General features: G+C 40.1%; 49 protein-coding genes and 1 pseudogene. 24 read left to right on the forward strand and 26 right to left on the reverse strand.

Going from position 1 to position 53,682, the window contains the following annotated elements:
* Window positions 1-821, reverse strand: a pseudogene (locus AC1RRY_RS21605) (gliding motility-associated C-terminal domain-containing protein); the annotation flags it as partial.
* Window positions 822-1,087: 266 nt separating this feature from the next.
* On the opposite strand from AC1RRY_RS21605, the gene AC1RRY_RS21610 reads away from it, so the two are divergent.
* The 4 genes from AC1RRY_RS21610 to AC1RRY_RS21625 are packed head-to-tail and all read left to right on the forward strand — an operon-like array spanning window position 1,088 to window position 5,740.
* Entirely contained in the window at window positions 1,088-1,879 is a 792-nt protein-coding gene (locus AC1RRY_RS21610; protein ID WP_492823826.1) for a succinate dehydrogenase cytochrome b subunit, read from the forward strand.
* 25 nt (window positions 1,880-1,904) lie between these two features.
* The gene (locus AC1RRY_RS21615; RefSeq protein ID WP_492823828.1) at window positions 1,905-3,887 is read left to right on the forward strand and encodes a fumarate reductase/succinate dehydrogenase flavoprotein subunit; all 1,983 of its coding nucleotides are present in this window, start codon (window positions 1,905-1,907) and stop codon (window positions 3,885-3,887) included.
* A gap of 9 nt (window positions 3,888-3,896) precedes the next feature.
* Complete coding sequence (locus AC1RRY_RS21620; RefSeq protein WP_492823830.1) at window positions 3,897-4,991, forward strand: acyltransferase family protein; 1,095 nt, start codon at window positions 3,897-3,899, stop codon at window positions 4,989-4,991.
* Window positions 4,988-5,740, forward strand: coding sequence for a succinate dehydrogenase/fumarate reductase iron-sulfur subunit (locus tag AC1RRY_RS21625; RefSeq protein ID WP_492823832.1), 753 nt, complete (start codon window positions 4,988-4,990; stop codon window positions 5,738-5,740). Before AC1RRY_RS21620 ends, AC1RRY_RS21625 begins: the two co-directional genes overlap by 4 nt.
* Window positions 5,741-5,856: 116 nt before the next feature.
* Here AC1RRY_RS21625 and AC1RRY_RS21630 read toward each other — a convergent pair whose 3' ends face one another.
* From AC1RRY_RS21630 to AC1RRY_RS21650, 5 genes are all read right to left on the reverse strand, one after another.
* On the reverse strand, window positions 5,857-6,843 hold the full coding sequence (locus tag AC1RRY_RS21630; RefSeq protein ID WP_492823834.1) for a bile acid:sodium symporter family protein: 987 nt from the start codon (window positions 6,841-6,843) through the stop codon (window positions 5,857-5,859).
* A gap of 92 nt (window positions 6,844-6,935) precedes the next feature.
* The gene (dnaN, locus tag AC1RRY_RS21635) at window positions 6,936-8,060 is read right to left on the reverse strand and encodes a DNA polymerase III subunit beta (RefSeq protein ID WP_492823836.1); all 1,125 of its coding nucleotides are present in this window, start codon (window positions 8,058-8,060) and stop codon (window positions 6,936-6,938) included.
* Window positions 8,061-8,241: 181 nt separating this feature from the next.
* A complete protein-coding gene (locus AC1RRY_RS21640; protein WP_492823838.1) occupies window positions 8,242-9,078 on the reverse strand; it encodes a phytoene/squalene synthase family protein in 837 nt (278 codons plus the stop codon).
* A gap of 33 nt (window positions 9,079-9,111) precedes the next feature.
* Window positions 9,112-10,608, reverse strand: a complete 1,497-nt coding sequence (gene crtID, locus AC1RRY_RS21645) for a bifunctional phytoene desaturase/3,4-desaturase (protein WP_492823840.1) — start codon at window positions 10,606-10,608, stop codon at window positions 9,112-9,114.
* Window positions 10,609-10,722: 114 nt separating this feature from the next.
* Complete coding sequence (locus AC1RRY_RS21650; protein ID WP_492823842.1) at window positions 10,723-11,046, reverse strand: hypothetical protein; 324 nt, start codon at window positions 11,044-11,046, stop codon at window positions 10,723-10,725.
* 463 nt (window positions 11,047-11,509) lie between these two features.
* On the opposite strand from AC1RRY_RS21650, the gene AC1RRY_RS21655 reads away from it, so the two are divergent.
* Window positions 11,510-12,637 (forward strand): aspartate aminotransferase family protein, encoded by a 1,128-nt coding sequence (locus AC1RRY_RS21655; protein ID WP_492823844.1) that lies wholly within the window; start codon window positions 11,510-11,512, stop codon window positions 12,635-12,637.
* On the opposite strand, the gene AC1RRY_RS21660 is transcribed toward AC1RRY_RS21655, so the two are convergent.
* Complete coding sequence (locus tag AC1RRY_RS21660) at window positions 12,627-13,430, reverse strand: class I SAM-dependent methyltransferase (RefSeq protein ID WP_492823846.1); 804 nt, start codon at window positions 13,428-13,430, stop codon at window positions 12,627-12,629. The genes AC1RRY_RS21655 and AC1RRY_RS21660 overlap by 11 nt on opposite strands.
* 96 nt (window positions 13,431-13,526) lie before the next feature.
* Here AC1RRY_RS21660 and AC1RRY_RS21665 point away from each other — a divergent pair, with 96 nt between their 5' ends.
* Window positions 13,527-14,009, forward strand: coding sequence for a DUF456 domain-containing protein (locus AC1RRY_RS21665; protein WP_492823848.1), 483 nt, complete (start codon window positions 13,527-13,529; stop codon window positions 14,007-14,009).
* Between the two features lie 37 nt (window positions 14,010-14,046).
* On the opposite strand, the gene AC1RRY_RS21670 is transcribed toward AC1RRY_RS21665, so the two are convergent.
* Window positions 14,047-14,571 carry a GNAT family N-acetyltransferase gene (locus AC1RRY_RS21670; protein WP_492823850.1) on the reverse strand — a complete coding sequence of 175 codons (525 nt, stop codon included), beginning with the start codon at window positions 14,569-14,571 and terminating at the stop codon, window positions 14,047-14,049.
* 418 nt (window positions 14,572-14,989) lie between these two features.
* Here AC1RRY_RS21670 and AC1RRY_RS21675 point away from each other — a divergent pair, with 418 nt between their 5' ends.
* The 4 genes from AC1RRY_RS21675 to AC1RRY_RS21690 all read left to right on the forward strand — a co-directional run bounded on the left by AC1RRY_RS21675 (window position 14,990) and on the right by AC1RRY_RS21690 (window position 18,384).
* On the forward strand, window positions 14,990-15,706 hold the full coding sequence (locus AC1RRY_RS21675) for a YiaD family glycine zipper/OmpA-like lipoprotein (RefSeq protein WP_492823852.1): 717 nt from the start codon (window positions 14,990-14,992) through the stop codon (window positions 15,704-15,706).
* Window positions 15,707-15,848: 142 nt separating this feature from the next.
* Window positions 15,849-17,033, forward strand: coding sequence for an AI-2E family transporter (locus tag AC1RRY_RS21680; protein ID WP_492823854.1), 1,185 nt, complete (start codon window positions 15,849-15,851; stop codon window positions 17,031-17,033).
* Between the two features lie 164 nt (window positions 17,034-17,197).
* Complete coding sequence (locus AC1RRY_RS21685) at window positions 17,198-17,854, forward strand: porin family protein (RefSeq protein WP_492823856.1); 657 nt, start codon at window positions 17,198-17,200, stop codon at window positions 17,852-17,854.
* A gap of 74 nt (window positions 17,855-17,928) precedes the next feature.
* Complete coding sequence (locus AC1RRY_RS21690) at window positions 17,929-18,384, forward strand: hypothetical protein (protein ID WP_492823858.1); 456 nt, start codon at window positions 17,929-17,931, stop codon at window positions 18,382-18,384.
* Between the two features lie 304 nt (window positions 18,385-18,688).
* On the opposite strand, the gene AC1RRY_RS21695 is transcribed toward AC1RRY_RS21690, so the two are convergent.
* A complete protein-coding gene (locus tag AC1RRY_RS21695; protein WP_492823860.1) occupies window positions 18,689-18,943 on the reverse strand; it encodes a GlsB/YeaQ/YmgE family stress response membrane protein in 255 nt (84 codons plus the stop codon).
* Between the two features lie 129 nt (window positions 18,944-19,072).
* On the reverse strand, window positions 19,073-19,435 hold the full coding sequence (locus AC1RRY_RS21700) for a response regulator (protein ID WP_492823862.1): 363 nt from the start codon (window positions 19,433-19,435) through the stop codon (window positions 19,073-19,075).
* A gap of 232 nt (window positions 19,436-19,667) precedes the next feature.
* On the opposite strand from AC1RRY_RS21700, the gene AC1RRY_RS21705 reads away from it, so the two are divergent.
* The 3 genes from AC1RRY_RS21705 to AC1RRY_RS21715 all read left to right on the forward strand — a co-directional run bounded on the left by AC1RRY_RS21705 (window position 19,668) and on the right by AC1RRY_RS21715 (window position 21,023).
* Window positions 19,668-19,976: a YtxH domain-containing protein gene (locus AC1RRY_RS21705; protein ID WP_492823864.1), complete on the forward strand. Its 309-nt coding sequence runs from the start codon at window positions 19,668-19,670 to the stop codon at window positions 19,974-19,976.
* Between the two features lie 68 nt (window positions 19,977-20,044).
* On the forward strand, window positions 20,045-20,401 hold the full coding sequence (locus tag AC1RRY_RS21710) for a phage holin family protein (protein ID WP_492823866.1): 357 nt from the start codon (window positions 20,045-20,047) through the stop codon (window positions 20,399-20,401).
* A complete protein-coding gene (locus AC1RRY_RS21715; protein WP_492823868.1) occupies window positions 20,391-21,023 on the forward strand; it encodes a hypothetical protein in 633 nt (210 codons plus the stop codon). Before AC1RRY_RS21710 ends, AC1RRY_RS21715 begins: the two co-directional genes overlap by 11 nt.
* Here the strand turns inward: AC1RRY_RS21715 and AC1RRY_RS21720 are convergent.
* The gene (locus AC1RRY_RS21720; RefSeq protein WP_492823870.1) at window positions 21,004-21,420 is read right to left on the reverse strand and encodes a response regulator; all 417 of its coding nucleotides are present in this window, start codon (window positions 21,418-21,420) and stop codon (window positions 21,004-21,006) included. The two genes, AC1RRY_RS21715 and AC1RRY_RS21720, sit on opposite strands and share 20 nt — an antisense overlap.
* Before the next feature lie 22 nt (window positions 21,421-21,442).
* Complete coding sequence (locus tag AC1RRY_RS21725) at window positions 21,443-22,831, reverse strand: sensor histidine kinase (protein WP_492823872.1); 1,389 nt, start codon at window positions 22,829-22,831, stop codon at window positions 21,443-21,445.
* Between the two features lie 242 nt (window positions 22,832-23,073).
* Here AC1RRY_RS21725 and rpoN point away from each other — a divergent pair, with 242 nt between their 5' ends.
* The 4 genes from rpoN to AC1RRY_RS21745 all read left to right on the forward strand — a co-directional run bounded on the left by rpoN (window position 23,074) and on the right by AC1RRY_RS21745 (window position 27,957).
* Entirely contained in the window at window positions 23,074-24,501 is a 1,428-nt protein-coding gene (rpoN, locus tag AC1RRY_RS21730; protein WP_492823874.1) for an RNA polymerase factor sigma-54, read from the forward strand.
* A gap of 42 nt (window positions 24,502-24,543) precedes the next feature.
* Window positions 24,544-25,974, forward strand: coding sequence for a sigma-54-dependent transcriptional regulator (locus tag AC1RRY_RS21735; protein WP_492823876.1), 1,431 nt, complete (start codon window positions 24,544-24,546; stop codon window positions 25,972-25,974).
* Between the two features lie 82 nt (window positions 25,975-26,056).
* Window positions 26,057-26,521: a response regulator gene (locus tag AC1RRY_RS21740; protein ID WP_492823878.1), complete on the forward strand. Its 465-nt coding sequence runs from the start codon at window positions 26,057-26,059 to the stop codon at window positions 26,519-26,521.
* Window positions 26,518-27,957, forward strand: coding sequence for an ATP-binding response regulator (locus AC1RRY_RS21745; RefSeq protein ID WP_492823880.1), 1,440 nt, complete (start codon window positions 26,518-26,520; stop codon window positions 27,955-27,957). The genes AC1RRY_RS21740 and AC1RRY_RS21745 overlap by 4 nt, the downstream gene beginning before the upstream one ends.
* A gap of 20 nt (window positions 27,958-27,977) precedes the next feature.
* On the opposite strand, the gene AC1RRY_RS21750 is transcribed toward AC1RRY_RS21745, so the two are convergent.
* On the reverse strand, window positions 27,978-28,808 hold the full coding sequence (locus AC1RRY_RS21750) for a TspO-related membrane protein (RefSeq protein ID WP_492823882.1): 831 nt from the start codon (window positions 28,806-28,808) through the stop codon (window positions 27,978-27,980).
* Window positions 28,805-29,731 (reverse strand): YihY/virulence factor BrkB family protein, encoded by a 927-nt coding sequence (locus AC1RRY_RS21755; protein WP_492823884.1) that lies wholly within the window; start codon window positions 29,729-29,731, stop codon window positions 28,805-28,807. The genes AC1RRY_RS21750 and AC1RRY_RS21755 overlap by 4 nt, the downstream gene beginning before the upstream one ends.
* 470 nt (window positions 29,732-30,201) lie before the next feature.
* Between AC1RRY_RS21755 and AC1RRY_RS21760 the strand changes: the two genes are divergently transcribed.
* Window positions 30,202-30,672, forward strand: coding sequence for a Dps family protein (locus AC1RRY_RS21760; protein ID WP_492823886.1), 471 nt, complete (start codon window positions 30,202-30,204; stop codon window positions 30,670-30,672).
* Window positions 30,673-30,804: 132 nt separating this feature from the next.
* Here the strand turns inward: AC1RRY_RS21760 and AC1RRY_RS21765 are convergent, their stop codons facing one another.
* The 3 genes from AC1RRY_RS21765 to lpdA all read right to left on the reverse strand — a co-directional run bounded on the left by AC1RRY_RS21765 (window position 30,805) and on the right by lpdA (window position 34,119).
* A complete protein-coding gene (locus AC1RRY_RS21765) occupies window positions 30,805-32,055 on the reverse strand; it encodes a glycosyltransferase family 4 protein (protein WP_492823888.1) in 1,251 nt (416 codons plus the stop codon).
* 46 nt (window positions 32,056-32,101) lie between these two features.
* Window positions 32,102-32,401 carry a hypothetical protein gene (locus AC1RRY_RS21770; RefSeq protein WP_492823890.1) on the reverse strand — a complete coding sequence of 100 codons (300 nt, stop codon included), beginning with the start codon at window positions 32,399-32,401 and terminating at the stop codon, window positions 32,102-32,104.
* Between the two features lie 326 nt (window positions 32,402-32,727).
* Window positions 32,728-34,119, reverse strand: a complete 1,392-nt coding sequence (lpdA, locus tag AC1RRY_RS21775) for a dihydrolipoyl dehydrogenase (RefSeq protein WP_492823892.1) — start codon at window positions 34,117-34,119, stop codon at window positions 32,728-32,730.
* A 332-nt stretch (window positions 34,120-34,451) separates the two neighbouring features.
* Between lpdA and AC1RRY_RS21780 the strand changes: the two genes are divergently transcribed.
* Window positions 34,452-36,500 (forward strand): M13 family metallopeptidase, encoded by a 2,049-nt coding sequence (locus tag AC1RRY_RS21780; protein ID WP_492823894.1) that lies wholly within the window; start codon window positions 34,452-34,454, stop codon window positions 36,498-36,500.
* An 85-nt stretch (window positions 36,501-36,585) separates the two neighbouring features.
* Here the strand turns inward: AC1RRY_RS21780 and AC1RRY_RS21785 are convergent, their stop codons facing one another.
* The 8 genes from AC1RRY_RS21785 to AC1RRY_RS21820 form a co-directional block, all read right to left on the reverse strand.
* Entirely contained in the window at window positions 36,586-37,281 is a 696-nt protein-coding gene (locus AC1RRY_RS21785) for a DsbA family oxidoreductase (RefSeq protein ID WP_492823896.1), read from the reverse strand.
* A 171-nt stretch (window positions 37,282-37,452) separates the two neighbouring features.
* The gene (gene serS / locus AC1RRY_RS21790; protein WP_492823898.1) at window positions 37,453-38,724 is read right to left on the reverse strand and encodes a serine--tRNA ligase; all 1,272 of its coding nucleotides are present in this window, start codon (window positions 38,722-38,724) and stop codon (window positions 37,453-37,455) included.
* 51 nt (window positions 38,725-38,775) lie between these two features.
* A complete protein-coding gene (locus tag AC1RRY_RS21795; RefSeq protein WP_492823900.1) occupies window positions 38,776-40,104 on the reverse strand; it encodes an aspartate kinase in 1,329 nt (442 codons plus the stop codon).
* A 49-nt stretch (window positions 40,105-40,153) separates the two neighbouring features.
* Window positions 40,154-40,630, reverse strand: coding sequence for an SRPBCC family protein (locus AC1RRY_RS21800; RefSeq protein ID WP_492823902.1), 477 nt, complete (start codon window positions 40,628-40,630; stop codon window positions 40,154-40,156).
* 4 nt (window positions 40,631-40,634) lie between these two features.
* Window positions 40,635-41,114, reverse strand: coding sequence for a 6,7-dimethyl-8-ribityllumazine synthase (ribH, locus tag AC1RRY_RS21805; RefSeq protein ID WP_492823904.1), 480 nt, complete (start codon window positions 41,112-41,114; stop codon window positions 40,635-40,637).
* Window positions 41,115-41,210: 96 nt separating this feature from the next.
* The gene (locus AC1RRY_RS21810) at window positions 41,211-41,906 is read right to left on the reverse strand and encodes a tetratricopeptide repeat protein (protein WP_492823906.1); all 696 of its coding nucleotides are present in this window, start codon (window positions 41,904-41,906) and stop codon (window positions 41,211-41,213) included.
* A gap of 269 nt (window positions 41,907-42,175) precedes the next feature.
* Entirely contained in the window at window positions 42,176-42,853 is a 678-nt protein-coding gene (locus AC1RRY_RS21815) for an AlbA family DNA-binding domain-containing protein (RefSeq protein ID WP_492823908.1), read from the reverse strand.
* 134 nt (window positions 42,854-42,987) lie between these two features.
* Window positions 42,988-43,701, reverse strand: coding sequence for an MIP/aquaporin family protein (locus tag AC1RRY_RS21820; RefSeq protein WP_492823910.1), 714 nt, complete (start codon window positions 43,699-43,701; stop codon window positions 42,988-42,990).
* Window positions 43,702-44,037: 336 nt separating this feature from the next.
* Between AC1RRY_RS21820 and purB the strand changes: the two genes are divergently transcribed.
* The 5 genes from purB (at window position 44,038) to AC1RRY_RS21845 (ending at window position 52,557) form a co-directional block, all read left to right on the forward strand.
* Window positions 44,038-45,381 (forward strand): adenylosuccinate lyase, encoded by a 1,344-nt coding sequence (purB, locus tag AC1RRY_RS21825; RefSeq protein ID WP_492823912.1) that lies wholly within the window; start codon window positions 44,038-44,040, stop codon window positions 45,379-45,381.
* Window positions 45,382-45,584: 203 nt separating this feature from the next.
* Entirely contained in the window at window positions 45,585-48,530 is a 2,946-nt protein-coding gene (locus AC1RRY_RS21830; RefSeq protein ID WP_492823922.1) for a DEAD/DEAH box helicase, read from the forward strand.
* 45 nt (window positions 48,531-48,575) lie between these two features.
* Window positions 48,576-49,529 (forward strand): D-2-hydroxyacid dehydrogenase, encoded by a 954-nt coding sequence (locus tag AC1RRY_RS21835; protein ID WP_492823914.1) that lies wholly within the window; start codon window positions 48,576-48,578, stop codon window positions 49,527-49,529.
* A gap of 70 nt (window positions 49,530-49,599) precedes the next feature.
* Window positions 49,600-51,909: a DUF5916 domain-containing protein gene (locus AC1RRY_RS21840; protein ID WP_492823916.1), complete on the forward strand. Its 2,310-nt coding sequence runs from the start codon at window positions 49,600-49,602 to the stop codon at window positions 51,907-51,909.
* A gap of 132 nt (window positions 51,910-52,041) precedes the next feature.
* Complete coding sequence (locus AC1RRY_RS21845) at window positions 52,042-52,557, forward strand: hypothetical protein (protein WP_492823918.1); 516 nt, start codon at window positions 52,042-52,044, stop codon at window positions 52,555-52,557.
* A 165-nt stretch (window positions 52,558-52,722) separates the two neighbouring features.
* On the opposite strand, the gene AC1RRY_RS21850 is transcribed toward AC1RRY_RS21845, so the two are convergent.
* A complete protein-coding gene (locus tag AC1RRY_RS21850) occupies window positions 52,723-53,289 on the reverse strand; it encodes a hypothetical protein (protein WP_492823920.1) in 567 nt (188 codons plus the stop codon).
* Window positions 53,290-53,682: the final 393 nt, after the last annotated feature.

Genomic DNA, 53,682 nt, shown 5'->3' on the forward strand with positions numbered 1-53,682 from the left:
ATCTCGCCTATCTTTGTGTAGCTACCGTTCAGGCCTTTCCGCCATTCTTCTACGATAAAGGCTACGTTGACCTGGTATTGATTCACGCCCAGACGCCCGGGGGCGTCCCATATTAAGTCTCCCGTGAGTGCGTCTATCCTGAAAAAGGATGGCCCTGACCCGTCTTCGGTCAGCCTCGAATCCCCTAAACTCGATGGATCTCGATACCCCGCAGCAAAACCACCTATTCCGGTTCCATCACCAAAATCTCTTTTAGGGGCTGTCAGTCTGTAAGCCAAACTATCCCCATCGGCATCGAATGCACCGGGGTTATGAATAAATCTTTTTCCAACTCCGGCTGTATCAACCGGTATATTCAATAAAACAGGTGTGTTGTTCAATCCTAATGCCCCGTTAACTACTATAGTAGTTTCTACAAAGAAGCTGATCTGGTCGGTTGGACCCTGCAGGTTAACTGTATTCGCATTTCTGTTAGAGATACCGCAGGTAATTGTATAGCGCCCCTGTGCCGGAAACGTAAAGGTAGTATCATACACATTACACATGGTTCCGGAGTTAATCAGAAACTTCTTTTTACGTTTTACATCATATAGAGGTACGCCTGTTACGCCAAACGAAAACTTCACAAAATTGGCACCCTCGTTGGCTTGTACTCCGTTAATCTGGTCAGTATAGGTAGTTAAGGTAACACGATAGGTAAGGGTAGTCGACGAAATTCTTTTGGCCGTTATTTCGCCCGCCCGTAAGTGAGTAGCTTGTGCTTGTGTAAATACTAAAAAGCTGAGAATAATAGAAAAAATAGTAAACTTCAATGCTTTCATAAGCGCTCAATTAGGATTATCCGTAAATATAAACGAAAAAAAAACGTATTCGTTGTATATACTCCCGTTAGTATTTTCAAAATACCAGGATGAATGGGCATCCTGCTTTTTTCATTAAAACCCCATTTTTAAAAAAGGGCTTTATTTTTATTGATTCTAAATAGTTTGTGGCTTACTTTTGACCCGCAAAAGTAATTGTACTTTTCTAAGTATTTTTGCTTAGCACCAAAATAGTTGAACTTTTAGTTTTCAAACTGGAATAAAGTATGTCTTGGCTTACAAAAACATTATCAAGCTCTATAGGGAAAAAAGTTCTGATGTCATTAACCGGGCTTTTTCTTTGTACTTTTCTTGTAGTACACCTTTCGGGCAATTTACAACTTTTTTATAAAGACGGGGGCTATAGTTTCAATACCTATGCTGTTTTTATGACTTCTTTTCCGCCTATTAAGGTTATTTCTTATCTTAACTACTTCTTCATTCTTTTCCATGCTTTCTGGGGTCTGTATCTTGAGTACCAGAACCGTAAAGCACGGCCGGTAAGATATGCCGTTGTTAAGAATTCTTCTTCGTGGTCAAGCCGGAACATGGCTGTTTTAGGAACTGTTCTGTTGGTCTATATTGTTGTTCACATGGGCGATTTCTGGTACAAATATCACAATGACCCACTACCTTATGTACAATATGTGCAGGACGTAAGAACAGGTGAAATAATAGCCAGCGAGATGCCGTCAACCTACACGCAGGATGTTAAAAAAGTAGAAATAAGCGATTTAGAAACGGGTACACATTTAGTGATTGTAAAAGACCTTTACAAAGAAGTTTCGATTGCATTCCAGAATCCCTTCTTAGTATTGCTTTACATTGTAGGTATGTTTGCTGTAGGTTTCCACTTATACCACGGATTCCAGAGTGCATTCCAGACATTGGGCTGGAACCACCCCAAATATACACCGCTGGTAAAAGCAATCAGCGTCTGGATTTTTGCCATACTTATTCCTGTCGGTTTTGCGGCAATGCCAATTTTCTTTTATGTAAAACACTTAATGGGTAATTGATTCTCAGACTAATTGATATACGGATATGTCCAAAAACTTAGATGCCAAAATTCCCGAAACTCCTTTAGCGGAAAAATGGACAAAATATCGTTCTACTGTGTCGCTGGTGAATCCTGCCAATAAACGCAGTATAGAAATAATAGTAGTAGGTACCGGCCTGGCGGGCGCTTCAGCAGCGGCTACCCTGGCCGAACTTGGTTATAAAGTAAAAGCTTTCTGTTTTCAGGATTCTCCACGCAGGGCGCACTCCATTGCGGCTCAAGGGGGTATTAACGCAGCAAAAAATTACCAGAACGACGGTGACTCGGTGTACCGTCTTTTCTATGATACAATTAAAGGTGGTGATTATCGTGCAAGAGAGGCTAACGTTCACCGTTTAGCAGAGGTGTCTGGAAACATCATCGACCAATGTGTGGCGCAGGGTGTACCTTTTGCCCGTGAATACGGCGGGTTGCTTTCGAACCGCTCATTTGGTGGTACACAGGTACAACGTACTTTTTATGCTGCCGGACAAACCGGACAGCAGTTGCTTTTAGGAGCCTATTCAGGCTTGGAGCGTCAGGTGGGTATCGGTACTGTAACCATGTATAGCCGCCATGAAATGCTGGAAGTGGTAACGATAGACGGAAAAGCCCGTGGTATTATTGCCAGGAATCTGGTAACGGGTGAACTGGAACGCCATTTCGGACATGCCGTTTTACTTTGCACAGGCGGATATGGAAACGTTTTCTATCTTTCTACCAATGCAATGGGTAGCAACGTAACCGCCGCATGGAAAGCACATAAAAAAGGAGCTTATTTCGGTAATCCTTGTTTTACGCAAATTCACCCGACCTGTATTCCGGTATCTGGCGACCACCAGTCGAAATTGACGTTGATGTCGGAGTCGTTGCGTAACGACGGGCGTATCTGGGTTCCTAAACAAAAAGAAGATACACGCGCCGCCAACGAAATACCTGAAGAGGAAAGAGATTATTACCTAGAGCGCCGTTACCCGGCGTTTGGTAACCTTGTACCCCGCGATATCGCCTCTCGTGCCGCTAAAGAGCGTTGCGATGCAGGTTATGGTGTAGGTACATCTAAAATGGCTGTTTATCTTGATTATGCCTATGCTATTGAGCGTTATGGTAAAATCGAAGCCAATAAGAAAGGATTACATAGCCCTTCAAAAGAAGAGATAATTGTGATGGGTAAGGCTGTAGTGAAAGAAAAATACGGCAACCTGTTCGATATGTATAAGCAGATTACCGGTGAAGACCCTTATGAAGTGCCTATGCGTATTTATCCGGCTGTACACTATACAATGGGGGGCCTTTGGGTTGATTATAACCTGATGACCAACGTGCCCGGTTTATATGCTTTAGGAGAGGCTAACTTCTCAGACCATGGTGCTAACCGTCTGGGGGCTTCTGCCCTGATGCAAGGTTTAGCAGACGGGTATTTTGTAATTCCTTATACTATCGGTGCTTATCTGTCAGGAGAAATACGTACAAAAGCGATTCCTACCGATCACCCTGCCTTTATTGAAGCTGAAAATTCGGTAAAAGAAAGAATCAATAAATTATTGACCATTAAGGGTAAACAATCTCCTGAATCGTTCCACAAGCGTCTTGGCAAAATTATGTGGGACAAATGTGGTATGGCCCGTAATGAAAAAGGATTGACAGAGGCGATTGAAGAGATTCGTGCCTTGAAAAGAGAGTTCTGGTCTGATTTGCGTGTAATGGGAGACGCTGATGAGTTTAATCCTGAATTAGATAAAGCCGGACGCGTAGCTGACTTTATTGAATTAGGAGAGCTGATGTGTATGGATGCCCTGAATAGAAACGAATCTTGTGGTGGACACTTCCGCGAAGAATACCAAACCGAAGAAGGTGAGGCTATGCGTGATGATGAAAACTACATGTATGTAGCCGCCTGGGAATATGAAGGAGATAGCCAATGGAATTTGAATAAAGAGCCTTTGGTTTACGAGAACATTAAAATTGCGCAGCGTAGTTATAAATAAGGATAATCTATGAGTTCAAGCTCTAGAGTTTTTGGCTTAGATCTCTTACGTGCTGTATCTATTTTGTTGGTTTGCTTGTTACACGGGAGAGCGCTTATTCATGAGTATTTTCCGAATTTCCCTCAGTTTTGGTTTGTTGACGGGGTTGATTTGTTCTTTAGTTTAAGTGGTTTTTTGATCGGAGGCATCTTTCTAAAGGACTACGGGCAGCAACAAAAGCTTTCGTGGAAGGATATCTATAACTTTTGGATTAGAAGATGGTTTAGAACCTTACCAAACTACTATTTCATTCTCTTGGTAAACATAGCTTTACAGATGCATTGGAGTAGCGGATATATAGTAAGTAATGTCTGGAAGTATTTTTTCTTCCTTCAGAACCTTACGTTTCTGAATAATTTAGAGTTTTTCGGAGAGTCTTGGAGCTTATGCGTAGAAGAATGGTTTTATTTTATATTTCCTTTGCTATGTGTGCTAATCTCTTTCGTAGTAAAAGGGAAAATCAGTAAAGTAATATTGATCTGTAGTCTTTTTATTATATTGTTTTCAATGCTATTCAGAAACTATATGGTAAGAGATATGGAAGTGTTAGATTTATTTACAGGATGGGTTCATAAGTTTAGAACTGTAGTAATTTATAGACTTGACTCGATTGTTTACGGTGTTTTAGGAGCATATATATCTATTTTTTATAAAGAAATTTGGTTTAGATTTAGATATTTGTTTTTTGGAATAGGAGTTACAGGCATTTACTTATTGGCCAATTTTTATGGATTTGAGACTAATTTTAAAAGGGTCAATTATGATTTTCTTTCCAGCATAAGCATTTTGGCATTGTTGCCGATGTTATCAAACTGGAAAACATGTAAACTGAAATTTTTGGAGAAAGGAGTTACATTAATTAGTAAGTTATCCTATTCAATGTATCTGATAAATGCTTCACTTATAATGGACGTAATTGGTCGGTATTTACCGGTAAATGATGCGGATAGTGCAGTTAGAGGGTATTTGGTTTTTTGGTTACTTACATTGGTTCTTTCTTATTTTATATATTCATTTTATGAAAAACCAACCACTGCGTTGAGAGAAAAATTTGCAATATCATGAACATTACATTAAAAGTTTGGCGCCAAAAAAATAAAGATGCAAGAGGAGCTTTAGAAACATACAATGTTAAGGAAGTATCGCCGGACATGTCTTTCCTGGAGATGTTTGACGTACTGAATGAAGACCTTATTCATGATGATAAAGAGCCTGTAGCCTTTGACCACGACTGTCGCGAAGGTATCTGTGGTATGTGTTCAATGTATATCAACGGCCGTCCTCATGGACCGCTTGAAGGAGTAACAACCTGCCAGCTACACATGCGTAGCTTCAAAGATGGCGATACTATTGTGGTTGAACCCTGGAGAGCAACGGCATTTCCGGTTATTAAAGATCTAGTAGTAGATAGAAGTGCTTTCGACCGTATCATTGCTTCAGGTGGTTATATTTCTGTCAATACAGGTAACGCACAGGATGGAAACACGCTTCCGATTCCGAAAGAAGAAGCAGACAAGGCGTTTGCTGCCGCCGCTTGTATTGGTTGCGGTGCCTGCGTAGCGGCTTGTAAAAATGCTTCTGCCATGCTTTTTGTATCGGCAAAAGTATCTCAATTAGCACTTTTACCGCAAGGCCAGCCGGAACGTGAGGAAAGAGCCATTAAAATGGTTGCTCAAATGGATGCTGAAGGGTTTGGTAATTGTACTAATACCGGAGCTTGTGCTATTGAATGCCCTAAAGAGATTTCTTTGGAGAACATTGCCCGTCTGAACCGTGAATACCTGACTTCGAGCATTGCTTCGACGGTGGGGTAAGTGCCCCCAGCCCCTAAAGGGGAGTTTTAGTTTGAAAATTGTTAACTATTAGTATATAAAAGCCTGTCATTTCTGGAATGACAGGCTTTCTGTTTTATATATATGATTGTATCATTTCATTCCTCCTTCGTAAACCTTTGTGCCATTATACTAGCCGCAATGAGTTGCAAAGCATGGTAAATCATGAGTGGCAGCAAAACAATACCCACTATGCTGCTTTGGGTGAATAGCACTTTAGACATCACTGTGCCATGCACTAAAGACTTCTTGGAGCCACAAAACATCACTGTTATATTATCTGCTTTGCTAAAGCCTGATATTCTGCTTATAGAATTGGTAATCAGTATTACTATAAAAAACAAAGCCAGTAAGCCTGCTATCAGCAAAATGAGTTCTACAAATGATAAGCCTTTGAATAGATTCAGGGCAAAAGATTTACAGAATGAAGTATAGATTATTATCAGAATAATAGATTGGTCGAACGTTTTTAAGGCGCCTTTATATTTATCAGTAAACCAGCCTAAGCGTTTATTGAGCAGCATTCCTATAATTAACGGAAGCAGCACTTGTAAGCATAGCTTGCCAGTAATGCTCCAGGCATCAAAATTGCCTGTATCTGCCACGATAAAAAGCCCCACCCATAGAGGCGTCATAAACAGGCCTATCAGGCTTGAGATACTGGCATTAAAAATAGCAGACGGCACATTGCCATTGGCCATAGAAACCATCACTACCGAGGCCGAAACCGTAGAAGGTAAGGCAGCTAAGTAAAATATCCCTAACCAGAGATTTTCACTGTCTGAGCCTTTAAAAAAGGGTCTGACCAATAAAGCAATCAATGGAAACAATACAAAGGTTGTCGTCTGAATTACAACGTGCATTTTCCAGTTAGACAAACCCTGTTTTAGCTTGTCTGTACTTAATTTAAGACCATAGAAAAAGAAAATGCCTGAGACACCGTAATTGGCCAGTTCTTCCAGCGAAACCGGTTCCTGCATAAGGCCGAAAGACGGAAAATAATAAGCCAGAACGACCATTAACAGAATAGCTCCCAGAAACCAGTCGAGCCCGATGCGGGAGAAGAAATCTCTTATTTTACTCACAATATCTGTTAATTTTTAATTCAAAAATTGAAAAGTAAAAGCCCTACAAACCAATTACAGGCTTATAGGGCTTTTGCATATCATTAAACTACTTATGCGTAGGTATTTAGCATAACAGGCATCACAAGCATTAAGGTATCTTCATTGTCGGTTTTTTCAACCGGAATAATCAAACCGGCGCGATTCGGTTGTGACATTTCAAGGGATATATTCTTCACACTCAGATTGTTGAGCATTTCGATTAAGAACTTGGCATTGAAACCAATTTCGATGTCATCGCCGTCATATTCACAAGCCAGTTTTTCAGTTGCTTCGTTTGAATAGTCAAGATCTTCTGCAGAAATCACTAGCTCATCAGCCGAAATTTTAAGGCGGATCTGATGCGTGGTTTTATTGGAATAAATCGAAATACGTTTTAAAGTACTCAATAATTCTGTGCGCTCAATTTTGAGTTTATTCGGATTACTTTGCGGTATCACATTCTCGTAGTCAGGGAAGCGCTCATCAATCAGGCGACAAATCATCTTGATATTACCGAAGCTGAAAAACGCATTTGAATTGCTGAACTCTGCTTTTACAGGCAATGCCTCCGTCGGCAATGATGATTTAAGTAGGTTCAGAGCCTTGCGGGGCAGAATCATTGATGTGTTGTTGGGCGATGTTACATCTTCCCGACGATAGCGTATCAAACGGTGTCCGTCTGTGGCTACAAAAGTAGTGGCTTTGTCAGATGCCTGCACAAATACCCCGGTCATGGCCGGGCGCAGATCGTCCGTACTGGTCGCAAAAATCGTATTGGCAATAGCAGAACCCAGAGTATCTGAATCCAATTCAATACTGAAATTGCGATTTACCTGTGGAACACGCGGAAAATCCATCGGGTTTTCGCCGGCGAGCTTGTAACGGCCATTGGCTGTCACCAGTTCTGTTCCGAAAGTTTCTTCGTCAACATTAATCTGAATGGGTTGCTCAGGTAAACTTCTCAGGGTATCAAGTAATAAACGGGCAGGTACAGCAAAAGAACCGCTATCGCGTGATTCTACCTCAAACTCGGTAATCATAACCGTTTGCATATCTGAAGCCGTTACCGTTAGATTGCCTTTGTCCAGTTGAAACAAAAAGTTTTCAAGAATAGGAACAATAGGGTTACTGGCAATAACACCATTAATTGTAGACAGGTGTTTAAGCAGAGCTGATGATGAAACAACAAACTTCATGTGTATATGCGATTTTCTATTAAGTATCTCATTAAGAACCCTTTATCTGAATCAGTACTAAAAACAGATTATGGTGAGGATAATTGAGCAAAAATACGAAAAAAATCACAAACAACCCAAGTATAGGGTAACAAAAAGCTTGCCGGTTTAAATACCGGCAAGCCTTGTGCGTAGGTTAAATTCAGATGATATTGAGGCCACTTTGCACCCAGGTTTTGGCTAATAAAACCAGCTTTATACTGTCGGGTACACGAATACGCTCCTGTTGTATACGGTCTGCAGGCAGATTCCTGATACGGCTAAAAAGCTTCAGATAATAGCAGTAGGCCAGATAGACCCCTTTTCTTGCTCCTGCGGGCAACAGAACTATACCTTTATAGGCCTTATCAAAATCCTGTTGGATATCGGCCTCTATCTGTTTTTTTATACCACGGCTGAAATTGTTGAAATCTATATTCGGAAAATAAATGCGGCCTCTATCCAGAAAATCACTCTGCATATCGCGCAGAAAATTTACTTTCTGAAAAGCAGCCCCAAGACTACCGGCATAATCTTTCAAGGTATGATACAGATTTTCGTCTCCTTCACAAAAAACCCGCAGGCACATTAAACCCACCGCTTCAGCCGATCCATAAATGTATTCATTGTATCTCTTTTTGTCATAGGCTTTGGTGCATATATCCATCTCCATGCTGTCAAGAAATACGCTGATCAGTTCCTGATCTATTTTGTATTGCCTCACTACTTTCTGAAAAGAGTGTAGCACGGGGTTGAGACTGATTCCTTCTGCTATTGCTATGCTCGTTTCTTGTCTATAACGGTCCAGCAATGTTTTCTTATCGAAATCATGGAAAGTATCCACAATTTCATCGGCATATCTCACAAACCCATAAATACCATAAATCGGGTCCCGAAACTTACGGTCGAGTGTTTGTATACCCAGCGTAAATGAAGTACTATAGTATCTGGTTATCAGCTTACTACAACCGAACGTTGTTTTTTCAAACAAATCAAACATGCTTTCTACTGTTAAAAGGATGGGTAACTCTATCTAAGCGACTGTTACTTCTTTATGGGTTTGTCCAAATTTTTTTATTATCTGATTCGCTACCACCAAACCTGAAATCAAAGACGGCGGAACGCCCGGCCCGGGCACCGTCAGCTGGCCTGTATAAAACAGGTTCCTGACTTTTTTACTTTTCATACCCGGTTTCAGAAACGCCGTTTGCATCAGGGTATTCGCGAGCCCATAGGCATTGCCACGGAAAGAGTGGTATTCATTTTTAAAGTCACTTACGGCAAAGCTTCTCTTAAAAATTACATGCTCCTTTATAGAGTGGCCTACATATTTTTCTAATCTTTCCATGACTATTTCATAGTATTTCTCACGTACTTCCTCTGCATCCTGCAAATCCGGTGCAATCGGAATGAGTACGAAAAGGTTTTCAGCGCCTTCAGGTGCTACACTGGTATCGGTTTTAGACGGCACAGAAACGTAAAACAATGGTTTCGACGGCCATTGCGGGTTTGTATAAATCTCTTTGGCGTGCTGATTGAAATCTTCGTCGAAAAACAGATTATGATGTACCAGTTTATCTATTTCCCTGTTAACACCCAGGTAAAACAATAAAGAAGACGGGGCCATTGTACGGCTCTGCCAGTACTTTTCACTATAGCTCTGATATTCTTTAGCCAACAGCCGGGTTTCGATATGATGATAATCTGCACCGCCTACAACAATATCTGCCTCGTATTCTCCGGTTGCGGTAATTACCTTATTGGCTGTTCCGTTCTTTACAACTATCTGCTTTACTTCCTGATTCAAGCGGATATCAACTCCTTTTTCTTCCGCCAACCGAACTATGGCCTTTACGATTTCATGCATGCCTCCCATCGGATACCAGGTTCCCAGGGCTATTTCGGCATAATTCATCAGGCTATATAATGCCGGAGTATTCTGCGGAGTAGCCCCAAGAAACAAAATCGGAAACTCCATCAATTGCAATAATTTCTCATTGCTGAAAAACTTCCGGATATGTCTGCCAAACGAAGCAAACAAATCTAAACTGATGGCCTTTGTTAAAAGCCGGAAATCGAAAAACTCGGTGACAGACAAGCCGGGTTTCCAGACGAATTCGCCTATACCTACCTCATATTTGTATTTCGATTCTTGTAAAAAATCTTCCAATCTTTTGCTACTACCAGGCTCAATGCTGTCAAACAAAGACTTTAGTTCTTCCAGGTTCGCCAGAAGTTCAATTGATTCCGTTGGACTAAAAACTACTTTATATGAAGGATTGAGACGCACCAATTCATAGTAATCGGCCACTTTCTTACCGAACTCAGCAAAGTATCTCTCAAATACATCGGGCATCCAGTACCAACTCGGGCCCATATCAAATACAAAGCCTTTTTCTTCAAAAACGCGGGCTCTTCCACCTGCCATCGCATTTTTTTCCAGAATAATTACCTCATAACCAGCGCTGGCAAGCTTTGTTGCTGCCGACAGCCCTGCAAACCCAGCCCCTATTACTATTGCTTTGCTCATTCTTTAAAAACCTTTTCAGTCTTCAACTATAACCAGTATTGTTTAATTTTGTTATAAAAAAGTTAAACAAAATTAGATTTATTTTTTTGATTTGCTACAACATAACTGCCGGAATCACTTCTTTAGGGTGGGATATTCATCTATACCCAGAGTTGTAAGCTTAGGATTGAGTGTTTTAGTAGTAATGATAACCTGAAAAAACTTGGTTTTCATAGCATCGAAATCACAGACAAACTTGTTTTTTACTTTTAATGCCCTGTAAACGGCCGTATAATTCACTTTTTTCTGCTCCCATCCATTAATTGCCAGATTAGTCTGCACACATTCTATGGCTCTTTTCAGATTAGAAAAATAGACAGTGAAAGGCTCCCGTTTTCTAACATCATTCAAAGTGCCTATGTATTGTATGGTAATTTCGTATATGATTGATTGCCGCATAAACCATTTTGTTTTTGATTGCGTGTAGTATCTGAAAGTCTACTCATTTGCTAAAATTAAGTATAGAATAGTTATTTTTGAAAAATTATTGAATAATTTTTCTTTCTTACAATATAGGCCAATCACCCGCGTTATTAGTCTGTATTTCATTTAGTTATAAGAGAAAAAGCCGGAACATATTCATTTGTCTGGCTTTTTCTCTTTTTTTATAAGATATTTCCATCTACTCTTCCATTTTGCTCACTTTCAGAAATCCTTTAATTCTTTCATCTAAAGGCGAGCTATTCGAGTGGCACTTATCCACATATCAACAGGGTTATCCACGTCTAGCCGCGTTTTTAATCTTTCCACCTTTCATAATCTTTCCGTTTTTTCCTGATTTTTAATAATAAATTGAGAACTTTGCAAACTCATTTAAAAACCGGTTGTAAGCCGGCTGAATTATCTAAAAAACCAATTACAAATGACGCTTTTTAATGTGTATCCCCTTTATGACATTGAGCCTGTAAAAGCTCAGGGTTCTTATCTATGGGATAAGAACGGACAACAGTATTTAGACCTTTATGGTGGACATGCCGTTATTTCGATAGGCCATACCCACCCTGTTTATGTCCGAAGGCTTACACAACAATTAAAGAACATTGGTTTCTATTCAAACTCTGTAAAAATACCATCGCAGGATGAGCTGGCTGATAAACTGGGTAAGATATCAGGGCTGAAAGATTATTATTTGTTTCTGGTGAATTCGGGTGCTGAAGCCAACGAAAATGCTTTGAAACTGGCTTCATTCTACAACGGCCGCAAGAAAGTGATTGCCTTTACCAAAGGGTTTCATGGTCGTACGTCGGCTGCCGTAGCAGTAACCGACAACCCTGCCATTAAAGCCCCGCTTAATTTTGCAGACCACGTGCAGATACTGCCGTTCAACGATGTGGAAGCCGTAAAAAAAGCAATTGATACTGATACCTGTGCCGTAATAGTAGAAGGGATTCAGGGAGTAGGTGGTATTCAGGTAGCCAGCGATGAGTTTCTGAAAACGATACGCAAGGCCTGTGATAAAACAGGCGCCATCTTTATTCATGACAGCGTACAATGCGGATATGGCCGCTCGGGTAAATTTTTTAGTTTTCAATACAGTGGCGTGAAACCTGATATTATCTCAACCGCCAAAGGAATGGGCAATGGTTTTCCGATTGGAGCCATTCTGATCTCTCCCAAGTTTCAGGCAAAGCACGGTATGCTGGGCACTACTTTTGGAGGGAATCATCTGGCCTGTACGGCTGCCAATGCTGTAATTGATGTTATCAGAAAAGAAAAGCTGGTGCAAAATGCAGCTGCCGTTGGCGATTATTTCTTTGAAAACCTGAAACAGTTTGAAGGTATCAAAGAATTACGCGGCAAAGGATTAATGATAGGTATTGAGTTTGAAAAACCGGTAGACCCTATCAGAAATTCGCTGCTTTTTGATCATAAAATATTTACAGGCGTGGCCGGGAAACATACCATCCGTTTGCTCCCCAGCCTTGCCGTTACTACCAAAGAGGCCGACATCTTTTTAGAAGCCCTGCATAAAGTTTTAGCTAAGGCTTAATTGCTTCTATGGCCAGTAAATACAATTTCATAGCTTGCGCTTTGTCGGCAATCCAGGTGTTATAGTCCCGGATTGCTGACAGACGCACCTCTTCAGAAATGAATCCGTCTTTTGCCACCTGCTTCCCACGCGTTTCAGCTACTACAGTCCAGATCGCGGCATCGCCTTTGAATCTCTCGTCCTCCGATGTACTCGATTCATGCTGCTCTACCACTCTGATGGCCTCAAGGCCTAAATCTTCGTAAATAGCAGGTAAATTATCTGCAATGGCGTTGTCATATCCGGCATCTGTTCGCCAGTTTAAAAATGCCTGATAAAAATCCAGCATTGATTGCGGTGGTTGGGGTGTCCAGCCGATTTTTGTATGATTGTAATCCAATATAGATAGGCGCCCTCCCGGTTTTATAAGATTTAGCATTTTTGAAACTACATCTGCCGGATTACTCACCCACTGCAAAGTGCGGGCAGCAATTACCAGATCAAATTTATGCTCCGGTGCATAGGTATTAATATCAGCCACTTCAAACGAGAGATTTGTCAGGTGGGCATAATTCTTTCCGGCAAGATCAATGAGATGTTCGCTGAAATCAATACCTACTACTTTGCCATTAGGCCCTATCCGCTCGGCTACACCGGCAGTAATGCTCCCCGAACCACAGCCGACATCTAATACAGACATACCTTCTTGCAGTAGCGGAATGAGCGACGAATAACTGTTTTCAATCGTCCGGCGGTCTAGCACCTTGTTTGCTCCCTGAGGCATTTCTGCTCTTGTTTGAGATGTCTGATTCATTAACTTATATGATAAATGGTTGATAAAACTGATTAAAATAGGGCGTATCATTACAAAAACCGATACATTTGTTTACTCACATAACCTTATGAAATTATGGATGTTGTACTATTAATAGTTGCCATTCTCTGCTTATTGATAGGCCTTGCCGGAGCGGTTTTACCTTTGCCCGGTCCACCACTAAGCTTTGCAGGTGTTATTATCCTTCACTACACCCGTTTTGCCGATTTCAGCGAAAACCTGCTTTGGACACTCGGTATACTTACTCTTGTGGTTACCGTGCTCGACTATTATGTGCCCGTCTGGGGTACCAAGAAATTCGGTGGTTCCAAATACGGCGCATGGGGCAGCACGATTGGTCTGATCATCGGTTTGTTTTTTGGCCCTTTTGGTATTTTCATTGGTGCATTTCTGGGGGCGCTAGTTGGCGAACTTATTGCCGGTTCCAGTTCTGAACAAGCCACTAAAGCGGCCATAGGCTCTTTCATTGGTTTCCTTGTGGGTATCGTCATGAAAGTTGCCCTTTGTGTGGTCATGATCTGGTATGCCGGTAAAGAAATATGGCAATACTTCAGTTAAATAACCGGAGTGCGTTTAAACACTCCGGAATTTTAGATTAAGTATTCCTTTTCAATTCCCACCTTAGCAGTTCATTATCTGTCCTTACAGATTCAAACCCTGCTCGTCGCAACACTCTTTGCGAATTGAGTAAATCGACTGGCGTATGTGCCACAACTGTGCTGAGTTCGGGATGTATAAAAGCCCATTGGCTGAGACATGCCAATGCTTCAGTAGCATAACCTTTGCCTCTATAGCCTAAACCAACACCGTAACCTACTTCCGACTCTCCGTTCTCGTTAGGTAAGCCTGCCAGACCAATACCTCCTATTGCGGTATTCTTCTCTTTCAGCACAATCAGCCAATTGGTAAACCAATGATAGTGTTCCGGATTTTTCTCGACGAAGGGTTGCCAGAAGTTTTGCAGAGCATCGTCAAATTCATTCTGAAAAAACGGCTCCATGTCAATGTGTATGACATCAAGCTCTAGTTCTGCTGCCAATGCCTCAGACTGATGGTATATATGTAATTGTTTTAAATTTAACGGAATGAGCCTTAAACGCTCAGATTCGATATAAAACATGATTGATAGTCTTTTTTGGATAAAACAAAAGATTAGAACAAGTGAGAACTTGTCTTGAATTGTGCCTGTTTGTCGGTTTTAAACAATATCAGGCAGCAGACTATCGAGAAGTGAAGTATTAAATTTCAGAGGCAATAAATTACATTGTAAAAGTAAGAAAAATATTTTTACTACAATGAATAAATTTAATGGCCAGGGCATTGATTCTTATTGAAGGTAATATAAAAGATACGTAGTTTGTACACTGCAATTGTAGCATATTTTTCCCAGTTGTATGTAAAAGATTCGTATCTCCTGAAATTCTCAGCACTTTTACAAAAATAGATAACCGATTGACTATCAGATATTTAATAGACCATTACAACAAACTGGCACATTTCTTTAATTGGCATTGAAGATTCATAAAACTTTTAATGTCATGAATAAGAGTCAATCTATTTTTAAAAGAACCATCGCGCTATCGGTTTACGTTGCTGTGTTATTGAGTTCTACCATCTCATGTAATTCATTCAAGAAATTAACGAACGAACAAAAAGGCGCTATTATAGGTGTAGGTACTGGTGCGGCGGCCGGTGCCGTCATTGGCAGTAAAAGCAAAAATCCTGCGGTGTATGCCATTGTAGGTTCTGCAGTGGGCGGTGTGGCCGGGGTATTTATTGGCCGATATATGGATAAACAGGCAGCTAAAATGAAAAAGGATCTGGACGGTGTTGCTGAGGTTGAGCGTATTGGTGAAGGTATTAAGCTTACCATGAAGTCGGGCATATTGTTCGGGTTCGATTCTTATGCACTAACCAGTGTTTCAAAAGAGAATCTGGACAAGCTTGCCACAACATTGAAAGAATACGGCGATACCAATATTCTGGTGGCGGGGCATACCGATAATGTTGGAACAGAGTCATACAATACGAATCTTTCGGAAAAGCGGGCAGATGCCGTAGCGAATTATCTGAATAACCAGGGTGTGAAACGGACGAGGATGTCGGTAATTGGTTATGGAGAATCAACCCCTTTGGTTGATAACACCAGTGAAAGCGGCCGCGATAAAAACCGAAGAGTAGAGCTGGCCATTGTTGCCAACGAAAACCTGAAAAAAGAAGCTAAAAGCGGCTCAACAGATTTAGTCAAACAATAAACACTCATAATATAGTATACAGAAGATACATATGACAGGCTATAAAATGAAAATTGTAGCCTGTTTTTATTTCATTTCTTGATGCCGAAGAGAATGGCACCAAGTTTTTGTTTAATTTTATATCCATTAAAACCCCGGGTACATGCAGCCACAACGTTTACCGTTTAATTTAAAACTACCTCTTGCGCTTGCCTCAATCACAATTATCGTGTATTGGTTAAGTATACTCGAGGCGGTGCTTGTGCCTTTTATTATTTCAATAATTCTCTCTATTCTGCTGTTTCCGGTGTGCCATTGGTTAGAGACCAGAAAGATAAACCGCGTATTATCCATCACCATAACATTGATTTTATTCACGGTTGTGATAGGTATTATTGTTTATCTGGCATCTACGCAGGTTCGGGGCATTTCGAAAATGGTGCCTCAGTTGATTTCTAAACTTGAACTAGCCTACAATAATCTGCTGAACTGGACATCGAAGAAATTTAATTTGTCGATAGAGACACAAACCAACCAGCTGAACAACTACGCCGACCAGCTCATTAGTAGTGGAGGCGCTGTAGTAGGTAGTGCACTTACCACTACGTCGAACATGATTGGCAACCTGTCTATCATGCCTGTTTATATGTTTTTCTTATTGCTGTACCGTGACTTTTTTAAGGATTTCTTCCATAAGGTGTTTAAAAGTACTGAGAAAGCAAAAGTAAATGAGATACTGAGCAAAATCTATGATGTTATCCACAGTTATCTGTCAGGAGTTATTATTGTTACACTCATAGTGGGCACACTTAATACGATAAGTTTATTTCTCCTGGACATTGAAGGCGCCCTTTTCTTTGGTTTTCTGGCCTCCATATTACTCGTGATTCCATACATCGGCATTCTGATCGGCTCTCTGCTCCCCATTGTTATTGCACTGGTTACCAAAGATTCGCCCATGTATGCCGTTGGTGTGGCAGCCTCTTTCTTTGCCATACAAATGCTCGAAGGCAATTTTATTACCCCCAATATTGTAGGCTCAAAAATCAGCATCAATCCGCTGGCGGCTATTCTGGGCTTATTGATGGGGGCTGGCCTGTGGGGCATAGCCGGTATGGCACTCTGCTTACCTATTATCGCCATTATTAAAGTGATTTTTGATTCTGTTCCTGACCTGCAACCTTATGGTTTTCTAATGGGTGAACCCGCCAGCAGTACTGAACTGATGGAGAAAAAACGCACCCGCGCCAACAAAATTGAAAAAGAAATTGTTGAGACCATCAGTGAAACAACAGATGGTGTAAAGGCTTTTTTTAAGAAAAAAGGAGCCACTCAAAAGAAAAAATAGCTTTATAGGGCGCTCCCTACCCATCATTTCCTTGCTCACTCTGTAGATTTTTTTCCTCATACATCAAGGCAAATGTTTTGTAATACCCTAACAATAAGCACATTACAAACTTGGCATGTTAATTTTGATTGGTATACTAGCTAACCAATTAATAGTTATATCCCATGAAAAAAATTATTGCTCTTGCGTTTGTCTCTCTCATCAGTGCTTCGACATTTGCTCAATCAAAAAGCTTTACTGCCGGATTACGACTAGGGGCTAACCTATCTCAAGTGAGAGGCAACGACTTATCATTCACATCGGGAAACACCGTCTTCAATTTCAGAAATAATGAAAACAGAGCATTCGGTTTTACCGGTGGTGTGTTTTTGCGGTTCGGGAGAACTTTCTTCTTCCAACCTGAGATTCTGATCTCGCAAAAAGGCGGTAAATATGAAATGTTCAATAATAATGGAAACAATACAACAACCGTCGATTTCAGAATGACCAACCTTGATTTTCCGTTGCTGGTAGGTATAAAAATAGGAGACGTTTTCAGAATTAACGCCGGCCCTATTGCAACTTTCAATATTGGAAACGATGGAAATTTAGGCAAAGCCATTGCAGAAGCAAGAGGAGAAAGCGCTGATCAGGTATTCAATAAAGCAGTACTAGGGTATCAGTCCGGAGTCGGATTTGATATCGGCAAAATCAATTTTGATGTTCGCTATGAAGGGAATATCAACGATGTGATCGACGTAAAATACAAAGACGCCGAAACCGCCAGTAAATTTGCCGCTAAAGGTAATTTATTCCAGGCTACTATCGGGTATCATTTTTAAACAAAGAATCAATACAGCTCCTCAACACGAGGGGTAAAGAGAAATACATACAGTCACTTAAAAAAATATTTACCATGAAAAAGAAAATCGTACTGGCTTATGCCCTGATTGCTATGGCGACACTTAGCTTCAGTTCATGCACCAGAGAAGAAAAAAAAGATTTAGCAGATACTACGCAAGATGCTCAGGATAAAGTGGAATCGGCCGCTGATGAGGTAGCCGGTGACATAAAAGACGGTGTTAACCAAACATCTGACGACATAAAGCGAGAAAAAGATGAATTGGCTGTAAAACTGGAACGCCAGCGCGATGAACTGAAAAGAGAGATAGATGAAGCAGAAGCCAAAATTAAAACGTCTACCAACAAAGAAAAAGATCGCTGGGAAGAAAGAAAACAAAAACTGAAAGGAGAACTTAACGAAATAGATGATTCTATCAAAGAAATCAGAAGCGATATGAAGCAAGACTGGAAAGAGTTCAAAAGAAAGCTAAATAAAAGGATAGATGAAATACAGAAAGATATTGAATAATAATAATAGGTGGTTTAGATTAGTAGCAATGGTTAGAAAAGCAGCGGATTTTATCTGCTGCTTTTTTGTTTTGCATTGTTGTCACGTCCTGAAATAACGATACTTAAAAAGGAATCGTTATTCGTTATGGGAAATCTAACTATTTCTATTGGGCCGATAACTGTCTTTTGAGCCCTATTAACTATCATTGAGATGGTGGTTTTACATCATCACTACAACATTCACTATAAAGGCAGACAAACCAAAAGGGGAATGTATGATTGACATACACTCCCCTTTCACTCAGACAAAATCTTATATTACACTAGGCCCTTCGTACCAGCCCCACAATAAATAATACCACTAAAGCGCCTATTACTGCTGTAAGTATGTGAGCAATTGCACCCGTACCCAGCGAAATACCCAGGGCTGCAAAAAGCCAGCCACCAACCAGGGCTCCGATAATTCCTACTATAATGTTGCCAATAAGACCAAAGCCGAAACCTCTTTTGATTTCACCGGCTAGCCAGCCAGCTATGGCACCAATAATAATTGCATACAATAATCCTTGTCCTTCCATGTTGTTTGTGTTAAAGGGTTTAAAATAAACTGTTTTATGAACAATTTGATTTACTACTATTCTGACACTTTTTACATAAAGGCCATAAAAGTTTGTGGGATTTAGTAAACCAAAAATTGAATTTGCTGATTACAATGAGTTGTCTATTGACGCATATGACAACGGTTTCTCTATAAAATTATATGCACCGCCTTCTAAAGCCTTTTCTTTCAACTTTCCAATAGCGGTTATCATAACAATCTTGGTATTAGGCAATAATTTTTTAAATTCTGACAGCTTTTCAATACCGAGGCCATCAGGCAAATTATTGTCTAAGAAAATCCATTGCGGGTGGGGCATTAAATGACTGGCTTTCTCGAACCCATCCTGCAAAGTATGGGCGTGGACAGACTCTATCCCCTTTTTCTTCAAGTACATTTTAATCAACAAGCAGGTATCTATTTCATCATCTACTATTAGGGCAGATAATCCATTTTCTTCTAAGCTTTTCATCTTTGCATAATTAACTTCATTCTATTATTACTATACAGTATAAAAAACCGTGCCAGCTATTTTTTTCTGCCGCTTTCAGTGAGGGTACTACGGTTCCCACAATATGCGTAAAAAGTTCTACATTTTAAAGTGCTACCCGTTTATAATGCTACATATATGCTGTTTTAGGTGTGATGGAATAGGATTTTTACTTATAATCTCATCATAAAAAAACTTTTAAACATTAACTATTATGAAAAGTAATTCAAAAATCCTTCTAGGAGTTATTACGGCGGCAGCGGCCGGTGCAGTTATAGGGATGTTGTTTGCTCCTGATAAAGGAGAGGAAATTCGCTCAAAAGTAAAAAAAACAGCTAATGAATTGGCCGATGAGTTATTGAATGCGATTCGTCGTGGCAAAAGCCAATACCAGGATACAAAAGACGAATTACGCAATAAGGCATACGAGATAAAAGGTAAAGCTCAGCAAAAGTTTGATGAAATGGCAGAAGATACCAATGATCAATACAATGCAGCTAAAAAGAAGTTACAAGTGAGCTAAGCCCTAAACTCTTTTATCTGATGAGTCGGGGTTTGCTCCGGCTCATCTTTTAACTTATAAAACCCGCTATGGAAATATACAACGACATTAAAGAAAAAACAGAAGACATCTTTGATGATTTAACGAATCATCTGGAGTCCCGATGGCAGCTCGGTGTAATAAATTCTATGGAGAAAGTTGCTGAAACTATTTCTGTTGCCGCTTCGGTTCTCATCCTGGGTGTCATTGCTGCATTTATAACTCTTTTTTTAAGCTTGGGTGCAGCCTGGTTAATTGGCCAAAGCCTGAATAACCTTGCTTTTGGCTTATTTATAGTGGGCGGGGTGTATATCATTATCGGCGTGATTGTTTACCTGCAACGGGATAATCTGATTAAAATTCCTGTTATTAACTCTCTCATCCGGAAATTCAACTATGAAGACTAAAATCAGAAATATTGATGATCTCAGGGCTGAAAAAGCCAGACTCAAAAATGAGATACAGCTTTCCAGAACAAAAATGAGATACAGCATAGATGCTATTAAAGAGGACCTGAGCCCGGCAAGGCATGCCGTTGATTTTCTTGGAAACTTTCTAACTAATCGCAATAAAGGCCTGCTGAACATAGGTTTAGATATTGGCGTTGACACCATCATACGCAATGGTATTCTCCGGCGTTCGCCATGGGCTTTGAAAGTGCTGATACCATTTTTTCTGAAGAATTATGCCGGTAATATGATTCATCAAAATAAAGAAGCAATTGTAACCAAAGGATTGGATTGGGTAAGAGAAATGACCGACGACAAACCCGTACTAACTGAGGACAACGGTGTGTATGTTGAAAGCCGGCCGTCTTTTATTGAAAGAGCATTAATGTGGGTAAAAGACGTAACTGATGAAAAACCTCAGATACTAAAAGAGCCCTTGCATGAAGACAAGCCTTCACTCATTGAACGCGCATTGATGTGGGTAAAAGATGTAACGGACGAAAAGCCCGTGATTATTCCGGTTACAGATTCGCAGAGTATTTCAGTAGGTGTAACGCCGGTCAGAGTTTTGTCGGAATAGAGGCAATAGTAAACCAGAACTTGTTTAATTCTCCGATAACCTTCATTAACCCTTCAAAAGTGGAGGGTTTTGTTATAAAGCAATTTGCTCCCAGAAAATAGCAATTTCTGATATCTTCAGGTGAATTTGAAGTGGTAAGAATTAAGATAGGAATACTTCTGAACTTAGGATTTTCTTTGATTTCTTTCAATGCCTCTCTCCCGTCTTTTTTAGGCATGTTCAGGTCTAAAAGGATGATACTCGGCAATTTCTTGGTTTTATTTAAGAAATCAATCAATTCCTGCCCGTTATCAACAAAAGATAACGGAGCATCTATTCCACTTTCTTCAAAAGCCGATTTCAGTAAAAATTTGTCGTCCTCATCGTCGTCAGCAATGACGATTGATAATACACTCATTCGTTTCTAATAGATTTACTATTTATTTAGTAGGGAAATATAATATAAATCTGGAACCTTCTCCCACTTTGCTTTCAGCAAATATGAAACCATTATGATTACTCATAATGCGGCGACAAATGGCTAGCCCGACACCAGTACCCTCATAATGATTGCGCCCGTGGAGCCGCTGAAAAATAACAAATATTTTTTCGGCGTATTCCTCTTCAAAGCCTATCCCGTTATCACTGACAACTATTCTATGGTAATCCAGTTCTCTTCTTATATTTTCAATTCCTTTTATTTCCGCTCCTTTCACCTGGCTATGGTCAATTCTGATAACCGGTGCACGCTCTTCACTGGTAAATTTCAGCGCATTACTGACAAGGTTCAAAAACAATTGATTTATCTGAAAAGAGACCCCCCAAATATAAGGCAATTTTTCGACAATTATCTGTGCTTTTTTTTCCTCTATTTTTACTGACAAATCATTAATAGCTTTATCAACTATCTCCTGAAGATTCACCTCCTGACGTGTCGTTTCTTTTCTATTTACCAATCGTGAAAAATCAAGCAGGTCGTTTATCAGATTCTGCATTCTTTCGGCTGCCGTAGTAATTTTTTCGAGTGTATCACGGCCATCTTCATTCAGGGTGTCTGCGTGTTTTCTCACCATTCTGTCACTAAAAGACCTTATCTTCCGGAGAGGTTCCTGCAAATCGTGTGAAGAAACATAGGCAAACTGCTCCAGATCAGCATTCGATCTATTCAATTCATCAATTTTATTCTCAAGTCTATGCTGAAACTTAAGTCTTCTTTGCAGTTCAATAAAAATTAGTAAAAAACAAATAATTAACAGCGAGAAAGAAAAAGCCGAAAGTAAAATAAGTATGAATGTAGTTTGTTTATCACTCTCATTTTTCAGGTTTCGTCGCTCGGTCAGCAACTGCCGCTCGGTATCCTGAAACCGGTTCACCACCTGTCTGATTTTGTCCATTTCCTCTTTGCCCAACAAAAAAGTCGATTTATCCAGCATCTGTTTTTTTTCAGCTTGTATTATATTAAGCTTCAGTAAACGGATTCTTTCTGAAATAATGCTGCTTAGGGTGTCGACCCTTTTGACTTGCGGCTCGTTGTTTCTTATATTAGAGCGTAACGTTTTATACGCCCCGTTTATCTGACTTTCTGCCTGGTAATACGGCTCAAGAAAAACCCTTTCGTGTGTCAGTAAAAAGCCTCGCTGACCTGTTTCATAATCTTTCAGAACTGAAATCAGTTCTTCGCTTTTACGTAATACTTCATGTGTATTTTCTACAGCATCAGCGTAGCTGGTTGAATCCTTAATTTTCTTATATGAAAGCCAGCTTAAAGTGGCAAGCAATACGACACATATTGCAAATGAGGAAAGAATTAAACGTAAACTTTTTTTCATAGTTAGGATTTGCTGATATTATCAGATGTGCATACCACACATGCGGAATTAATTCCCCATATTGTAGACTTTATTTCATCATTTGGAAAAATCTCAATTTCCCACCTTATTAAAACAAAAAATAATAACTTTTCTAATATACTGATAATCAAATTATTAGAATTACTTTTTTTGATTTTTTCTGACATTCCAGAGTCTGGGCTGTAAATTGATATATATAGGCTTATATAAAACCTTATGCCATGCTAAATCTCAGCCAGACCCAGAAACAAACCTTAAGGATTTCTCCGTCTCAGATACAACTACTAAACTTTCTGCAACTGTCGACACTGGAGCTTGAAGAGCATATAAAAACAGAATTGGAAGAGAACCCAATGCTGGAAGAGGCAAGTACAAGTGACGATGCTGAGACGGATGATTTTGACCGTGAAGAAAAAGACACGATTCAAGGCAGTAGCGCCGACTACCTTGATTGGGACGAGTATGACGATGATACCCCCAACTACAAAACCCAACTGAACAATTATAGCAGTGATGATGACCTTTATTCTGCGCCAATAATACAACAAACATCCTGGCGTGACGATCTGAAAGAGCAACTCCATGTACTGGCTCTTACCGAACGCCAGCAAATGTTAGGCGATTTTGTTATTGATTCTCTTGATGAATATGGCTTTCTTAAATATGATGCAGAAGCCTTAGCTGATGATGTTTCTTTTACCAATAATGTTTTTGTTGATGTGCCGGATGTAGAAGAAGTAATAAACATTATACGTAAGCTTGAGCCTCTGGGTATAGGTACTTCCAATCTTCAGGAATGCCTGCTGATTCAGCTTGACCGCAAAAGAGAAGAAGGACTAGACGTTGATCTGGCTTATGATGTGGTAATGAATAATCTGGATGATCTGGCCGGGCGAAATTATGAGAAAATCATGCGCTCTCGCGAGATATGCACCGAAAAGCTCAAACAAGCCATTTGCCTTATTACTTCTCTCAATGCCAAGCCCATTTCGGAAGAAAACACGAGTTCTATTCTGATAAAAGATAACATTATACCAGATTACCTTGTTTTCTATGAAGACAACAAGATTGAAATATCGCTCAATAGTAACCAGATTCCACCGTTAAAAGTAAACAACTCATTTAATGACCTGTTGCAGGGGAATCATGATAAAGCCGCAGTACACTATATCCACACCAAAGCATCAGCAGCAAACTGGTTAATTGATGCCATTCGGCAAAGAGAAACCACTATGCTTAAAGCCATGAAAACCCTTGTGAAAATACAGGAGGAGTTTTTTAAATCCGGAAATGTTCAGAAACTAAGGCCAATGACACTGAAAGATGTAGCGGAGATTATTGGAATGGATATTTCAACGGTATCAAGAGTAACCAGTGGTAAATATGCCCAGACACCTTTTGGTACTATTCATTTAAAAGACTTATTTTCGGGTGGTATTTTTACAGAATCCGGAACGGAGGTGTCTAATCGTGAGATTCAGCAAACATTAGCAGCCTTGATTTCGAGCGAAGATAAAAATACACCGCTTAACGACTTTCAATTAGCCGACATGCTGGCTCAGAAAGGGTATCCGATTGCCCGGCGTACTGTGGCAAAATATCGTGACCATCTGGGTATACAGTCGGCACAATTAAGACGTGTTTTATAATTTCTATTTTCTAAATTGCTAAAAATCAACCATATATAACTTATGCAACGTATCCTTGTTATTGATGATGACACTGATATTTGTCTTTTGCTACGTCGTTTTTTAAGTAAAAACGGCTACGAAGTGGCTATCGCTCAAAACGGAAATACAGGTCTTAGTTTATTAGAAGAATTCTCTCCCGATTTAGTCATGACCGATTTCCGTTTGGGAGATCTGGACGGAGGACAAATTCTGCGCAAAATAAAAGAGCGCTTCCCTGATGTTCCGGTACTTATCATCACGGGCTATTCTGATATAAAAATAGCCATTGATGTAATGAAGCAAGGTGCTTTTGACTATATCACAAAACCACTTTTTCCGGACGAAATCCTGCTTACAATCAAGAAAGCGCTAGGAACAGAAAAAACAGAAAACAATACACAAACCACTGTTGAAAAAAACAATGGCGCTACTAAATCCACAATTAAATCGTCCAGAGCCCGGTCTGACAATAGTTATATTTTCGGAAGCGGGCCGGAATCCAAAAACCTGTACCGCCAGATAGACCTGGTTGCACCTACCAATTACAGCGTTATTATTTATGGCGAAAGCGGCTCAGGCAAAGAGTCGGTGGCTCAGGAAATACACAAAAGAAGCAAAAGAGCCAACGGCCCTTTTGTGGCAATGGATTGCGGTGCCATATCGAAAGAACTGGCAGCCAGCGAAATGTTCGGCCATGAGAAAGGCTCATTTACCGGAGCATTAAACCAGAAAATCGGACATTTTGAAATGGCAAACGGTGGCACCCTGTTTCTTGATGAGGTTTCTAACCTGCCTTATGATGTGCAAGTAGCCTTGCTACGTGTGGTACAAGAAAGAAAATTACGCAGAATAGGCGGCAGCAAAGAGATATCGGTTGATGTACGAATACTGGTGGCTTCGAATGAACGATTAATGGAAGCATGCCGTAAAGGGAAATTCAGAGAAGACCTGTACCATCGTTTCAACGAGTTCAGCCTTGATGTGCCACCTCTAAGAGACCGCAAGAGCGATATTATGGAGTTTGCACAGTTTTTTCTTGAAAACACCAACGATGAGCTTGGCAAAAATGTAATAGGTCTTGATGAAGACGTGAAAGCGGCTTTTTTGAGTTACCCCTGGTATGGCAACCTGCGCGAAATGCGCAATGTGGTAAAGAGAGCCACTTTGTTGTCAGACGGTGATTATATAGAATCGAAGTCTTTACCTTTTGAAATCATCAACTATTCGAGGTTATTGTTTTCAGAACCGTCTCAGTCTACTGTCAGTGAAGACATCGTACCCAAGCATGAAGAGCCTGCTAAACCCAATTTAAAATCAGCCGCACTCGATGCGGAGTACGAAATGATTTTGCAAGTACTGAAGCAGGTAAATTATAATAAAAGTAAAGCCGCTCAGGTTTTGAGTATCGACCGGAAAACGCTTTACAACAAAATGAAAAGTTACAATCTATAACTTACATAATTACTTAACCCTGAGTATACGGCTTTAAATATAAATAATTATAAAACCTCCACTCTCTAAAATTTGACAAGTAATGATTCAATTTCAAAAAGACAAAACCAGTATTATGATTTTAATGGCTGATGATGACCCGGATGACAGAGCCATGACCAAAGAAGCCTTAGAAGAAAATTTCTTATTAAATGAGCTTCGTTTTGTAGAAGATGGCGCAGAATTGATGGACTATCTGAAACGCAAAGGTAAATATGCGGATCCGGACAGCTCACCACGCCCCGGAGTTATTTTACTCGATTTGAATATGCCCAAAAAGGATGGCCGCCAATGTTTAAAAGAAATAAAGTCGGATGATGAACTGAAGAGTATTCCGGTAATTGTGCTTACTACTTCTAAAGCGGAAGAAGATATTTTAAGAACATACGATCTGGGGGTAAATAGTTTTGTAACCAAACCGGTTACTTTTGTTGAATTGGTAGAAGTAATGAAAAACCTTGGGACCTATTGGTTTGATATCGTTCAATTACCCAAACTTAGCTCATGAAAGAACTCGACATAATAAGGGTTTTAATCGTGGATGATGATGAGGATGATTTTTTCCTGACAAGCGATTATATTAACGATATCCAAGGCAAAACGTTTACCATCGACTGGGCAAAGAACTTTGATAATGCCGTAGAAAAGATTATTTCCTACGAGTATGACATCTGTTTTTTTGACTTTCTGTTAGGTGCAAAAACTGGCCTTGATTTGCTCAAAAAAGCTATTCAGGAAGGATGCCAAAGCCCTATTATTCTTCTTACCGGCAAGGGCGACCAAAAGATTGACATGGAAGCCATGAGGCTGGGAGCAGTAGATTATCTGATAAAAAATGAACTGGACACCGAAAAACTGGAACGTTGTATCAGATACTCGCTCGAACGCGCCGATACGCTTAAAACCCTCCGTGAAAGTGAGCAGCAATACCGAACAATATTTAATCATGTCCGGCAGGGCATTATCGTCACACAACCGGAAGACGGCAACTTTATTTACTATAATCCGGCAACTTTAGAAATGCTGGGCTATGAAGCTGAAGAGCTCAGCAACATGAGTACAGCCAGAATTTTTGAAAAACACGAAGTATGGCAGTTGTTTAATGAGAAACTGGACGAAAACGGTAATCTGGATAAATTTGAAGCTATTTTTCTTACCAAAAAAGGCGAAAGAAAAATTTGTCTTATTGATGCCCAAAAACAAAAAAACAGCGAAGGCCGGGAGTCTTTCCTGAGTATTATTCATGATGTAACTGCTCAGAGAAAAGCAGAACGTGAGGCCCTGATGCTTGAGAAAATGGCCGCTACCGGCCGTTTAGTACGCACGCTTGCCCATGAGGTCCGCAATCCTTTAACAAACATCCATTTATCTGTTGAACAACTGGAAAGCGAATTTGATGATGAAGACGCCAAGCTTTTTCTGGGCATTATCAAGCGCAACGGCCAGCGAATCAGCGATCTGATAACAGAATTGCTCAATAATTCTAAACCATCAGATCTCGCATTTTCAAGAATATCTGTTCACCGGATTCTGGATGAAACACTCGAACAAGCCATTGATCGCATCAACCTGAAAAATATCGTTTTAGAGAAAATGTATGGAGATGATGCATTATTAAACCTGGACAGCAATAAGATAAAGATTGCTCTTCTGAACATCATCATCAATGCAGTAGAAGCCATGGAAGATGGAAAGGGCATTTTATTGATTAAAAGCCACATTGCCGACAACTATTGTTATATCTCTATTAAAGATAATGGCACGGGTATCAGCCCTGAAAACATGAGCCGCCTTTTTGAGCCTTACTTTACTGCCAAAAATAATGGCATCGGGCTAGGCCTCGCTGCAACGCTAAATATTATTCAATCTCATAAGGCCACCGTTGATGTCAACTCAGAACTTGGCAAGGGAACTGAATTTGTTGTTACTTTCTCTCTCAATTAAAAAAAATGAAGCTTCCTTTTTTACGGATGATTAGTGCGGACATGCCTTTTTCTGAAAACACTTTTTAGCAACTCCACCAATACAGCGACTGCCAACAGGATAATCCCTGCCCAGGCGCATAATACAATGTAATGATAGTAAACCGTATAACTGTTGCGTTCTATAATAATGCCGCTTAATGCCCAGATAACAGCTAAACCTATATAGACATTATCAAATTTTAAAACAGCAACAACTCCTATCGCTGACCCTATCAGTACCATCATTGCTGCCCATGACTCTTCGCTCATACCAACACCCCTCCATCCGTAACTCACAAGCAATGCCGTAATATTGGCAATGGTGGCAATGCAAATCCATCCTAAATACAGACCAAAAGGAGCCTTTACAATAAAACTGCCGGAGCCCGTCAGCTTAGGTGCTAATGCCCTGATTTCTTTGTTTAACCCAATCAGTCGGCTAAGCAACAATATCATCAACACTACACTCAGCCAGATGAGGTCATAATGCCAGGCAATAATCCAGCACATATTGATTAAACAGGTAAGAATAAATGCCCGGTTTATTCTCTTGATTGACTCCCTCTCAACCGAATCTGTTTTAGAATTAAAACTGCTTGTTAACTGGTAGATACATAAAACAAAAAGCAAGAGATAAATGACACTCCAGATGGAGAAAGTAAGTGGTGCCGGAACGAATAAATTAGAATACTGATCTGAAACCTGACCAGTGTTTTTGCCATTGATGGGTAAAAAATTGGCCAGAAAATTGACAAATACCATTCCCAGATAAAACAGAATGCTAAGTATCTGAAGTGTTCTCAATGCAAGTGTGTCCGATTTAGTTTTCATTGTTGTTTCATTTTAATTTCTATTTCTCTTTTTTCTAATAACACGGCATTTTTGTTGGGGGTTATTGGTGTTCCGTAATAGCGCGTATACACTTTGGTGAATTCGGCACCTAAAAACAGGATAGTAGACGAATAATATACCCATAATAGAATTATTACTACTGAACCTGCTGCCCCGAAGGTGGTCAGGACACTCGACTGCCCCAGATAATACCCAATCAGAAATTTACCGGCCATAAAGAATATGGCTGTAACCCCTGCCCCCAGAAAAGAGTCTTTCCAGGCGATTTTACCATCTGGCAGTACTTTAAAAATAATAGCAAATAGCAGCGTGATAACTGAAAAGACAATAAGCAGGTTTACGCCAAAGAAAAAATATACCGTTACGTCTTCAAAAAATAATTGGAGACGCCTGCTGAAAATATCAAGTAGCGTATTGACCAACAAAGATACTATCAGCAAAAAACCCAGAGACAATATCAATGAAAACGACAAAAGCCGATTAAACAAATACTTCAGAATACCATATCTGGGTTTGGCTTTTAATGACCAGATATAATTAATCGAGTCTTGTATTTCGGCAAAAACTCCGGTTGCCCCAAGCAGCAATGTTATGGTACCTATCATAGCAGCCAACCCGGATTTTTGTGATAGCCGGGCGTTTTTAATCAGTTCTTCTATCTGCTTGGCCGCGTCTTTTCCGATAAGCCAGTTAATTTGCCCGTACACTTCTCCCTGAATGGCTTCCCGCCCATAAAAAATACTGGCTACAGATATAATAACCACCAGCATTGGCGCCAATGAGAAAATCGTGTAATAAGATAATGAGGCACTCAGCTTGGTTGCGTTGTCGGCACTGAATTCATTAAATACCTCTTTTGCAAAAGAGAAATAGGTTTTAAATCTTGTTTTTAAGGACTTCATATAGTGGGGTGATGTAAAATTTAACTCTGGCTGTAATTGCGGCAAGCCAATCTATAGCGCTTTTAGTATATGTTAAATAATACATACCAGCACGCTTATGAGACAAGAAAATACGTATGGGGCAAAATTTCCACATTTATTTTCCCAAAATACCCCACTTTCCCCAATTTTTTTTAAAAAAAGTCATCAAAGCCTTAAAAAAAATAATGGAATAAAATTTTTAATCTATTAGGTGTAAATCGTTTCATCAAATTATTGAAATCATGACACCAATCATCTTCATAATAGGCATAATGACCATGTTGAGTATGGCGGTGATCTTGTTAAAGATTGTAAATCACAATCCACAAAGTTGGTATGGCAGAGCAAAAAGCTCTCAAAATCATGACTTCAATAATTTCATGAAGCGGGCGAAAATTTACTCTTCAAAAATGAAGAGAGCCCACATAGCTTAACGCAACTTTGTAGCCATGAAAACCCATATAGGTTTACCTGAAGAAGATATAGAAAAAATTGTTGATATTTTACAGGTGGTGCTAGCAGACGAACATGTGATACTGACTAAAACCCGTAATTATCATTGGAACATTAAAGGTCCACGCTTCATAGAGTTACACAAGTTTTATGAAGACCAGTATAAGGTTATCAGAGATGTAATAGACCAGCTTGCTGAACGTGTAACCCAGTTGGGGCATCAGGCAAATGGAACTATGAAAGATTTTCTGGGAACTACAAGACTTACAGAAGGACCTTATGAAGACAAACAAGATGCTCAGATACGCCATTTGTTGACAGACCACGAAGCGTTTATCACCAACTTGCGTAAAGACATTAAAGATATAGATGAAACCTTAGGAGATGCAGTTACAACTGATTTACTCACTGGTTTCATGGGGCAGCATGAAAAAATGGCATGGATGCTCCGCGCGTTTTTAGGGTAGTGTTTAGGTTAAAAAAGGTGGTACAAAAGGGGCAATTTTTGCCCCTTTTGTATTTGTAGACAGTCTGACGGTTTAAGCAAGACACTCATACTAAAAAGTAATTTAACCGATAGGATTGGACAATAATATGTTTTAGCAATTGCTCACTTTTTTGTATATCCTAATAGTTTCATCCACATTTGTTACTCTATTGTGCCTTTTTTCAGCTTCTGCAATTCCCCTTTGACTCAAACAGATAGAGAGCTCATCGTTTTCAAATATTCTTTTTATATGATTCGCTAATACCTCAACATCATCAAAAGAGTATAAAAGCCCGGATTCGCCGTGCTCTATCATATCCGATATCCCTCCAACATAAGAAGCCACACAAGGCGTGCCAATTATTTGTGCTTCTCCTAATGAATTCGGACTATTTTCAACGACCGATGGACATACAAAAACATGTGCTTTTTGGTATTGAACAATCATCCGGTGTTCGTTCAAAGCCCCTAAAAACACAAAATGATTGGTTAATTTATTCTTCTTAAGTAAACCCCTTATAATTTTTCCATATCCATTTAATCTTATTCTGGCACTAAGGGTATCAATTTTAGTAAGAGGATGTCCTCCAACATATACTTTCAAATTCGGGAAATAATTGATCAGGAGACTTACAGCGGCTATAAATTTGTGTAACCCTTTTATAGTATAACCAGCCTGGCTTAAGAAAACAGTATATCGTTCACATTGGTGAATATCCCATTTTTGAGCTGTATAAAAACTATGTCTAAGACATTCATTACAGAAATGATATTCAATGTCAGGATTAACCGCCAAGCTATGACTATAATCCCAATTGGTTCTTCCTATGACGTGGCGTACTTTTCTTAAGTACTCTTTTTCTATTAATCCTTTCTTATAGAAATAATTTCTTTGATTCCAGATAGTATCAAGTTTAATTATATCTCTGAAAGTAATATTCCACAAAATCTGTTTAAAACTAAGGCCTGTGTAATAGCATCGGGCAAGGATTGATACCAACGCCTGAATAGATATAACATATTTTTGTTCAGGATTGCTTTTTATACAAGCCATTCCAAAGGCACACTCAGTACCATGAATATGAATAATTTCAGGCTTACATTCCGATACGACCTGTTTCCATAAAGGTTCTAATTTTTTGGTTTTCTCCCCTTTTAATGGAAGTAAGTAGTATATTATATTGTTAACTTCTATTTTCTTCAGTTCAGAGCCTTTATAAATAGTTGCGACAGATAACTTTATATTTTGGTCGGTAAGTGCGTCTGCTAAACCATACATCCATCCACATATAATGGGAGGGGACATATTTAAGTATTTACTCGGTTCAGGAAAAATTGTGTTGGTTATCCAAAGAACATTCATGGTCAGTTATTCATAAAATCAAGGCAAGATTCTATTAATCTCTCCTTTAATTGTTGGTGGTGGTTTTTGTTTTTAATAGTACTTTTTTGCTTATCTTTTTCTCAGAGAAAACAAAGTCAGAAGTTAATATCCCCTGATTGTAGTTAATTCTATTGAACAACTCTCTTAATCCCTCAAGCCTGCAATAACTGGTTTCAGTCTGATTCATATCTTCTATGAATATTACAGGTTGTCCACAGCTATTGAGGCAATGAATCCTGCTAGTAATTACTAACTTTGCCCGTGCATATTTGTTCAATAATTGTTCAGCATAATTGTATTTATCTTCTTCCGATGTAAATTCCATTTCTTAAAGTTTCCACTTCGAAAACCTTTCTATATCGCCTAAAAAAGGCCGTGATTTTAAATCACTTCGTTTTTTCAATTTGAAATCGTATTAAAGTTTAATAAGTATAGATTTAGAGAGTTTTGTATGACAATATGGTAAAAAAACCAGTAATAATTAAAAAAAGCACACCCAATGTTTCAAGTTGAGGATATTTACTTAACAAAACTCATGTTACAATAAACAATTTATAAATAAAAATTAGGAACCACCATCAATACCGACATAAAAAAAGCACTTACAACTAAATGTAAGCGCTTCTTTAAGCCTAGTCGGTCATTTATTCTTTACAAGTGTATTACCTCACCATAAGCTGCGGCTGCGGCTTCCATAATAGCTTCTGACATGGTAGGGTGCGGGTGAACCGACTTGATGATTTCCATGCCGGTTGTTTCCAGTTTACGGGCCACAACTGCTTCACCAATTAGTTCGGTTACATTGGCGCCAATCATGTGGCAACCTAACCACTCGCCGTATTTGGCATCAAAAATCACTTTTACGAAACCTTCAGGACTACCGGCAGCTTTTGCTTTACCAGATGCCGAGAACGGGAATTTACCCACTTTAATTTCGTATCCTGCTTCTTTAGCCGCTTTTTCGGTATAACCTACTGACGCGATTTCAGGAGTACAGTAAGTACAGCCCGGAATATTTTTGTAGTCGATTGGCTGTGGGTGATGCCCTGCGATTTTCTCAACACAGATAATACCTTCTGCTGAGGCTTTGTGTGCCAGAGCAGGCCCCGGAGCTACGTCACCAATGGCATAATAGCCAGGTACGTTCGTTTCAGACCATTGGTTTACTGTTATTTTACCTCTGTCGGTAGCAATGCCCACTTCTTCCAGACCGATGTTCTCGATATTGGCTACTATACCTGCTGCCGAAAGAACCAGATCTGTTTCAATTTTAATCTCTCCGGTTGGCGTTTTCACGGTCGACACACATCCGTTACCACTGGTATCTACTTTTTCAACACTTGAATTTGTAAAGATTTCAATACCCGCTTTTTTGTAAGCCTTTGCCAGTTCTTTCGAGATGTCTTCATCTTCAACCGGAACAATGTTCGGCAAAAACTCTACAATAGTTACCTTAGTACCCATGCTTGCATAAACATAAGCGAATTCTACCCCGATAGCCCCCGAACCAATCACCAACAGCGATTCAGGTTTTTTCTCAAGGCTCATCGCCTTGCGGTATTCTATTACTTTTTTGCCATCAATCGGTACATTAGGCAATTGTCTGGCTCTTGCGCCTGTAGCAACAATAATATGTTTACCTTCAATTTCTGATTTTTTACCTTCTGCATCAGTAACTTCAACCTTTTTGCCGGGCTTAACTTTACCAAAACCATAGATCACATCAATCTTATTTTTTTTCATCAGAAACTGAACCCCTTTGCTCATGCCTTCCGCTACTCCGCGAGAACGTTTGATAACTGCTTCGAAATTGGCATTCGCTTCTCCTACTTCAATACCGTAATCTTTTGCATGCTTAATATATTCATAAACCTGAGCCGACTTCAACAAAGCCTTTGTTGGAATACAACCCCAGTTAAGGCAGATACCTCCCAGGTTTTCTTTCTCAACAATGGCAGTTTTCATGCCTAATTGTGAAGCCCGAATAGCAGTTACATAACCGCCGGGCCCACTCCCAAGTACAACAACATCATACTGTGCCATAATCTATGATTTTCTGGTTTATATAAATTTTGATGCAAAATTAGACAAAATAGCTTATCTGCAAAATCCTTTTTGTTTACGACAAGGCGAGGAAAGCCCTTCAAAAAACAAAACCTTTTGTAGCAGAAAAGCCGTTCTATTTTTATTTAAACAAATAAATCGTGCTATTAAATCCCGGTTATTCATGAATGATTTTCAAAGTGTATTCCTCCACTATCATTTTTGCAAACAGATGGTTTTATCGTTTATTTAAACAGATAGCTGCTTTTTCAAGAAATCTTCCCTAATTTCGAAATCATTTATATCATGCCTTTTTAAATTTTATAAACACTATGACCGCATCTAAAGGTTTTATATCAGGCGTTCTATTGATTGCAGGTATTTACTTGTCATCCTGTCAGTCAAAATCTTCTGAATCTGCTCAAAGAGATATACTAGCCGAAGTGGCAGATACTACCGTATCACCCGGTGATGATTTCTTTAAATATGCCGTAGGTACATGGATAAAAAACAATCCGATTCCGGCGTCTGAAAGCGGCTGGGGAATTGGCAGTCTGGTACAGGAAGAGACCTACAAAAGACTAAGAAATATCAGTGAAGAATCAGCTAAAAAATCTGGTAGTGCAGGTTCTAATGAGCAGAAGATTGGTGATTTCTGGTTTACGGGCATGGATAGCCTTGGCATAGAAAAACAGGGAATAAGCCCTGTAAAGCCTGATTTAGACCGTATTGCCGCTATTAAAGACATTGACGGCGTATTAGCTGAAATCGCGCTTCAGCAAACCTATGGAATTGGGGTACTATTCAGCAATTACGTTTTTCAGGATGAGAAAAATAGTGAAGAGCAGGCATTGCATCTTTATCAGGGAGGTATCGGTTTGCCAGACAGAGACTACTATTTTAATACCGACAGCCGGAATACCAACATCCGGAAAGAATATAAGGCCCATCTGCAACGTATGTTTAAACTATTGGGTAACGATGAGGTAATTGCCACCAAAAACGCTGCTAATGTATATGCATTGGAAGAAACTCTGGCAAAAAACTCTCGCAAGATTGAAGACTTAAGAGACCCCTATAAAAACTATAACAAAATGGATTTGGCCGCGCTCGATAAGCTCGCTCCGGCAATGAAATTCAGCAAATTGTTGAGCGACATGAAAATGCTGCATGTAAAAAGCGCTATTGTAGGTCAGCCGGAATTTTATACTGCCATTAATAAACTCCTTACTACAACCCCTGTTGATAATTGGAAAGCCTACCTTACATGGAATTTCATAAGCAATTTTGCCAGTGAACTGAACAGCCCTTTTGCCAAAGAAGATTTTTATTTTTACAGAACCGTATTACGTGGGGTGAAAGAAATGAAACCACGCTGGAAAAGAGTTCTGGATTCAGAAGAAAATTTACTGGGTGATGCTTTAGGGCAGCTCTTTGTGAAGAACTATTATTCTGAAAAAACCAAAAAACGCTATGAAGAGCTGGTGAAGAATATTTTCAGCACTTATAAAGAGCGGATTGAAAAATTGGATTGGATGTCGGACAGTACCAAGCAAAAGGCTTTACTGAAACTATCGACAGTAACTCCAAAAGTGAGTTATCCTGACAAATGGAAAGATTTTTCAAAACTCGACATCAAGCGTGACTCGTATGTACAAAACATTATAAGAGCCAACCAATGGTGGTATGAATACGGCGTCAATAAAATCGGTAAGCCTGTTGACAAAACGGAATGGGGAATGACCCCACAAACTTATAATGCTTATTATAATCCGTCAAACAATGAAATTGTATTACCGGCAGCCATTTTCTTTGTGGCAGGCTTTAGCGATGAGCAACTGGACGACGCCATCATTTACGCTTATGCCGGTGGTTCGACCATAGGCCACGAAATTACACATGGGTTTGATGATCAGGGCCGGCAATTTGATGAAAAGGGGAATCTGAGAGATTGGTGGACGAAAAAGGATAGCGATGAATATAACAAAAGAGCCAAAGGAATTATTGAGCAGTTTGATAACTATGTGGTGCTAGACTCCCTTCATGTAAGAGGAGAAGCCACACAGGGTGAAAACATTGCCGATTTGGGGGGCGTGATATTAGGATTGGAGGCTTTTAAGAAAACTGAGCAGTATAAATCGGGTAAGAAAATCAATGGTTTCACACCTCTACAAAGATTTTTCTTAGGCTATGCGCTGGCATGGATGGGACACACGCGGGATGAAGCTCTGGCCAATCGAATCATGACTGACGTACATGCACCGGGTTTCCTTCGTGTAAATGGCCCGGTAGTAAATATTGATGAGTTCTACGAAGCATTTAATATAAAGCCGGGTGATAAGATGTATCGCACTCCGGAAAAGAGAGTCAGAATCTGGTAATAGATTTTATATTTACCATAAAATCAATCAGATAAACAGAGAGGGGGGTTAAATTAACCCCCCTCTCTGTTTATTTAATACAATCCTAACAATTTTCTCCACCTATTTCGCAGGCATCACCGCTTACTTCAACAGGTTTCATTTCTTCCGCTACTTTTTCCAGAGCATCTTTAAAAACCGTGGCCGGTTGGGCACCGCTTAAACCATATTTGTTATTCAGTATAAAAAATGGTACTCCCGAAACACCCAGGTTCTGAAAATGTTTGATTTCCTGTGTTACCCAATAGGCAATCTGGTCGTCAGCAAGAATCCCCTCGGTTTTTTCACGGCTCCAACCAAAATCTTCCATGAAAGCAAGGACATTTTCTTTTTCGGAGAAATCAACGCCATCAGTAAAATAGGCTTTAAAAAGACGTTCTTCTAAGGCGTTTTGTGTCCCTTCTTCACGTGCTATGTGCAATATTTTATGCAAGGGTATGGTATTGATTACCTTTGGCATTTTCTCGAACTCAAACTGAATGCCTGCTTTAGCTCCTACACCTTCTACTCTCTCGTGCATTTGCTGAATGCGCTCGGCACTCCCGAATTTGTTAATAAAGTATTCTTCACGAGAGAGACCCTCTGCCGGAATGGTAGGGTCTAACTGAAAGGGGTGCCAAGTAATATTAAACTCCTGATTTTCGAAACCAGCCAAGGCCTCTTCGAGATGTTTTTTACCTATATAACACCAAGGACAGGCAACGTCTGAGACTATATCTATTTGAATGGGTTTATTTGTCATTTCACTATTTATTTTTAATAATTAAACTACCCCATTTAAAGAATAGTTCAAATTATGTAGCAACATATAAGTGCTGCACCTAAAGACTAAAAAGCATTGTCAGCACTTAAAGACCAATAAAAAATGCGAGGTAAATAACCTCGCATTTCTCTGTATAAGTTATTGATTACCTCAATTAATTATATCAAAACCGCAGTAAGGCACCAGCACTTTTGGAATCCTGATACCCTCGGGTGTCTGATTATTTTCCAGAATTGCTGCCAATATACGAGGCAATGCCAAAGCAGATCCGTTCAGTGTATGCAGCAACTGTGTTTTGCCGTCTACCTTGTAGCGCAGCTTCAAGCGATTGGCTTGATACGCCTCAAAGTTTGATACTGAGCTACACTCCAGCCATCTTTTTTGTGCGGCAGAGTATACCTCAAAATCGAATGTCAAAGCCGAGGTGAAGCTCATATCACCGCCACACAAACGAAGAATACGATACGGCAGTTCGAGTTTATTCAGCAAGCCTTTCACGTGTTCTACCATTTCATCCAGTGCCTGATACGACTCTTCCGGTTTGCGTATCTGCACTATTTCAACTTTATCGAACTGGTGTAAACGATTCAGACCTCTTACGTGTGCACCCCAGCTACCGGCTTCACGACGGAAGCATGGCGTATAACCTACGTTTTTAACGGGCAGCTCATTTTCTGACAGGATTACATCGCGATAAATGTTCGTGATGGGTACTTCGGCAGTCGGAATCAGATATAAATCATCGGCAGTGGCGTGGTACATCTGTCCTTCTTTATCAGGTAGCTGTCCTGTTCCAAAACCTGAGTCTTTATTAATGAGAATCGGCGGTTGAATTTCACCATAACCTGCTGCCAGCGCTTCGTCCAGAAAGAAATTGATCATGGCACGTTGTATCCTTGCCCCTTTGCCTTTATAGACCGGGAATCCGGCTCCGGTAATTTTATTGCCTAAATCAAAATCAATAATGTTGTATTGTTTGATTAACTCCCAATGCGGTTGTGCTGTTTCGGGCAGCTCAGGTATTGCACCTTCCTCAAATATGTTCACATTCTCTTCTGGTGTACGCCCTTCAGGTACACTGACATGAGGTAGATTCGGTAATGTTACCAATACTTCATACAGTTCAGCTTCCAGACCTTTCAGGTCTTCTTCCAATACTTTTGATTGCGCTTTTAATTCGGCTGTTTGGGCTTTAGCGGCTTCTGCAGCCTCTTTTTTACCCTCTTTCATTAAACCGCCTATCTCTTTCGCCAATGCGTTTGACTTTGCCAGCGTGCCATCCAGTTCTGCCTGGGTTTCACGACGTTTCTGGTCAATGCCCAACAGTGTTTCTACAGTTTCTTCAGCATTTTTAAGATACTTACGCTTCAGACCGTCGATAGTAGCCTGTTTGTTTTCTTTTATATAATTGAGTTGTAACATAATATTCTTGGTAATTAGGCCATAGATAAAATCTTATGGCCTTCTATAGTATCATTCAAAAGTAAATAAACCTTCGTTTAAAGCATTCAGGGCTGATTCTTTGTCTTTGGTATCAACCAACAAAGAAATGTTGTGCTCCGAAGCTCCATAGGCAATCATTCTGATAGGTATGTTTTTCATTGCATCTAACACCTTCAGGGCAACACCTGCCTTATCTGCCTTGAAATCACCCACAATACAGATAATCGTCTGGTTGCGGTCGTGCTCTTCCAGATCGGCTATCTGGCTAAGGGCCTCACTAATTTTGTCCAGATTTTCAGAATTGTCTATTGTTACAGCTACCGACACTTCGGAAGTTGTAATCATATCGACCGGTGTTTTATATTTCTCGAAAACCTCAAACACTTTGGTTAAAAACCCGTAGGCATTCAGCATACGAGTGGAGTGAATATAAATAGCCGTAATGCCGTCTTTGGCTGCAATGGCTTTAATTTCAGACTCTGTTGTGTTATGCGCTATCACTGTGCCAAATGCCTTTGGCTCCATAGTGTTTTTCAAACGCACGGGTACTCCTCTCATTTTTGCAGGTGTGATGGTATTTGGATGTAAAATTTTTGCTCCGAAATAAGCCAACTCCGCGGCTTCTTCAAATGTCAGTTCACGCACAGGGAAAGTTCTCTTGACGATACGGGGATCATTGTTGTGCATGCCGTCAATGTCTGTCCATATCTGAATTTCTTCTGCACTAATGGCTCCCCCAATTAGTGAAGCAGTATAGTCAGAACCTCCGCGTTTCAGGTTATCAACTTCACCGCGAGGATTACGGCAGATGAATCCCTGGGTAATGAATATTCCGGTATCAGACAATTGCGTAAGCATGGCCGTTAGCTTATCCTCCGTAAAACTTAATACAGGCTCGTTGTCGGCATCAATCAGCATGAAATCTAAGGCAGGCAATAACGCAGAGTTTACACCTTCTTCTTTCAGATAGGCCTCAAACATCTGTGTTGAAAGCAATTCTCCTTCTGCCACAATTTCCTTCTCCTGCTTTAATGTAAAAGGTTTGATATTTACCAGCGACCGGATAAAGTTAAACTCTTTATCTACAATCGCTTTGCCTGCATTATAGCCTGCGTCGGTTTTATATAAATCTTTAATAAAAGCCTGATAATGCGCATAGAGGGCATCTATTTTTTCGATGGCTTCGGTATCGTTATTTGCCTTCAGAGATTCACCGATAGAGATAAGAGCGTTTGTTGTGCCTGAAAGGGCTGATAAAACAACAATCTTACGCTGACTATCTTCTGTAATCAGTGTACGAATAGAGTGCATGCGCTCCGGTTTCCCTACGGATGTACCGCCAAATTTCCAAACTTGCATTTTTTGTGGTTCTGGTTTTGTTTTACTATATATGAAATAATTATTCTTATTAATTACCTAATATTTCTCTCCACCTACCCGATTCCGCCGTTTCTTTAATACATCGATTCCTTTCTACCAGAAACTTCTTTAAGTAATTTTCAAGCACTAAGGAATTGGCTATTTTACCCAGGAAACCAAGTGGTGATTCAAACATAAAAATATCTTTCATCAAAACGCCATTATTGGCTTTTATATAATGATGCTCATGCCTTAATGACTTAAATGGCCCTTTTTGCATTTCATCTACAAAATACTCAGGTCTACTGGCTTCCGTAATTTTACTGTTTAGTTCTAACCAAAGACCAAAATGCTTTGCTCTCCATGTAACACTCTCTCCAAGCTGCATAATCCCATTTCTAACACCATCTACAACATGCTCTTTTGTTTGGGCTGTTGAAAGCTGATGCAAATCCACACTCAAAGACAAATCGTAACAGATTTCAGGAGTTGAATGTATGAATGTTTCGAGAACTATTTTCGACATTTCCTTATTGTAATCCTAACATCTTAATAGCCGTAATTGCCGCCTCATCACCTTTGTTGCCATGTATTCCGCCTGCGCGGTCTAATGCCTGCTGTTGATTATTGGGGGTTAATACCCCAAAAATAACAGGTTTGTTATATTTCAATGCAACATCGGTAAGCCCACCGGCCACGGCATGATTAATATAATCGTTATGCTTGGTTTCTCCCTGTATCACACACCCAAGGGCAATTACCGCATCTATTTCCGGTTTTTGTGCAAATATCTGCGAGCCAAAGCTTAATTCATAACTGCCGGGTACATTTGCTCTTGTGATATGCTCAGCTTTTACACCATTGTCAAGCAAGGTCTGATAAGCTCCTTCAAAAAGTGCCTCTGTTATTTCACTATTCCATTCGGCTACAATAATGGCAAATTTTTTGTTGCTCACATCAGGCAGGCCTGTGGTACTGAATGTGCTAAGATTTTTATTTGCTGACGACATACTGTTAAATATACTTGATAAACAGATACATTAATTATTAAAAAAGGGATAAACCTGATTCGGCTCATCCCTTTGATTATGAACAATAACCAAATTTTACTCGCCGACTGCGCCTTCGAGTTTGGACTTATATTTCTTCGCATTGGTTACTTCTACTGACTCCGGAAATTTCTCCTGAAGTTGGGCATAAGCGTCAATTGCTGACTTATTATCTTTTGCTGTTTCATAAGCTGCCGCTAATTTCATTAAATATCCCGGTGTGAAATATTTATTAGGTTTGTAATCGGCTGCTTTTTTATAGTAACTAATGGCATCATCGGTATTCTTTTTCTCCATGTATGCATCTCCAATCAAGGCATAAGCACGACCCTGGATAAGCAAGTCACTCGAGCTGAATTTTTTCAGGTGCTCAATAGCCTCATCATATTTACCTTGTTTCACAAAAACAGCACCTGCATAGAAATTGGCCAGATTGCCGGCATCGGTAGAGCCATAATTTTCAGCTATACTTAGCAAACCTTCGTTACCACCTGTGCCATTAAGTGCTTGTTTCAAAGAATCAGCTTCAAAAGCATGAACTGCATTAAACAAGGCAACCTGTGCTTCTTCGTCCTGAGATTTAGACCAGTAATTGTATCCTACAACACCAAGTACGATAGCCAGAATACCTGCACTTACATAGGTAAGCAGTGCCTGATTCTTTTTCAAAAAGCCTTCTGCTTTCCCAAACTCTTGCTTCAATGCATCTGCGTTTTCAAGAATCTCAATTCCTGTTTTGTCTTTTTTCGCCATTTTTTAGAACCAATGTTTGATTGACTGAAATCAGAATCAATCAGGCAATCGGATATTTTATTAAATTTTTCGTAATGTCCGCGAATTTTCGGACTGCAAAGTTATAAAATTGATTCCGAACTTGTTATATTCTTTTATAAAAATTATACTAAATTCTTGTTGCTTTATTCTATTTTCTTCGTTTCGAAGGCTGGATCAAGGTACATAATGGTAGACTGTCCATAAAAAAGCCGGAAATGCTACATTCCCGGCCTCAATATGGTGTATTTCTAAGCTGCAATAAAAAAATCCTGAACTTCGTGCGGTTGTACTTTTATAACATTGGCCAGCACAAGTACGACTAGTGTTCTGGACGCTATTTTACGGGGAATATTGGCAATGCTCGCATACGTATCAACGGTAATATGCTTGTTATCTGCCAGATACTTCATCAGTGTTCTTTCCTTATCCCCATAATGAAATCTGATATTCAGTCCTTTGCGCTCTCCTTTCAGAATCTCCCTCATTTCTCGACTGGCCTGTACGGATCGATCTTCTACTCTCACATATGCCCGACGATTCTCTATTATTCCGTCAAGATCTACATAATGTGGTTTGAAAGGGCTTTTCGGTATATTAAATATCAGTACTTCCCTGTCTCCTTCAACCAGCACGTGTTTCACGTCATACTCAATAGCCGGATAAATATGCCGTTCAATGGCTCTTCGCAGAATAAACTCGTCTTCTTCGGCAAACTTGAGCCCTTTAATACTTTTATCATCACCGACACCGATAATGAGCCGACCTCCGGCTGAATTAGCGAAAGCAACTACCTCACGGATGATTTTTTCTGGATGATTAGTTTTAAGCTTAAACTCAATATGCTTGTTTTCTCCGTGCCTCACAAGCTCTTTGAGCTCCCTCAAATCAGTTCTTGATTGCTGGGCGAATTGATAATCCAATATCATTTCCAGAATGATTTTGGTTTCTTAAATTTAAACAGAACAATTCTATTTTGCAAGAACTGCTTTACTACTTAAACGAATATTATCTGCAAAAGTTTATATGCGCCCCTCAAACCATGAAAATTATTTATGCCCGGCTACAGGTGAAAGGCATTCAGAATTAAGGCGGCTATAACACCCCCTACCACGGGGCCTAATATCGGAATCCAGGCATAGCCCCAGTCATTGGTTCCTTTTCCCGGAATCGGCAAAATAGCATGGGCTATGCGGGGGCCTATGTCTCGTGCAGGGTTAATGGCATAGCCGGTTGGCCCTCCTAAAGACAACCCTATAGACCACACCAGAAAACCAACCAATAACGGCCCATAGCCTGAATCAGGCGTGCTATAAAATGATGATGACGCTATAATTAATACAATTGTGCCAATTATCTCTGCAATAATATTTCCTGTTGTATGCCTGATAGCCGGGGCAGTAGCAAAAATGCCCAGCTTAGCGCCTTTATCTTCTGTGATGCTCCAATGTGGCAAATAGGCTAACCATACCAGAACCGCTCCTAAAAAGGCGCCTATAATCTGTGCTGAAATAAAAGGCACTACGTTCGACCAGTCGCCTGTCTTTACGGCCATCGCTACTGTAACCGCCGGGTTCAGGTGCGCAGCAGAGCTGCCGAATTTCTGAGCCACAAAAATGCCGGACATAACACCGAAAGCCCAGCCTGCAGTGATAGCTATCCAGCCGGCGTTTTCACCTTTTGAGCCTTTTAATAATACATTGGCAACTACACCATTGCCCAGAAGAATCAGCACGAGGGTACCGACGAGCTCTCCGATAAAGTTAGAGGTTTCCATTAATCAGGTTTTGTTGAATTAGGTTGAAAAGTGTAGCAATTTAATTTTTTTTTTGATAGAACAATGATTCCGTTACCATTTAAGCATTAAATTTGTAAGCGATTAAACAAAATACAGTGGCCGGTAAATTGAAATGCAAATGGTATCATTTATTTGATTTTTAGTTTACATTGGTTATATCGATTGAATACCCCATATCTTTCAGTACCTTTACACTTAGTTATGAGCCTCGCCCGGCTTTATACGCACATTAAAATGCACTACTATTGTTGTAGCAATCTTAACCTTTGATAATCTCTGCCATTAGAAGATTGGCTACAGTTAAATTTTATATTTATGATTTTAAATTCTCTTTCTGCTATCTCTCCTGTTGACGGTCGTTACCGCAAACAAGTGGAAGATTTAGCGAAGTATTTTTCAGAATTTGGGTTGATTTATTACCGTGTGCGGGTTGAAATTGAATATTTTATTGCTTTGGTTGAGTTACCATTACCTCAACTATCTACCTTTCAGAAATCACTCTATAAAGATTTAAGAGCTATTTATGAGAACTTTTCTGAAGAAGATGCGCTCAAAATAAAAGAGATTGAGAAAACCACCAATCATGATGTAAAAGCGGTGGAGTACTTTATAAAAGAAGCATTCGAAAGGCTTAATATCAGTCAGTATTCAGAATTTATTCATTTTGGTCTTACCTCGCAAGACATTAACAATACCGCCATCCCGCTTTCATTAAAAGAGGCTATCGATACCAACATACTGCCGGTTTTTACACAGGTAGTGGAGAAACTGCATTTTCTGGCTGAACAGTGGAATGACATTGCGCTGTTGGCGCATACACACGGACAGCCCGCTTCTCCAACCAGATTAGGTAAAGAAATACTTGTTTTCTGCGAACGCCTTGAAAAGCAACTGGATTTATTGAAAACCATTCCTTATTCGGCCAAGTTTGGTGGTGCTACCGGCAATTTCAATGCCCATTTTGTGGCTTATCCGCAAACCGATTGGGTTGAGTTCGGCAACACCTTTGTAAATAAGCAGCTGGGCTTGTACCGCAGCCAGAAAACCACGCAGATCGAACATTACGATATGTTAGCTGCGATGAGCGACAACATCAAACGGATTAACAACATTCTGATAGATTTCTCACGCGATGTGTGGACCTACGTATCCATGAATTACTTCAAGCAGAAAATAAAAGCCGGTGAAATCGGGTCTTCTGCCATGCCTCACAAGGTAAATCCTATTGATTTTGAAAATGCCGAGGGTAATTTAGGATTTGCTAATGCCATTTTTGAGCATTTCGCGGCCAAATTACCGATATCGCGCCTGCAAAGAGACCTGACCGATTCTACCGTTTTAAGAAACCTGGGTGTACCGCTGGCACATACAGTTATTGCCTTGAAATCGCTTCTGAAAGGACTTGATAAACTGGAACTTAACCGTGAAGCTATCGACCAGGATCTGGAAGATAACTGGGCAGTAGTAGCCGAGGGTATTCAGACCATACTGCGAAGAGAGGGCTTCCCGAAACCTTATGAGGCGCTTAAATCGCTGACACGTACCAATGAGAAAATAACCGAAAAGAAAATAAAGGAGTTTATCGACACACTCGATGTGGGCGAAAAAGTAAAATACGAATTACGTCGCATCTCTCCGTTTAGTTATACAGGCATTTAAGAAACAACCTCATCTTTCTTCCCTTTACCCGTAGCAGCATGATTCGTCGTGTTGCTACTTTTTTTAATCTCCTACTTTCCTTGCAAATCACCTAATCTATAATCATTTTTGTAGTTTGTAGAATGACCAAAGTCCATGCCATGACACAGATAAGAAAAGTTTCTCCCAAGCACCCAACTGGCAGGGCGTCCTATTTTGTAAATATGAAAGTATCTACTCAACAACCTTTTCAAATCGTATATTCATTGTTTGAACATGAGTATCTGGGATTTCTGTTTGAATCTTTCATCATTCAACTTAATGGAAAAGGAGAGCTGACCCTGCAGAATCAGAACGTATCTTCTAAAAATATCCGTGAATTTGCCGAGCGACTGGATTCAACCGATTTTGAGCTGGTAAAACTCATAGACGCCATTCAGCAGGAAACTGTTTTAAAGAAATTCAATACACGTAAAATAAGTTCGCTTGATTTTTTCCTGAAAGTATTTGACGCCGAAAAAGGCGATAAACTGCTACAGGAGACCATTCACAGTTACATGGAGAAACACCGTGCCCAGATTCTGCAAAAACTGTTAGCAAAGCCGGTTTTTATTATGGGTACTGACGGGGAGCCGACCTGGAAAGAAGTGAAGATGATACCCGAAGGCGCTCGTGTCTACTTTAATTTTGTAAGAAACGAAGAAAACACCCATTATTTCCCTACTATCAAGCATCAGGGCGAAAGAGTACATTTCCAGTTTAAGAATGCCAGTGTTTTATGTGAAGAACCCGCATGGCTGCTAATTGATGATAAATTGTATCATTTTGAAAAGCAGATAGACGGCAAAAAACTACGGCCTTTTCTGAACAAGAACCACATTATTATTCCCCGTAATATTGAAGACACCTATTACCAGAAATTCATTGCTCCGCTGATTGCACAGTTTGATGTGTTTGCACAAGGCTTTGAAATACGTTTTGAGCGGCATACTTCTAAACCGATACTGACTATTAGTGAGGTAGTAAACAGTAACCAGAAAGTATTGGCGTCTTTGTTTGATCAGGATGAAGAAGAAAAAGAGGAAAAAGAAAGCAAGATAGTTTTTGACCTGGCCTTTCAGTATGGTAACTATACTTTCAGGTTCGATAGTTTCTCGGCCGAAGCATATGTGAATGTAGAAAAGAACGGAAACGACTGGATTTTCCATAAAGTAAAACGCGATTTAGCCTTTGAACGTCAGCGAATAACAATATTGAAAGACTGGGGACTCGATTTGCGCCAGGGACGGATGTCATTCCCGAAACCGCAAGCGTTTTCGTGGCTTCAAAAAAATGCGCAGCTATTAGAGGAGAACAACTTTGAGGTAAAACAAGACGAAAACAGTCTGAGCCAGAAACAGTATTTTCTGGGGTATTCGGCCATTGAGATAAACATCGAAGAAAAAAACGACTGGTTCGATATTCAGGCAAAAGTAAAGTTCGGTGAATTTGAGATACCATTTCTGAAACTCCGAAACCTGATTATGGCCAATAAACGGGAGTTTGTTTTGCCTAACGGTCAAATAGCTGTTATTCCGGAAGAATGGTTTACACGCTATTCGGAACTGTTCAGTTTTGTGGAAAGAAGCATTGATGACGAGGTAATTCTGAAAAAACATCATCTGGTACTGGTACAAGACCTCACCAACGAAGGGCTGGCGCACTCTGTTATTACCCGAAAACTGGAAAAACTCCGCGATTTTGAAAAGATAAACCAATACGACACCCCACAGCGGCTGTTAGCAACCTTGCGACCCTATCAGAAAGCAGGATACGACTGGCTTCGCTTCCTGTCAGAATACAAGTTTGGGGGTTGTCTTGCGGACGACATGGGTCTGGGGAAAACCATTCAGACCCTGGCATTTTTGCAGTCACAGAAAGAGATGGGGTTGGCGCAACATCCAAGTTTGCTGATAATGCCTACTTCGTTGGTGTATAACTGGCTGAAAGAAATTGAAAAGTTTACGCCAGACCTGAAGGCTTTTGTTTATACCGGTACTTATCGAGAGAAAAACACAGAACAATTTGACAATTATGATTTGATTCTAACCTCTTACGGCATTGCGCGGCTCGATATCGAACTCCTGAAAGATTACCGTTTTCATTACGTAATACTCGATGAGTCGCAGTCTATTAAAAATCCGACATCATATATTTCAAAAGCTGTTATGCAATTGAACAGTGCCAATCGATTGATTCTGACGGGGACTCCGCTGGAAAACAGTACGATGGACTTGTGGACACAAATGACCTTCATTAATCCGGGTTTGCTGGGTACACAACACTTTTTCAAGAATGAGTATCAGATACCGATTGAGAAACATCAGGATGAAAAGCAGATCAGACACTTATACAGCCTTATAAAACCTTTCATGTTGCGCAGGCATAAGTCGCAGGTAGCTACTGAGCTACCACCAAAAGTTGAAAGCGTGCATTATTGCGACATGACTGAAGAGCAGGAGAAAGCTTATGAAGAAGCTAAATCATACTACCGCAACATTATTTTAGAACAGATAGAACAGGATGGGCTTGCGAAATCTCAAATGGTTGTATTGCAGGGTTTAACCAAACTAAGGCAACTAGCCAATAACCCGGTAATGATTGATGAAAACTATGAGGGGAATTCGGGTAAAGATGAAGAAGTGCTGCAGAAATTAGAGACCATTATAGAAGAAAACCATAAGGTGCTGGTCTTTAGCCAGTTCGTAAAGCATCTGGCTATTTTCAGACGTTATCTGGAAGAAAACAACATTCCGTATTGCTATCTCGATGGTTCTACCATTAACCGGCAGGAACAAGTGGACCGTTTTCAAACCGACGAAAGCATTAAGATATTTCTGATTTCATTGAAAGCAGGTGGCCTGGGCCTTAACCTCACCGCTGCAGAATATGTTTTTCTGCTCGACCCCTGGTGGAATCCGGCTATCGAAGCGCAGGCGGTCGATAGAGCGCATAGAATCGGCCAGCAGAACACCGTCTTTACTTATAAATTTATTACGCGTAATTCGGTAGAAGAAAAAATTCTCGCCTTACAGCAAAACAAAAGGAAATTGTTCGATAACCTGATTACCACCGAAGAAACCTTCATGAAGGCATTATCGAAAGAAGACATTCTCAATTTACTTGCCTAAGCTCTAAAGCCCTGGCATGAAACTATTCAACCCTTAAAGAAGCCCATGAAAATAATATATCTTGATGCCTACACGATCAATTCATTAGGAGATCTGGATTTATCTCTTCTGAATAATTTGGGAGATGTTACCCTCTACGACCGCACACCAAAAGAGCAAATCATTGAACGTGCCAAAGACGCCGAAGTTATCCTGACAAATAAATGCGCACTGACACGCGAAATCATCAGCGAGCTACCTAATCTTAAATATATTGGTGTTACTGCAACAGGCTATAATATTGTTGACGTAGCCGCTGCGAAAGAACACGGAGTAATAGTTACTAATGTGCGGGGCTATAGTTCTGCCTCTGTAGCACAACTTGTTTTTGCATTGATGCTGAGTTTTACTAACCGGGTAGCAGCACATGCTCACAATATTGACCAGACATGGCCGTCGTCGGTCGACTGGTGTTTTTATCATGCTCCGCTGATTGAACTGGAAGGCAAAACTTTAGGTATCATTGGTTTGGGTGATATAGGTAAAAAAGTAGCGGCCATCGCATTAGGATTTGGCATGAAGGTGCTGGCCAATAAAAGAGACTTAAGCCGTGGCGGGATGGAAGGAGTAGAGTTGTGTGAAGTTGAAAAGCTTTTGAAAGAAAGTGACTTTGTAAGTCTGCATGCCCCACTCACGACGGATAACCAGGGGTTCATCAATCAGGCTTCACTGGCACTGATGAAACCCTCTGCCATTTTAATTAATACATCGCGCGGAGGTTTGATTAATGAAGTTGATTTAGCCGGGGCACTGAACTCCGGAAAAATTGCCGGGGCGGGTTTAGATGTACTTTCGACCGAACCCCCAGCACATAACAATCCGCTTTTAAAGGCTCAGAATTGCATTATAACGCCACATATTGCCTGGGCAGGAGTAGAAGCCCGGAAAGCCTTATTGAAAGGTACTGTAGACAACATTCTTGCCTTTCAGCAAGGACAGCCTAAAAATGTGGTTTCATGATATTTTTATGAAAGCTGGCACTTTTAGCTGTACCTTTGTATAAAGAGTACTATCCGTATTATTGAGCTTTATGACAAAACTATGCATGGCCTTAGGAGTAATCTTATGTGCCTTGAACCTGATTGCACAGGACAACAAAATCCCAAACGAAGAAAAGTACGTTATCCACATAAAAAAATCTACAGTCCCGATTAAGTTGGACGGCCTTTTAGATGAAGAAATATGGAAGACGGCTGACGTTGCCAAGAGTTTTTTTCTTAACCGCCCCTATGATTCTTCTTTTGCCCAATTGCAAACAGAGGTGCGTGTTGCCTTCGATGATAATTTTGTATATGTAGGTGCTGTTTGCTACCAACCCAGAAACACCTATACCATTGCCTCTCTCAAAAGAGATTTTGAACCCGGTACCAGTGATGTATTTGCGGTTAATCTGGATACTTTCAAAGATCGGCTAAATGCCTTTCAGTTTGTTACCAATCCTTATGGTGTGCAACGAGAAGGATTAATTTTTAACGGAGAAGAAATCTCTAATTTCTGGGACAATAAGTGGTATTCTCATGTCAGAAATTATGACGATTACTGGGTAGTTGAAATGGCGATTCCCTTCAAAACCATTCGCTATAAGGTAGCTGATGAACAAAATACCTGGCGCGTGAATTTCACCCGGAATGTTCTGAAAAGAAACGAGCAGTCGAGCTGGAGCCCTGTTCCCCGTAATTTCGCTCCGAGCAATCTGGCTTTTACGGGTCTGATGATCTGGGACGAAAAACCGCCCCAATCCGGTGCCAATGTCTCCATTATACCTTATGTTTCATTGGCCGCACAAAAAGACTTTCCCAGAAATGAAGAAGACCTAAGCCCATTGAGCACCTCAGCTGACTACCCGAAAGGCATTGGCCTGGACGCAAAGATTGCTGTTACCCCTTCTCTGAATCTCGACCTAACTGTTAACCCGGATTTCTCACAGGTAGAAGTGGACAAACAGGTCACTAATCTGAGTCGCTTTGAATTGTTTTTCCCGGAAAGACGGCAGTTTTTTCTTGAAAACAATGACCTCTTTGGCAACTTTGGTTTTCCTGATACCCGTCCGTTTTTCTCCCGCCGTATAGGCATCACCCGCAATCCGAATACCGGCCTCAATCAGCAGGTGCCTATTCTTGCAGGAGCGCGGTTAAGCGGTAAGTTAAACGACAAGTGGCGAATTGGCCTCATGAATATGCAGACCAAAAGAGTAAGCTATGGTAACGATAAATATCTGCCGGCAGCCAATTATTCTGTGGCAACCGTACAAAGAAAAATACTTGACCGCTCTACGATCGGAGCCATTTTTACTGATAAAGAAAACCTGTTCGGTAACTTAAGTGAAGAAAAGACCACTGGCTATAGAAAGTACAACAGAGTAGGAGGCTTGGAATTTAATTACTATTCAAAAGACAGTCGGTTCGAGGCAGAAACCTATTATCACCAGTCATTCTCACCTGACGGCAAGAAAGATGCTGCCAGTGCGGCACATTTTATGGGTTATCACCACCCGAACATAGATCTGAATTTCGGCGTGCAGAGAATAGGCGAAAATTATCGTGCCGATGTTGGCTTTGTGCCACGCACAGGTATCTGGCAGCTCTACCGCCCTGCAACCATTATATTAAACCCAAAGTCGAAGAGTATCGCCAGATATATTAATGCTTATGGGATTGGGACAGAAGGCTCTGATGTATTTGATCTGAAAGGTAAACTGCTCGATAGTGAGTCGAATATATTTGTATTTGCCAATAGCCCGGCAGGTGATGAAGCCTACATAGCCTATAGCTGGCAATTCACCCATTTATTTGATGCTTTTGACCCTACTAATGCCTCAGATAATCCGAATCCTGACGCCTATAAAAATGTAACAGAATTACCTGTGGGAAATTACCGTTCGAGATTCTTTAACATGGGTTATACCAGTAGCCAGCGATACAGCCTCACCGGTACTTTTGATTTCAGTAAAGGGAAATATTACAACGGTAACGCTACTATCTGGGAAAGCAGCATTGCCTACCGTTTTCAGCCTTACGGAATTTTTACGGTCGATTGTAATTTTACAGACATCCGTCTTCCTGAACCTTATAATAGTGTAAAGTATTGGTTGCTCGGCCCACGTGCCGAATTAGCGGTATCAAAGAGTCTGTTTTTTAGTACATTCTTCCAGTATAACACGCAAACGAATAACATCAATATTAACTCTCGCCTGCAGTGGCGATTCCGACCTGTAAGTGACGTTTTTCTGGTATATACTGACAACTATTTTGCTGAAAACATCTCCGGTTATTATGTAAATGCCTGGGCTCCGAAGAACCGTGCCTTGATTCTGAAAATGACTTACTGGCTGAATATTTAGTGATAAGAATCAATCCATCATTTAAAATTTTAGCGGCATAGGGGAAATACGGCGTTTGTTTGTCTTTGTTAAAAATAGTTTGATGCAACCTTCAGGCATACAAGCGCATTATTAACAAAAAAGAACGAAACTATGAAACGTAACGCCTTTGCTCTTCTCATCCTGCTTTGCTTTCTGTTCGTCACCAAAACTCATGCTCAGCGACGAGCACACAGGTATCGGTATGACCATAGACCCTATGTACGGGTTGTTCCACGTGTAATTGTGCCTCGCATTGTGGTGCCTCCACCTATAATCGGGTTTTCCTGGGGATATAGCCCTCGTGTATACGTTGTACCGCCACCCATCATTATAGGAGGAGGAAGAGGCTGGCGCCATTACCATCGCCATGGCTATGATTGTAATAGCCACTGCCATCGCTGGAGTGACGACCGTTATTATAATGATAGAGAACGCCGCTATTATGACGACCGAAGAAACCGGGAATATTATGATGAACGAGAAAGAAGATACAATGAAGATGAACGGAACCGTAGATATAAAGACTACGACCATTATTATAATCGCTTAGAGAATAATAAGCAATCGGCCCCGAAGACCTATAATACAGATGAAGATACTTTTGAAGATGAAATTGAAAGCATTTGATTTAAATACTGAGAGTGAAAAACAAAAGGATAGGAGGTTCTTCTATCCTTTTGTTGGTGGTAGAAGTGGCATCTCACCGGATAAATCCTTAACTTCTTCTATTAATTTGAACTGGTTACTTCAACACACAAATTGGCTCGCAACAAATCATAGAAGACTCTATCATTAATGTGTCCAAACAAATCCTCTTATATCAAATTCCATTATTCTAAAACCATCTCCATAAAATTCAGCTTCAATTAACAACTTATCTGATTTTCTCAAGTTTTCAACAATCGTATCTGTAGAATCCAATATTATCATATCAGAACTGCCATCTGAAAATGCACGTCCAATGATTTTAAAGGCAGGTTTATCGTCAAATCTCACTGATAAAGATATATGCTCGTCCTCAATATTAAATTGCCCTTTAGTAACTGCAAGTATGACTTGATTTTCTTTGTTCACATTTCTGATATTCACTGCCGCTCTTGCTCCTCCATCATAAGGAAATCTAAACTCCAATGTATTTCTTGATAATACATTCGCATTATATATTAGAGTCGACGTCATCTTGTTAACACTTTCGTCATAAAGCCAATAATTACTCTCCTTTGAGGTTGAATCACTTTTCTTAAGACTGCTAGAATCTTCTTTAGTATTCGTTGGATTAGAACATGCACTAAACAGCGTCATTGAAAGGAGTAAAATAATATAATGCGATGGTTTTAGTTTTGAGTTTGAATTTTGCATAGGGGTGTTAACTTATCATAAATTGCTATTCAGGGTAAGCAAGATAAGCCGTTTTTAATAATTTTGCAATTTTTGGGTATGAGCGGGCTTCGGGGTGGTTATTGCTATAATGCAAAAAAAAGACCTTAGCATTGCTACTAAGGTCTTTAAATAAAAAACTGGGCGGACGGCCAGTCCGTCTACTCCGTCATGGAATGAGACTCTTCCAAGTATGAACCGACAAACGTTTTGTCAGTACCATCAGCGGTGCGGACTAGTCGTCCCCGGGCCGGAACACGCTGTTTTAACTGCTTTGTTCGAATGGAAAGGGTATAACGCAAAAAAAAAGACCGCTACTTTCGTAACGGTCTTTAAATAAAAAACTGGCGTCTACTTACTCTCCCAAGTATGAAC

It is taken from the genome of Emticicia sp. GW821-FHT11C11 (genome assembly GCF_058808615.1).

Excerpts from the sequence above, each read along its gene's own strand:
- AC1RRY_RS21780 (WP_492823894.1), top strand. The coding sequence starts at position 34,452 with ATGACCGCATCTAAAGGTTTTATATCAGGCGTTCTATTGATTGCAGGT.
- rpoN (WP_492823874.1), top strand. The coding sequence starts at position 23,074 with ATGCTAAATCTCAGCCAGACCCAGAAACAAACCTTAAGGATTTCTCCG.
- serS (WP_492823898.1), bottom strand. The coding sequence starts at position 38,724 with ATGTTACAACTCAATTATATAAAAGAAAACAAACAGGCTACTATCGAC.
- lpdA (WP_492823892.1), bottom strand. The coding sequence starts at position 34,119 with ATGGCACAGTATGATGTTGTTGTACTTGGGAGTGGGCCCGGCGGTTAT.
- AC1RRY_RS21735 (WP_492823876.1), top strand. The coding sequence starts at position 24,544 with ATGCAACGTATCCTTGTTATTGATGATGACACTGATATTTGTCTTTTG.
- AC1RRY_RS21845 (WP_492823918.1), top strand. The coding sequence starts at position 52,042 with ATGAAACGTAACGCCTTTGCTCTTCTCATCCTGCTTTGCTTTCTGTTC.
- AC1RRY_RS21840 (WP_492823916.1), top strand. The coding sequence starts at position 49,600 with ATGACAAAACTATGCATGGCCTTAGGAGTAATCTTATGTGCCTTGAAC.
- AC1RRY_RS21785 (WP_492823896.1), bottom strand. The coding sequence starts at position 37,281 with ATGACAAATAAACCCATTCAAATAGATATAGTCTCAGACGTTGCCTGT.
- AC1RRY_RS21690 (WP_492823858.1), top strand. The coding sequence starts at position 17,929 with ATGAAAAAGAAAATCGTACTGGCTTATGCCCTGATTGCTATGGCGACA.
- AC1RRY_RS21815 (WP_492823908.1), bottom strand. The coding sequence starts at position 42,853 with ATGATATTGGATTATCAATTCGCCCAGCAATCAAGAACTGATTTGAGG.
- AC1RRY_RS21725 (WP_492823872.1), bottom strand. The coding sequence starts at position 22,831 with ATGAAAAAAAGTTTACGTTTAATTCTTTCCTCATTTGCAATATGTGTC.
- AC1RRY_RS21685 (WP_492823856.1), top strand. The coding sequence starts at position 17,198 with ATGAAAAAAATTATTGCTCTTGCGTTTGTCTCTCTCATCAGTGCTTCG.
- AC1RRY_RS21760 (WP_492823886.1), top strand. The coding sequence starts at position 30,202 with ATGAAAACCCATATAGGTTTACCTGAAGAAGATATAGAAAAAATTGTT.
- purB (WP_492823912.1), top strand. The coding sequence starts at position 44,038 with ATGATTTTAAATTCTCTTTCTGCTATCTCTCCTGTTGACGGTCGTTAC.
- AC1RRY_RS21700 (WP_492823862.1), bottom strand. The coding sequence starts at position 19,435 with ATGAAAAGCTTAGAAGAAAATGGATTATCTGCCCTAATAGTAGATGAT.
- AC1RRY_RS21650 (WP_492823842.1), bottom strand. The coding sequence starts at position 11,046 with ATGCGGCAATCAATCATATACGAAATTACCATACAATACATAGGCACT.
- AC1RRY_RS21810 (WP_492823906.1), bottom strand. The coding sequence starts at position 41,906 with ATGGCGAAAAAAGACAAAACAGGAATTGAGATTCTTGAAAACGCAGAT.
- AC1RRY_RS21715 (WP_492823868.1), top strand. The coding sequence starts at position 20,391 with ATGAAGACTAAAATCAGAAATATTGATGATCTCAGGGCTGAAAAAGCC.
- AC1RRY_RS21755 (WP_492823884.1), bottom strand. The coding sequence starts at position 29,731 with ATGAAGTCCTTAAAAACAAGATTTAAAACCTATTTCTCTTTTGCAAAA.
- AC1RRY_RS21800 (WP_492823902.1), bottom strand. The coding sequence starts at position 40,630 with ATGTCGAAAATAGTTCTCGAAACATTCATACATTCAACTCCTGAAATC.
- AC1RRY_RS21615 (WP_492823828.1), top strand. The coding sequence starts at position 1,905 with ATGTCCAAAAACTTAGATGCCAAAATTCCCGAAACTCCTTTAGCGGAA.
- AC1RRY_RS21610 (WP_492823826.1), top strand. The coding sequence starts at position 1,088 with ATGTCTTGGCTTACAAAAACATTATCAAGCTCTATAGGGAAAAAAGTT.
- AC1RRY_RS21655 (WP_492823844.1), top strand. The coding sequence starts at position 11,510 with ATGACGCTTTTTAATGTGTATCCCCTTTATGACATTGAGCCTGTAAAA.
- AC1RRY_RS21710 (WP_492823866.1), top strand. The coding sequence starts at position 20,045 with ATGGAAATATACAACGACATTAAAGAAAAAACAGAAGACATCTTTGAT.
- ribH (WP_492823904.1), bottom strand. The coding sequence starts at position 41,114 with ATGTCGTCAGCAAATAAAAATCTTAGCACATTCAGTACCACAGGCCTG.
- AC1RRY_RS21830 (WP_492823922.1), top strand. The coding sequence starts at position 45,585 with ATGAAAGTATCTACTCAACAACCTTTTCAAATCGTATATTCATTGTTT.
- AC1RRY_RS21695 (WP_492823860.1), bottom strand. The coding sequence starts at position 18,943 with ATGGAAGGACAAGGATTATTGTATGCAATTATTATTGGTGCCATAGCT.
- AC1RRY_RS21620 (WP_492823830.1), top strand. The coding sequence starts at position 3,897 with ATGAGTTCAAGCTCTAGAGTTTTTGGCTTAGATCTCTTACGTGCTGTA.
- AC1RRY_RS21625 (WP_492823832.1), top strand. The coding sequence starts at position 4,988 with ATGAACATTACATTAAAAGTTTGGCGCCAAAAAAATAAAGATGCAAGA.
- AC1RRY_RS21750 (WP_492823882.1), bottom strand. The coding sequence starts at position 28,808 with ATGAAAACTAAATCGGACACACTTGCATTGAGAACACTTCAGATACTT.
- AC1RRY_RS21745 (WP_492823880.1), top strand. The coding sequence starts at position 26,518 with ATGAAAGAACTCGACATAATAAGGGTTTTAATCGTGGATGATGATGAG.
- AC1RRY_RS21675 (WP_492823852.1), top strand. The coding sequence starts at position 14,990 with ATGAATAAGAGTCAATCTATTTTTAAAAGAACCATCGCGCTATCGGTT.
- AC1RRY_RS21770 (WP_492823890.1), bottom strand. The coding sequence starts at position 32,401 with ATGGAATTTACATCGGAAGAAGATAAATACAATTATGCTGAACAATTA.
- AC1RRY_RS21820 (WP_492823910.1), bottom strand. The coding sequence starts at position 43,701 with ATGGAAACCTCTAACTTTATCGGAGAGCTCGTCGGTACCCTCGTGCTG.
- AC1RRY_RS21765 (WP_492823888.1), bottom strand. The coding sequence starts at position 32,055 with ATGAATGTTCTTTGGATAACCAACACAATTTTTCCTGAACCGAGTAAA.
- AC1RRY_RS21795 (WP_492823900.1), bottom strand. The coding sequence starts at position 40,104 with ATGCAAGTTTGGAAATTTGGCGGTACATCCGTAGGGAAACCGGAGCGC.
- AC1RRY_RS21740 (WP_492823878.1), top strand. The coding sequence starts at position 26,057 with ATGATTCAATTTCAAAAAGACAAAACCAGTATTATGATTTTAATGGCT.
- AC1RRY_RS21680 (WP_492823854.1), top strand. The coding sequence starts at position 15,849 with ATGCAGCCACAACGTTTACCGTTTAATTTAAAACTACCTCTTGCGCTT.
- AC1RRY_RS21705 (WP_492823864.1), top strand. The coding sequence starts at position 19,668 with ATGAAAAGTAATTCAAAAATCCTTCTAGGAGTTATTACGGCGGCAGCG.
- AC1RRY_RS21720 (WP_492823870.1), bottom strand. The coding sequence starts at position 21,420 with ATGAGTGTATTATCAATCGTCATTGCTGACGACGATGAGGACGACAAA.
- AC1RRY_RS21640 (WP_492823838.1), bottom strand. The coding sequence starts at position 9,078 with ATGTTTGATTTGTTTGAAAAAACAACGTTCGGTTGTAGTAAGCTGATA.
- dnaN (WP_492823836.1), bottom strand. The coding sequence starts at position 8,060 with ATGAAGTTTGTTGTTTCATCATCAGCTCTGCTTAAACACCTGTCTACA.
- AC1RRY_RS21660 (WP_492823846.1), bottom strand. The coding sequence starts at position 13,430 with ATGAATCAGACATCTCAAACAAGAGCAGAAATGCCTCAGGGAGCAAAC.
- crtID (WP_492823840.1), bottom strand. The coding sequence starts at position 10,608 with ATGAGCAAAGCAATAGTAATAGGGGCTGGGTTTGCAGGGCTGTCGGCA.
- AC1RRY_RS21850 (WP_492823920.1), bottom strand. The coding sequence starts at position 53,289 with ATGCAAAATTCAAACTCAAAACTAAAACCATCGCATTATATTATTTTA.
- AC1RRY_RS21835 (WP_492823914.1), top strand. The coding sequence starts at position 48,576 with ATGAAAATAATATATCTTGATGCCTACACGATCAATTCATTAGGAGAT.
- AC1RRY_RS21670 (WP_492823850.1), bottom strand. The coding sequence starts at position 14,571 with ATGTTTTATATCGAATCTGAGCGTTTAAGGCTCATTCCGTTAAATTTA.
- AC1RRY_RS21665 (WP_492823848.1), top strand. The coding sequence starts at position 13,527 with ATGGATGTTGTACTATTAATAGTTGCCATTCTCTGCTTATTGATAGGC.